Genomic DNA, 55,989 nt, shown 5'->3' with positions numbered 1-55,989 from the left:
CCAGAACGTGCTGGCGATCATGCCGACGGGCGGCGGGAAATCCCTGTGTTATCAATTGCCTGCACTGGCGCGCGAGGGCGTGACGGTGGTGATCTCGCCGCTGATCGCGCTGATGCGCGATCAGGTGCGCGCGTTGAAACAGGCCGGCGTCGAGGCGGGCGCGCTGACCTCGGGCAATACCGAGGAGGAGACCGAAGAGGTCTTCACCGCGATCGACGAGGGGCGGCTGAAGCTTCTCTACATGGCGCCCGAACGTCTGGCCTCGGGCGGGGCGCAGCATCTGCTGAAGCGCGCAGGCGTCAGCCTGATCGCGGTGGACGAGGCGCATTGCGTTAGCCAATGGGGCCATGATTTCCGGCCCGATTACCTGCGCATCGGCGAGTTGCGCCGCAGCCTCGGCGTGCCGCTCGCGGCCTTCACCGCGACCGCCGACGAGGAAACCCGGACCGAGATCGTCACGCGCCTGTTCGACGGGCAGCCCCCCGAGAGCTTCCTGCGTGGCTTCGACCGGCCGAATATTCATCTGGCGTTTTCGCCCAAGGATCAGCCACGCCAGCAGATTTTGCGCTTCGCCTCGGCGCGCAAAGGCCAGTCGGGCATCGTCTATTGCGGCACGAGGGCGAAGACCGAGGCTCTGGCCAAGGCGCTGAGCGAGGCCGGGCATCTGGCCTGTCACTATCACGGCGGGATGGAGGCCGATGACCGCCGCGCTGTGGAGACCCGTTTCCAGCAGGAAGACGGGCTGATCGTGGTCGCGACGGTGGCCTTCGGGATGGGCGTCGACAAGCCCGATATCCGCTGGGTCGCCCATGCCGATCTGCCCAAAAGCATCGAGGCTTACTATCAGGAGATCGGCCGCGCCGGTCGCGATGGCGCTGCCGCCGAGACGCTAACGCTTTACGGGCCCGACGACATCAAGCTGCGGCGGTCCCAGATCGACGAGGGGCTCGCCCCGCCCGAGCGCAAGGAGGCCGATCACGGACGTCTGAACGCGCTGCTGGGGCTCGCCGAGGCGACCGAATGCCGCCGGGTGAAACTGCTGCGCTATTTCGGCGAAGAGGCCGCGCCCTGCGGGCATTGCGACCTGTGCGATACGCCGCCCGAGGTCTTCGACGGGACAGAGGCCGTGCGCAAGGCGCTGTCGGCTGCGCTGCGCTCGGAAGAGCGGTTCGGCGCGGGGCATCTGATCGAGATTCTGCTGGGCTCGCAGACCGACAAGATCAAGCAATGGGGCCATGACAAGCTGCCGACCTACGGGGTCGGGCGCGATCTGAGCCGCCCGCAATGGCAGGCGGTGTTCCGGCAGATGATGGGGCATGACCTGATCCGCCCCGACGCGGCGCGGCACGGCGCGCTGGTGATGACCCAGACCGCCCATCCGATCCTGCGCGGCGAGCAGTCGATCACCCTGCGCCGCGATCTGGTGGCGAAGGCGAAGACCAAGCATGTCGTGCGGACGCTGGTGAGCGACGACGACGCGCCGCTTCTCTCGGCGCTGAAGGCGAAGCGGCGCGCGCTGGCCGAGGCGCAGGGCGTGCCCGCCTATGTCGTTTTCACCGACCGCACCCTGATCGAGATGGCCGAGAAACGTCCCGGAACGCTCGACGAGATGGCCGGGATCAGCGGTGTCGGTGCGAAGAAACTGGAAAGCTATGGCACGGAGTTTCTGGAGGTGATCGCCGGCGCGGTGGAAGAGATGCACCCGCTGCGCCGCAAGCTGGCAGGCTCGACCGAGGGGGAGATTTACGACCGTCTGGCCGACGCGCAGCGAAATCTCGAACGCGGCGCGGACGGCTATGATCGCCCGCTCTCCTGTTCGGCCTCGACGATCCGCAAGATCGCCGAGACGAAGCCGCGCTCGCGCGATGACCTCGCCCGGATTTCGAACCTGCCCGAGGCGAAGCTCGACCGCTTTGCCGAGGCGTTTCTGGCGGTGCTGGCCGACTACCGCTAAACAAGTTGGTCGATCGCGGGGGGGCGCGCCTCTGCGGGGCAGTCCGACAGGATGCGTTCGGTAATCTCACGCTTTTTCAGAGGCTTGGTCAGGTAGTGGTCGATCCCGGCGGCGAGGATGCCCTCGCTGTCGCCCTCCATCGCATGGGCGGTCAGCGCGCAGATCGGCACATGCGCGGAGCCTTCCGCGGCCCGGATTTTGCGCGCCGCCTCGCGCCCGTCCATGCCGGGCATCGAGATGTCCATGAAGATCAGATCGGGCTGGAAGCTGCGCCACAGCGCGACGGCTTCGTGCCCGTTATTGGCGAAGCGCAGATCGATATCGAGATCCTTCACCATCTTGGAAAAGACCAACTGGTTGGTGCGGTTATCCTCGGCGGCGAGCACGCGCATCGCGCGTCGCTCGGTCGGGGCTGGCGGCGGGTTGGGGGGCGGTAGCTTGGGCGCAGGCTCCGCCCGTTGCGACAGGTCCTGCAATGCCCGGAACAGTTCTGAGCGCAGCACCGGTTTTTGCAGGCAGCCGGTGATACTCTCGCCCATCGCGGCCTTTGCGGCCTCGGGGTCGGAACTGAGCAGCAGGATCGGCACGTCGCCCCCATCCGCCCGCAGCCTCTGCGCCAGTGCGACCCCGTCGAGCGCGGGCATTTGGTGATCGGTCAGGATCACGTCGAAGGCGCTGCCATCCTCGATCACCTGCAACGCCTCTTCGCCCGAGCGGCAAAGCGTCACCTCCAGCCCGTAGGTCTGCAATTGCCGTTCCAGAATGACGCGATTGACCAGAAGATCGTCGACCACCAGCGCCGCGCGCAGCGTGATCGGCGGGGAGGGGGCGTCGATCGGCTCGACCGGTTCGGCGCGGGGCAGCACCAGTTTGAGGCCGAAACACGAGCCTTCGCCAAGCGCGCTGTCCACCCAGACCTCGCCGCCCATCAGCTCCACCAGTTGGCGGGTGATCGCGAGGCCAAGCCCGGTGCCTTCGAATTTGCGATTGGTCTCGGCCTCGACCTGATTGAACTCGCCGAAGACGTGATCGAGCAGCTCGGGCGCGATGCCGATGCCGGTGTCTTCGACGGTGATGTGCAGCTCGTAGTGACCGGCCTCGCGTTCGACCCCCACGACGCGGGCGAGGACGTGACCGGCATCGGTGAATTTCACCGCATTGCCCAGAAGGTTGGTCAGGATCTGCCGCATTCGGCCGGGATCGGCCTCGAAGCGGGTGGGCAGGAACAGGTCGTAATCCACCAGCAGCTTCACCTCGCGGTCCTTGGCGGAGGGCTGCAACAGCACCATGACCTCGTGCAGGCAGCGTTCGAGATCGAAGGGTTCGGGGTAAAGCCGCATCCGCTCCGCCTCGATCTTCGAGTAATCCAGCACGTCGTTGATGATAGTCAGAAGCGCCTCGCCCGACGACCGGATGGTCTCGGCAAACAGGCGCTGTTCCTCGGTCAGATCGGTCTCGGCCAGCAGGTCTGCCATGCCCACGACCCCGTTCATCGGGGTGCGGATCTCGTGGCTCATATTGGCGAGGAAGGCGGATTTCGCGCGGTTCGCCGCCTCCGCCCGGTCGCGGGCTTCGCGCAGTTCGACCTCGCGCGCGACGGCGCCGGTGATGTCCTGCGCGAAGGTGACCAGATCGCCCTGCGCGCCCCACGTGTCGTTGAGCCGGAACCAGCGGCCATCCTGCGTGCGCAGCTCCATCGGAGGGATGTCGGTGCGGCGGATGCGTTCGCACATCTCGAAATGCCAATCGAGCGGGTCGCGCCCCTGCAGGTCGAAGAAGCCGCTTTCTGCCGCGATGCGCGTCACCTCGTCATAGGAGACGCCGGGACCGATCGCGATTTCCCCTTCGAAGAAGGCCAGAAACAGTTCGTTGGCGGCGACGAGGCGCAGGTCGCTGTCGAAGACCGCGAAGCCGTCCGAGATCGAATTGACCGCATGCCAGAGCCGCGCCTGCGCGATCTGGGCGAGCGAATTGGCCCGCTCGAGATCGTTGCGCACGCGGCTGTTCTCGCCCAGCAGGGTTTCGCGTTCGCTGAGCGCACGGGCGAGGCCCTCGCGCTGCTCCACCACCTGATCAGAGAGCATTCGCGCGTGCTGAGCGAGCTTCTGGTTGGCGGCGAACAGCTCCTGGCGCTTCTGCTCCAACAGCTTTTCCGCCGCGAGCCGTCCGCGGCGTTCCTGTGCCAGTTTCTCTGCGATCGCCTTGTGCATGGACGCGGCAATGCCCCCCGTATGGTCCGGGAGGCAGAGTTGCAGTGCTGCGTGAAAGGCGGGTTAACCGCGATGATGGGCGGGCGGGAAAATCCTTAAATTGCTATGGATTGCCCGCCCGCTCGACCCTCAAAGATCGGGTCTCAGAGACGCTCGATCGACAGCGCGATGCCTTGGCCGCCGCCGATGCACATGGTGACGAGGCCGTGCTTGCCGCCGGTGCGCTCCAGCGCGTGCAGGGCCTTCACGATCAGGATCGCGCCGGTGGCGCCGACCGGGTGGCCGAGCGCGATCGCGCCGCCATCGGGGTTCACCTTCGACGCATCCAGACCCAGCTCGCGCGAGACGGCCAGCGCCTGCGAGGCGAAGGCTTCGTTGCTCTCGATCCAGTCGAAATCGGAGGCCTGCATGCCGGTCTTTTCCAGCAGCGCGCGCACGGCGGGGATCGGGCCGAGGCCCATCACCTCGGGGCGCACGCCCGCGATGGCGTAGCCGGTGATCTTGGCGCGCGGGGTCAGGCCCGCCTCTTTCGCGGCCTCTTCGCGGGCCAGAACCAGTGCCGCCGCACCGTCATTGATGCCCGAGGCGTTGCCCGCGGTGACCGAGCCGTCCTTCTGGAAAACCGGCTTGAGCGAGCCGAGCTTTTCGAGGCTCGTCTGCTTCGGGTGCTCGTCGGTGTCGAAGACGGTCGTGCCCTTGCGCGTGGTGATCTCGACGGGGGCGATCTCTTCCTTGAAGTGACCCTCGGAGATCGCTTTCGCCGCGCGCTCCTGGCTTTCCATCGCGAAGGCGTCCTGCTCTTCGCGCGAAATCGAACACTCGGCGGCCACGTTCTCGGCGGTCACGCCCATATGGCCAGTGCCGAAGGGGCACGACAGCGCGCCGGTCATCATGTCGAGCATCTTCGCGTCGCCCATCTTCTGACCGAAGCGGGCAGCGGGCAGGATATAGGGCGATTTGCTCATCACCTCGGCGCCGCCTGCCAGCGCGAAATCGGCATCGCCCATCATCAGCATCTGCGCCGCCGAGATGACCGCCTGCACGCCGGAGCCGCAAAGGCGGTTCACGTTCATCGCGGGCGTGCCGACCGGGACGCCTGCATTCACCGCCGCCACGCGGCTGAGATACATGTCGCGCGGTTCGGTGTTGATGATATGGCCGAAGACCACCTGACCGATCTTGTCCGCCGACACGCCCGCCCGCGAGATCGCCTCTTTCGAGACATGGGTGGCGAGGTCGATCGGCGCGAAGCCGGACAGGGTGCCGCCGAACGTGCCGATAGGCGTGCGGGTGCCGGAGAGAATGACGATACCGGTCATGGGTAGCCTCCAATGTTTGGGTCGGCGCGAGGGTAGCGAATGGGCTGAACCCGCGCCAGCAGGGCCAAGCGGTTATGACGAGACGTCATTTGGCCGGGCGGTGGGTTGAAACTCTCGGTCAAGGGGACACATTCTAGAAAGCGAATATGACTAGGAGGCCGACATGACTGCCAACCCGATCGTCAAAGGGTTCTGGGATAAACCCACCGGAAGCTGGCAATACGTCTTTCACGACCCCGATACGATGAAGGGGGCCGTGGTCGATCCGGTCTGGGATTACGACCATCAGGCGGGCGCCACGACGCTGGGCAACGCCGAGAAGATCCTAGATTACGTGAAGGCCGAGGGGATCGATGTGGAGTGGGTGCTCGATACGCATCCCCATGCCGACCACTTTTCCTCCGCCGTCTGGCTGGCCGAGAAACTGGGCGCGAAGCGCGGCATCGGCGAGCGCGTGCGCAAGGTGCAAAGCCTCTGGGCCGAGATCTACAACACGCCCGAGCTGCCGCAGGACGGGCGGCAATGGGATCACCTGTTCGCCGAGGGCGAGACGTTCAGGATCGGCAATCTCGATGTGAAGGTGATGTTGTCGACCGGGCATACGCTGGCCTCGATCACCTATGTCGTGGGCGATGCGGCCTTCGTGCATGATACGCTGATGCAGCCCGAAAGCGGCACGAGCCGGGCGGATTTCCCGGGCGGCTCTGCGGCCGAGCTGTGGGATTCGATCCGGGCGATCCTCGATCTGCCCGCCGAGACGCGGCTGTTCATCGGGCACGACTATCCCGGCGAGGGCAAGGAGCCGCAGACCGGCGCGACCGTGGCTGATCACCGCAAGCGCAACAAGCACGTCAAGGACGGCATCACCCGCGAGGAGTACATCAAGACGCGTGAAGAGCGTGATGCGACCCTGCCGCTGCCGAAACTGATGCTGGCTGCGTTGCAGGTGAATATCCGCGGCGGGCGCAAGCCCGAGGCCGAGGGGGACGGGCGGTCTTACCTGAAAATCCCGCTCGACTATTTCGAGCCGCGGTAACGCTCAGCCGCGCGGCAGTTCGGCCCGGCCCTCGGGCGTGAGTAACCACGCGTCGCGGCCTTCGATGACTGCTGTCGAGAGCGGGTGGCCATAGCCCGCGCCGGAATCGAGATTGAGGCGGTTACCGTAATGGGTGGCCGCCTTGATGTTTGTATGGCCGTGCACGATCAGCGCCCCGTGGTCGCGGCTGTCGGTCAGGAAGGGTTTGCGGATCCACAGAAGGTCATCCTCCACCTGATCCTCCATCGCCACGCCGGGGCGAATGCCCGCATGAACGAAGATCGCCTCGCCGCGAGGGAAATAGGCGGGCTGTCCCGCGAGCCAGTCGCGATGGGCCTGCGGGATGGCGGATAGCTCCTTTGCGACCTCGTCGAGGGGGCGGGTGAACGCGTCGGAGATGCCGTAGCTTTCCAGCGTCGCCTCGCCGCCGACGCGCGGATTGAGATAGGAGACCTCCGCGCTCAGGATCGGATCTTCGGTATAGGGATCGTCGAGGAAACCGAGGAACATCCGGTCGTGATTGCCGCGCAGCACGATCCAGTTCTCGCCGTTTTGCTGACCTTTCATCAGGTAGTCGATCACCCCGGCAGAATCCGGCCCGCGATCGACCAGATCGCCGACATGCACGATCGGGGCCTCTGTCTCGCCGCATGCCGCGCGATCCGCCGCGATCAGCTCATGCGCGCGCTTGAGCTTGTCGAGATGTCCGTGAATGTCGCCGATCGCATAGGTGCGCATGCCTGTCCCTTCCAATGAAAAGGCCCCCCGCGCGCGGCGGAGGGCCCGGATTCAACCGTTCAGCTAAGTCAGCCGAGGACGAATTCCAGTGGTTTGACCTGCTTGAAGCCGCCCGAGGTTTTCAGCGCGTCGACCACGTCCTGGCCGACCGCCTCGTCGACATAGGCGATCGCGATCGCCTCGCCGCCCTGCTTCGAACGACCCAGGGTGAAGTTCGCGAGGTTCACGCCCTTCTCGCCGAGGATCGTGCCGAGTTTACCGATGATGCCGGGCACGTCGTCATTGGTGGTGTAGAGCATGTGCTCGCCCACTTCGGCGTCGATATTGATGCCCTTGATCTGGATGAAGCGCGGCTTGCCATCCGAGAACACGGTGCCCGCGATCGAGCGTTCCTTGCTTTCCGAGACGACGGTGACCTTGATGTAGCCCTCGAAGATACCGGTCTGGTCCTGCGAGGTGGTCGAGATCTGGATGCCGCGCTCTTTCGCGATGACCGGCGCGGAGACCATGTTCACGTCCGGCTGGCTGGCTTTCAGGATGCCCGAAACCACGGCGGCGTCGAGCGCCTTGAGGTTCATCTCGGACGCCACACCGTCGAAGGTGATGTTGATCGCCTTGATCGCATCCTCGGTCATCTGACCGATGAAGCCGCCGAGATGCTGCGCGAGTTTCACCCACGGGCCCATGACTTTCGCCTCTTCGGCGGTCATCGAGGGCATGTTGAGCGCGTTCTCGACGGCACCGTCCAGCAGGTAGTTCGACATCTGCTCTGCGACTTGCAGGGCCACGTTTTCCTGCGCCTCGGTGGTCGAGGCGCCGAGGTGCGGCGTGCAGACCACGTTCGGCAGGCCGAACAGGACGTTGTCGGTGGCCGGTTCCTCGGCGAACACGTCGAAGGCCGCGCCCGCCACATGGCCGGACTTGATGAGATCGGCCAGCGCCTGCTCGTCGACCAGACCGCCACGCGCACAGTTGATGATGCGCACACCGGGCTTGGTTTTCTGCAGGTTCTCTTTCGAGAGGATGTTGCGGGTCGAATCCGTCAGCGGCACGTGCAGCGTGATGAAATCGGCGCGGCGCAGCAGCTCGTCCAGCTCGACCTTCTCGACGCCCATGTTGGCCGCCTTCTCTTCGCTCAGGAAGGGGTCATAGGCCACGACCTTCATCTTCAGGCCGCGCGCACGGTCGCAGACGATGCCGCCGATATTGCCCGCACCGATCACGCCGAGGGTCTTGGCGGTCAGCTCGACCCCCATGAATTTCGACTTCTCCCATTTGCCAGCCTGCGTCGAGGCATCGGCTTCGGGGATCTGGCGCGCGACCGCGAACATCATCGCGATGGCGTGCTCGGCGGTGGTGATCATGTTGCCGAAGGGCGTGTTCATCACGATCACGCCTTTCTTGCTCGAGGCTTCCTTGTCGACATTGTCGGTGCCGATACCGGCGCGGCCGACGACTTTCAGGTTGGTCGCGTTTTCGAGCAGTTTCGCCGTGACCTTGGTGGCCGAGCGGATGGCGAGACCGTCATACTTGCCGATCACTTCGGCGAGCTTTTCCTTGTCCTTGCCGAGCGAGGGTTCGAAATCGACCTCGATGCCACGGTCGCGGAAGATCTGGACGGCGGTTTCCGAGAGCTTGTCGGAGACGAGAACCTTGGGGGCCATTTTCTGGGCTCCTTGAATTTTCAGAATATCGGGAAAGGACGGGCCCGGAGGCCCGCCAATCTGTCACGGATCACGCTTGCGCGGCGATCTCGGCCTCGAAGGCGTATTCGACCCAAGGCATCAGCGCTTCGACATCCGCCGTCTCGACGGTCGAGCCGCACCAGATGCGCAGACCGGCCGGGGCGTCGCGATAGGCGCCGAGATCGAGGCCCACGCCTTCGGCTTCGAGCCGCTTCGCGACGGCTTTGGCGAAGGCCGCGCCGTCCTTGATGCGATCGTCAGTGAACTTCACGCAAACGGAGGTGGTCGACGCGGTCGCCGGATCATTGGCGAGGTTCGCGATCCACGGTTTTTCAGCGCAGAAATCCCAGACGACTTTCGCGTTGGCATCGGCGCGGTCGATGAGGCCTTTCAGCCCGCCCACCGATTTCGCCCAATTCAGCGACACGAGGTAATCTTCGACGCAGAGCATCGAGGGGGTGTTAATCGTCTCGCCCTTGAAGATGCCTTCGTTCAGCTTGCCGCCCTTGGTCATGCGGAAGATTTTCGGCAGCGGCCAGGCGGGGGAGTAGTTCTCCAGACGCTCGACAGCGCGGGGCGACAGGATCAGCACGCCGTGACCGCCTTCGCCGCCCAGCACTTTCTGCCAGGAGAAGGTGGTGACATCGAGCTTGTCCCACGGCAGGTCCATCGCGAAAGCGGCCGAGGTGGCGTCGCAGATGGTCAAGCCTTCACGGTCCGCCGGGATCACATCGCCATTGGGGACGCGGACGCCCGAGGTGGTGCCGTTCCACGTGAAAACGACGTCGGTGTTGAAGTCGATGGTGGAGAAATCGACGATGTCGCCATAGTCGGCGGTCTTCGTCTCGGCCTCGATCTTGAGCTGCTTGACCACGTCGGTCACCCAGCCCGCGCCGAAGCTTTCCCAAGCGACCATCGTCGCCTTGCGCTCGCCCAACAGCGACCACATCGCCATTTCGACGGCGCCGGTGTCGGAGGCGGGCACGATCCCGATGCGGTAATCGGCGGGCACGCCCAGAATTTCGCGGGTGGTGTCGATCGCCTCTTTCAGCTTCGCCTTGCCGATAGCGGCACGGTGCGAACGGCCCAGCGGCGCGTCATTGAGCATGTCGAGGGAGAAACCGGGAATCTTCGTGCAGGGGCCCGAAGAAAAACGCGGGTTTGCCGGCCGCGTAGCCGGAGCTTGAATAGCCATTGCTGGTATCCTTCCAGATATATGCCCTTCGTTGGGGAAGGGTGTCCCGCCGCCGCAGATACGCTCGCGCCCGCTCTGGTGCAAGGAGAATTTTTGGTCTAATGCGCCGCATCAGGTCACGGATACGACATTTGAACCGACATTCCCCAAGGAGCGCGCATGTTTACCGCCACGCTGATCGCTGACCCGAAAGAGGCCAATCTGGATCAAGGCACGCTGGATGCGCTTTGCGGTGCATGGGGTGGTGGCGCGGCGCGTTGGCTCAACCCGAATGTCGCGGCGGAGTTCATGGTGGACCGCGTGCCGTCGAATCGTTGGGAGGCCTGGGAGGGGCTGCAGGGGCTGGGCGTCGATCTGGTCGTGCAGCCCACGGAGGGGCGGCGCAAGCAGATGCTGCTGGCCGATATGGACTCGACGATGATCCAGCAGGAATGCATCGACGAGCTGGCCGATGTCGCGGGTGTGGGCGAGCGGGTGAAAGAGATCACCGCGCGGGCGATGAATGGCGAGCTGGACTTCGAAGGCGCACTGACCGAGCGGGTGGGCCTGCTGAAAGGTCTGCCCGAGAGCGTGATTTCCGAGGTGATCGAGAAGCGCATCAGCTTCATGCCGGGCGGGCACGATCTGGTCGCGACGATGAAGGCTAACGGCGCCTATTGCGCGCTGGTCTCGGGCGGATTTACGGCGTTCACCGGCTATGTCGCAAAGACGCTTGGGTTCGATGAGAACCGCGCGAACCTGCTGCTGGTCGAGGACGGCAAACTGACGGGCGTGCCCTCGCAGCCGATCCTCGGGCGCGAGGCCAAGGTTCAGGCTTTGCTGGAAATTTCGGAAAAGCTGAAACTAGATCACGCGCAGGTTATGGCGGTGGGCGACGGCGCGAATGATCTGGGGATGCTGAAGCTCGCCGGTGCGGGCGTCGCGCTGCATGCCAAGCCCTCGGTCGCCGCGGAATGCGACATCCGGATCAACTTCGGCGATCTGAGCGCGCTGCTCTACATTCAGGGCTATGCGGTGGAGGATTTCGCCTGACCACCCTGCCAGACTTCGGTCAGGCGCCAGTCGTCATCGAAATGCACCAGATCCCCGGCGAAGCCCGGCGCGATCCGGCCCACCGGCGCGCCGATCGCCTCGGCCGGGATACGGGTTGCCATCGCAAGCGCCTGTTCCGGTGATGCGCCAACTGTCTCGATCATGAAGCGCACGGCCTGCGGCAGCGACAGATCGGCCCCGGCAAGCGTGCCATCCTCCAGCCGCAGCGCCCCGTCGCGCCGCAGGATTCGGCGACCGGCGAGATCGAACTCCATCAGATCGGAGCCTGCGCAGGCCATCGCGTCGGAGACGAGGAAGACCTCGCCCTGCCGTTTCGCCGCCAGCGCCAGCCGGATCGTCTCGGGATGCACATGGATGCCGTCTGCGATCAGTCCCGCGGAGACTGGCTGCGACAGCGCCGCCCCGACGAGGCCGGGTTCGCGACTGCCCAGCTGGCTCATCGCGTTGAAAAGATGCGTGACCATCCGCGCGCCCGCCGCGATGGCCTCCTGAGCCTCCGCAAAGCTGCACTCGGAATGGCCGAGGCTGACGACGATCCCGGCCTCGGACAGCCGCGCGATCTGCTCGGGCGTCGCATTGGCGGGCGAGAGCGTCACGATCAGCGCAGGCAGCCCGGTCTTCGCCTCTAGCAGCGTCTCGATGTCTTCCTCGTCCAGCGGGCGGATGCAGACGGGCGGATGGCAGCCGGGGCGTTTGGGGTCGAGATGTGGGCCTTCCAGATGCAGCCCGCCGAATCCCGGAACGCGCGTCACGGCGGCGATGCCTGCGGCGAGCACCGTCTGAGTCGTGGCGCGCGTGTCGGTGATCAGCGTCGGCAGGATCGTGGTCGCGCCGAGATGGGCATGCGCGGCACAGATGGTGGAGATCGTCTCGAGCGTCGCGTGCCCGTCGAGCATCACGCCGCCCCCGCCATTCACCTGCAGATCGACGAGACCGGGCGCGAGCGTGCCGCCCGGAAACTCGACAATCTCGCCCTCGGGCATCTCCGCGATCGGACACAGCGCCGAAATTTGACCCTGTTCCAGCACAATCGCATGGTTTTCATGGAAGGCGGTGCCGTCGAAAACGCGCGCGCCCGTCAGGATCAGCTTGTCCAAAACGCATCCTCCATCGCCAAGGCCAAGGCGCCGTCGAGCGCGTTTCCTTTCGCGGCCCGCTGCGGCCAGTCACTCAGCGCAAGACCTTGCCCAAGCCCGCCGAGCCACGTCACCGGAAGCGGCTCCTCGGGTTGCAGCAGCGCAATCGCCGCGCGGATCTCGGCCTGCGCCGCATCGCGCACGGCCACGGCGGCGGGGTCGGTCGATTGCAGGATACGCGGCGCAAACCGCGCCCAATCGGCGGGGGTCGCGTCGAGGCTGAAAGCGATCAGCCCGTTGCGCCCATCCATCTCTTCGAGCAGCTCGCGCAGGAGCGGCGTCACCGGGCAGAACCCGTCGAGCGCACGTCCGGCCCGCATCCCGAGCGCCCGGCCGATCCACGCGCCCGAGCCTTCATCGCCCAGCCGCAAGCCCCAACCGCCGATCGCGTGCTGCTGCCCGTCCAGCTGCCGCGCGAAAAACGAGCCCGTGCCGATGGCCGCGACGATCCCATCCTCGGGCCCCAGAGCACCCCGCACCGAGGTCGTCACGTCCTGCACAACGCGGGCCGGAAAGGGCAGGTCGGCGGCCAAGGCCTCGGCAGCGGGCGCATGGTTCGCCCCCGCCAGCCCGAGCACCGCGCGAATCTCGCGCGCGTCGATGGTGCCCATCGCGGTTTCGATGGCGGTGAAGATGTGATGGCGCGCCTCGTCATAGTCCGACGCGATATTCGCAGGGCCTGACTCGCCACGCCCGATGACACGGCCGGAACCGTCGGCGAACACCGCCCGGCACCCGCTGCCTCCGCCATCGACTGCAATGAAATGCATCCCCGCCTCCGTTTTGTGCGTAACAGTGCCAAATAGCGGCCCCGAGAGAAAGCGCGTAACGAAATCGGCGCGCGAAACGACTTGGGGAAAGATCGCATCGCCTCTATCACTGGGGCGTGACCCACGGGAGGACCATGCGCAAACCTCTGATATTCCTTGGCCTGATCGCTTTGGCGGTGATCGCGGCCTTTCTGGTGGCCGATCCCGACCCCGAGCGGCTGCGCGCGCTGCGCGACAGCCTCGCCGCGTGGCGCGAGGCGCATCCGCTGGCGCTGCCCATCGGGTTCTTCGTCACTTACGTCGTGGTGACGGCGCTGTCGCTGCCCTTCGCGGTCTGGTTGACGCTGCTGGGTGCGGCGCTTTTGGGGTTCTGGCAGGGGTTGGTGCTGATCTCTTTCGCGTCTTCGATCGGGGCGCTGCTGGCCTTTCTGGTCGCGCGCTATCTGATGCGCGACTGGGTGCGCGGACGGCTTGGCCCGAGGTTGGCGAAGATCGAGAAGGGTGCGGCGCGCGACGGGGAATTCTACCTGTTCTCGCTGCGCCTGATCCCGGTCGTGCCGTTCTTCGTCATTAACCTCGCCTTCGGGCTGACCCGGATGAAGGGGTGGAAATTCTATGCGGTGTCGCAGCTCGGCATGCTGCCCGGCACCGCGGTATATGTCGCGGCGGGCGCGCAACTGGGTGACCTGAACAGCCTGTCGGGGATCGTCTCGCCGGGGCTGCTAGGCGCTTTCGCGGCGCTGGCGGTGTTTCCGTGGGTTGCGCGCGCGGCGCTGCGGTTATGGGCACGCAAGCGGGCCTATCGCGGCTATGAGCGCCCGGCGAAGTTTGACCGCAACCTGATCGTCATCGGCGCCGGGGCGGCGGGGCTGGTGGCATCCTATGTAGCAGCGCAGGCGAAGGCGAAGGTGACGCTGGTGCAGGAAGGCCCGATGGGCGGCGATTGCCTGAATTTCGGCTGCGTGCCGTCGAAGGCGTTGATTGCCTCGGCTCGGGCTGCGGGCGTGGCGCGCGGCTCCGAGGCGCTGGGCGTGCGCGCGGATGTCTCGGTCGATTGGCCGGTGGTCACGCGGCGGATTTCCGAGGTGATCGCGCAGATCGAGCCGAATGATTCCGTGGAGCGCTATGAGGGCTTGGGCGTCGAGGTGATCGAAGGTCATGCGCGACTGGAAGACCCGTGGACCGTGCGTGTGGGCGATGAGCGCCTGACCGCGCGCGGGGTGGTGCTCGCGACCGGCGCGGCGCCCGTGATCCCGCCGATCGAGGGGATCGGATCGGTCGAGCCGCTGACCTCGGACACGCTGTGGGAGACGCTTGCGGCGATGCCCGCACCGCCCGAGAAGATGGTGATCCTCGGCGGTGGCCCGATTGGCTGCGAGATTGCGCAGGCGCTGGCCCGGCTGGGCGCGGGCGTCACCGTGGTCGAGGCGGCGGAGCGGCTGTTGATCCGTGAGGATGTCGAAGCCTCGGACGCCATCGCGGCAGCCTTGCGCGCCGATGGGGTCGACCTGAAGCTGGGCGCGAAGGCGATCCGTTTCGGGCACGATGACAGCAAATGGCTGGAGCTGGAGGACGGCTCGAAGATCGCGTTCGACACGCTGCTGGTCGCGGTCGGGCGCAAGGCGCGGCTCGAAGGCTTCGGGCTGGAGGAGCTGGGCATTCCGGCGAACAAGGTGATCGAGACGAACGACTACCTCGAAACCCTCATGCCCAATATCTACGCCGCGGGCGATGCGGCGGGGCCATTGCAGCTGACCAATGCCGCAGGTCATCAGGGCTGGATCGCGGCGGCCAATGCGCTGGCCTCCCCCTTCTGGCGCTTCAAGGCCCATGCCGCGCCGATCCCGCATGCGGTCTTCACCTCGCCCGAACTGGCACGGGTGGGAATGACGGCGGCGGAAGCCGAGGCCGAGGCCGTGCATCACGAGGTCACGACCTATCCGCTGGGCGATCTGGACCGGGCGCTCGCCGAAGGGGCGGGGCAGGGCTTCGTGCGGATCGTCACCGCGGAGGGCTCCGACAAGATCCTCGGCGCGACAGTTTGCGGGGCGCACGCGGCCGAGGTGCTGGCGGAATTCGCGCTGGCGATGCGGCACGGGCTGGGCTTGGGCAAGATCCTTTCGACGCCGCATATCTATCCCAGCTGGTCCGAGGCCGCGAAGAACGCCGCCGGGCGCTGGCGGCAGGCTCATGTGAACCCGCGCACGCTGCGGATCGCCGAGCGTTTCATGTCCTGGAGGCGCGGATGATCGACGCAGCTCTCCTGCCGCTGCAACGTGCCATGATGCAGCCCCCCGCCGAGGCGCTGGCCGCGCGCGGTATCCGTGCCGATCAGGTGACGGTGGCGGGCTTCGCGCTGGGCCTGCTGGCGATCCCGGCGCTGGCATTCCATGCCTATTGGCTGGCGCTGGCGCTGATCCTGATCAACCGGATCGCGGACGGGCTCGACGGGGCCATCGCGCGGATCAAGGGGCCGACCGATCGCGGGGCGTTCCTCGATATTGCGCTCGATTTTCTGTTCTACGCGCTGATCCCGGTGGGCTTCGCGCTGGCCGATCCTGCGCGCAACGCACTGGCCGCGACTATCCTGATCGCGGCCTTCGTCGGCACCGGATCGAGCTTCCTCGCCTTCGCCTCCATCGCCGCCAAGCGCGGGATGAGCACCGATGCCTATCCGACCAAAGGCATCTACTACCTCGGCGGGCTGACCGAAGGGGCCGAGACGATCCTATTTTTCGCGGCGATTTGCCTGTTTCCGCAGGCCTTCCCGATACTCGCGGGCCTCTTCGCCGTCGCCTGTTTCGTGACCACTGTGACCCGCTGGCTGATGGGCTGGCGGGCGTTTTCCTGAACGGAGAGAGTATGAGAAACCTTCTTGCCGCCCCGGTTCTTGCCGCGAGTCTCGCGCTGCCGCTTGCCGCGCCCGCTTTCGCCGATTGGGCGCAAACGGAAGCCGAGGCGAAGGGCCAGACGGTCTATTTCAACGCTTGGGGCGGCGATCCGCGCACCAATGCTTTCATCGACTGGGTGTCCGACCAGATGCAGGAGAAATACGGCGTCACGGTCGAGCAGGTGAAGCTGTCCGACACCGCCGAGGCGGTCTCGCGCGTGCAGGCCGAGAAGGCGGCAGGCAAGGATGACGGCGGCGCGGTGGACCTTATCTGGATCAACGGGCCGAACTTCCTCGCGATGAAAGAGGCGGGGTTGCTGCATGGGCCGTTCGTTTCCGATCTGCCCAATGCGAAATATCTCGACCTGTCCGAAGGCTCGGCGGCGACGACCGATTTCACCGTCCCGACAGAAGGGTACGAGAGCCCGTGGCGGCTTGCGAAATTCGCCTTCGCCTATGATGCGGAGCGGGTGAGCGATCCGCCGAAGGACATGGCGGGGCTTCTGGACTGGGCCAAGGCGCATCCGGGCCGCTTCACCCACCCCAACCCGTCGAATTTCATGGGGGCGAGCTTCCTCAAGCAGGCACTGGTCGAACTGGCCCCCGACCCGGCGGCGCTGTCGCAGCCCGTGACGGACGAGGCCTATGCCAAGGAAACCGCGCCGCTCTGGGCGTGGTATGATGCGCTGCGCCCGCTGATGTGGCGTGAAGGCAAATCCTTCCCCGAGAATGAGAGCGCGCAGGCGCAACTGCTGGCCGATGGCGAGGTCGATTTCGCGATGTTCTTCGATCCCGCCGCGCCGGCTGCGATGATCGAGCAGGGCGTTCTGCCGCCTTCGGTCCGCGTCTGGGTGCCTGAAGGCGGCACGATCGGGAATATCTCCTACGTCGCGATTCCCTATAATGCCGCGCATCAGGCGGGGGCGGAACTGGTCGCGAATTTCCTGCTCGATCCGGCCACGCAGGCGCATATGCAGGATATCCGCGTGCTGGGCAGTTTTTCGGTGCTCGATCCGGCAAAGCTGGATGCCGATGCGAAACAGGCCTTCGCCGATCTGCCCACCGCGCCCGCGCTGCCGACGCTGGAGGAGTTGGGCCCGACGCTCCCCGAGCCGCATCCGAGCTGGATGACCAAGCTCACCGAGGACTGGGCGCAGCGCTACACGAAGTGAGGTTCCGATGCGGCTCGCCGGGGCGATCCTGACGCTGGTGATCGGCGCGCCGGTATTGCTCGGCGCGGCGCTGACGCTGGCGACCGGTTTCGGCTGGCAACCGGGGCTGGGGCGCGTCGCGCTGGGCTGGGAGGGCTTCACCGAGGCCCTGGCCGCGCCCGGAATCTTCACCTCGCTGCGGCTGACATTGGTGACCGGCCTGGGGGCTGCGCTGCTGTCGCTCGCGGCCTCGATCCCGCTGGCGCGCTGGCTGGTGACGCGGCAATCGGCGTCGCGCTGGCTGACGCCGCTGCTGGCGGTGCCTCATGCGGCGCTGGCGATCGGGCTGGCCTTTCTGATCGCGCCCTCGGGCTGGGCGGCGCGGCTGATTTCGCCCTGGGCGACCGGTTGGGATCTGCCGCCGCAGATCGTGACGCTGGGCGATCCGTGGGGGCTGTCGCTGATCCTCGGGCTGATGCTGAAAGAGGTGCCGTTCCTGACGCTGATGACGCTGGTGGCCGCCGCGCAGCGCCCGGTGGCGGCGCAGATGGCCGCAGGGCGCGCGCTTGGCTATGCGCCGGGCCGCGTTTGGGCGCGGATCGTCTGGCCGCAGCTTTACCCGGCGCTCCGGCTGCCGGTGCTGATCGTGCTGGCCTTTTCGCTGTCGGTCGTGGACATGGCGCTGATCCTCGGGCCGTCGAACCCGCCGACGCTGGCGGTGCTCATTCTGCGGCTCTACGGCGCGCCGGATCCCGCGCAGGCGGTGCCCGCCTCGGCGCTGGCGGTGATCTTGCTGGCCGTGATGGGGGCGAGTGCGGCGCTGTGGATTGGGGGCGAGCGCGCGCTGGCACGGCTGGGCAAGGCGCTGATCCGCAATGGGCATCGCGGCAAGTCGCGGCGGAACTGGAGTGGTGCTGGCCTGATCGGGGCGGGAGGGCTGCTGGCGCTTGGATCGCTTGGCGCGTTGATCCTGTGGAGCCTCGCGAGCTTCTGGCGTTTTCCCGATGCGCTGCCCGCCGATCTGACCCTCAAACGCTGGGCCAGCGCCGACTGGGCGGGGCCCGCGCTGACCAGCCTGACGCTTGCGCTCATCTCGACCGCGCTGGCGCTGATCCTCGCGATGCTCTGGCTGGAAAGCGAGGATCGCTCCGGCAAGCGCCTGCCGCTGGGCGCGCTGATTGTCCTGCCGCTCTTGCTGCCGCAGATCGGGTTTCTGCAGGGTCTGACCACCGGGTTTCTCTGGCTTGGCCTGCTGCCGGGGCCGGTCGCGGTGACTTGGGCCGAGCTGCTCTTCGTTTTTCCCTATGTGATGATCGCGCTGGCCGGGCCGTGGCGCGCGCTCGACCCGGCGCATCTCGCCAGTGCGGCGAGCCTCGGGGCCGGACCGACGCGGCGCCTGCTGCGGATCAAGCTGCCGATGCTGCTGGGTCCGATCTGTGCGGCGGCGGCGATCGGGCTCGCGGTGTCGGTCGCGCAATATCTCGCCGTTCTGCTGCCCGGCGCGGGGCGCGTGCAAGCGCTGGCCACGGAGGCCGTGGCACTGGCGTCCGGGGCGGATCGACGGCTGGCCGCGATCCTTGCGCTGATGCAGGCGGCGCTGCCATGGGTGGGTTTCGCGCTGGCGCTCGCGGTCCCGGCATGGTGGCATCGCAACCGGCGCGGCTTGCGCGGAGGAGTGGCATGAGCCTTGAGTTGATCGATCTGAGCCTGACCGCGCCCGGCGCCTCCACCCCGCTCTTCGCGCCGCTGTCGCTGGTCGTGGCGCCCGGAGAGACCGTCTGCCTGATGGGGCCCTCCGGGATCGGTAAGTCGAGCCTCCTCGCTCATATCGGGGGCCATCTGCCGCGGGGCTTCACGGCTTCGGGCGATGTCCGGCTCGATGGGGAAAGCGTTACGCATCTGCCCGCCGAAAAGCGCGGCATCGGGATGCTGTTCCAGCAGGCGCAGCTTTTCCCGCACCTCTCGGTGGGCGACAATCTGGCCTTCGGGCTGTCGGTGCAGGTGAAGGGCAAGGCGGCCCGGCGCGCGGCGGTGGAGGCCGCGCTGGAACAGGCCGGGCTTGCAGGCATGGCGGATCGCGATCCGGCGACGCTGTCGGGCGGGCAGCGCACCCGCGCCGCGCTGATGCGTACGCTGCTGGCGCGGCCCCGTGCGGTTCTGATCGACGAACCCTTCGCTGCGCTGGATGCGGAATTGCGGGCCGAGATCCGCAGCTTCACGCTGCAGCATCTCGCGGCCGAGCGTATCCCCTGCCTCATGGTCAGCCACGATCCGGAAGATGGAGCGGCTGCGGCACGCCGGATCGCGTTGGGCTGAACCCCGCGCAGTCAATTTGCTTCGAGGCCTGTCAGGCTTGCGCGATGAAGGCCCTGAGGCTATCTCCAAACCCATGATTTTTGCTGTCGGACACCGCTCGTCTCGTCTTTTGAAGCCCCTCGCCCTCGCGCTGGGGATGACCGGTTTGCTGACCGCCTGCCAGCCGACCGCCTTCGGCACGGCGCAGGTCGCGAAGGCCCGCACGACGCTCGCCAATGGCGCGTTGACGGTGGCGGCGCCGAAAGGCTGGTGCGTCGATCCGAAAAGCCTGCGCAATTCCGGCGCGGGGGGCTTTGCGCTCTTTGGCAATTGCGCGGCGATCTCCGGCAATGCCGAGGACGCCCATGCGCCCGAACCCGCGCTGCTGAGCGTTACGGTCGGGCCGCCCGCCTTGGAGGATGGCTCCGGCAAGCTGTCGCAGGACCGGCTCAAGAAGATCGGCGATTTCTTCCATTCCGAAATCGGGCGCGCGGCGCTGTCGCGCTCCGGCGAAGCCGCTGACGTCACGATCAAGGGCACCGATATCTCGAATGGTACGTTGCTGTTGCGGGTCGAAGATCGCTCCGGCACGGGCGGGCCGCCGATTGCGAAGACCTATCTGCGGGGCGTCACGGCCCTTGGCGGGCGGATCACGGCGCTGTCGGTGATGCCACTGAAGGAAGGCGAAATGAGCTATGCCCAGCAGCGCCGCTTGCTGGAGACATTCATCGCCGCGATCCGCGCCGCGAATTGACCGCCCAAGCCGACGCGCGGTTACCTTCCCAGTCGAAACCCCGGAACTCGATGAGTTCGTGCGGAAATTCCCCCTTTCTCGCAACCCGATGATAAGGAATAACTGCTGTGATGCCGCAAGTGGCACCGGCAGGCGGGAAAGAAGGGCAGCACATGGCAGGACGGAACGGCGGATCGCTGTTGCAACGGATTGCCGAGCGACGCAGCTTGCGGCGCTGGCGCGATGCGGCGTCCAAGGTCCCTGCATTGGATCCGGAGGGGCTTCGCGGTCTGCGCGCGCGGGCTCGGGCTCTGCGCAACGAAGTCGACACGGTGTTGCGCGCGACAGAACAGCGGCTGACGGCCTTTCCCGGCGATACCTCTGTGCGCAAACCGTCGGGCAGCGATTGGGCGTGGCGACCGCCGCTCTGGCGCGTGAAGGCGCATCCGCATGGCATCGCGGGGGCGCAAAGCCGCGACAAGCTCGGCGATGACCTCACCCTGTTTCACGACTGCCCCCGGTCCGAGATCACGCTGCGCCAGATCCGCAATACGAAGGGCGAAACGCTCGCGCCGTTCGGGCTGCGGCTCGATGTGCTGCGGTTCGAAGGGTCGTTCCTGTCGCTGGTGCTCGATCTGCCCGACGCAGCGCTTGGCGGGCTGCAACTCAACCATCTCATCCGTCTGGAAATGCAGCTGGACTGCGAGCGGGAGCTGGAAGTGTTCTGCCGCCTCAACATCAAGCACGGCCCCAATTCGGAGCAGCTGGTGCGCGAACTGCCCCATGGCGAGGGCGCGCGCTCTGTCGAATTCGATCTGGCTTATACGCGGATGAACGAACGGCGGCTGGAGAAGGCGTGGGTCGATCTGATTTTTGAAAACCCACGGATGAACGAGGTGGTGATCCGCGATCTCACCTTCGCGCGCTACCCGCGCGCCGAACTGTGACGGAGGCGAGGATGCTGGACAGCACGCGGATCAAGGCAGGGCGCTGGGAAGCGGTGAGCCATGAGAAAGAGGCGCCCGATCTGGAAGTGCGCCATCAGGGCGAGGTGCTGGAAGGTATGTCGGTCAGCGGCGCGCCCGGCGACTGGCGCATCGCGCAGCCGATCCCGGCGGAGTTGCTGAGCGAGGGGGTGCTGACCTTCCTCGTCTGCCGCAAATCGGATGGCGAGGTGATCGACCGCTTCTCGCTGGTCGCGGGCGCGCCGCTGGCGGGCGATCTGCGCGCTGAGATCGACCTGCTGCGCGCCGAGCTGGACATGCTCTCGCGCGCCTTCCGCCAGCATTGCGCCGAGAGCGAAAGCTGAGCATTTCGCGCGCGCCCCTCGCGCGCGGGCGCGCGCACGCGTAGAAAGAAGGCCTACGCGTCGAGCAGTTTGGCGACCGCTCGCAGCTCGAATTTCTGGATCTTTCCGGTCGAGGTTTTCGGCAGTTCCGAGAAGATCACGCGCTTGGGCGTCTTGAAGCCCGCAAGCCGCGCGCGGCAGAACTTGATCAGTTCTTCTTCGGTCGCCTCCTTGCCCTCCTTCAGCTCGACAAAGGCGCAGGGCACCTCGCCCCAGGTCTCGTCGGGCTTGGCCACGACCGAGGCGAGCGACACCGCCGGATGGGCGCAGATCACGCCCTCCACCTCGACCGAGGAGACGTTCTCGCCGCCCGAGATGATGATGTCCTTCGCGCGGTCGGTGATCTTGATGTAGCCGTCGGGATGCATGAAGGCGATGTCGCCCGAATGGAACACGCCGCCCTCGAAGGCCTCGCGCGTGGCCTGCGGGTTCTTGAAATAGCCCTTCATCACCATGTTGCCGCGGAAGACGATTTCGCCCAGGTGCTGGGCGTCGCGCGCGACCTCGCGGCCCTGATCGTAGACGGTGACTTTCTCGAGCATCGGCATCGAGACCCCGGTGCGCGCCTTCAGATCGGCGCGGGCCTCGCCCTCGGTTCCCTCCCAGGAGGGCTTCCATGTGCATTCCACCGCCGGGCCGTAGGTTTCGGTCAGCCCGTAGACCTGCGTGACGTTGAAGCCCAGCGGCTCGATCGCGGCCAGCGTCGAGGCGGGCGGGGGCGCACCGGCGGTGAAGACCTCCACCACATGATCGAAGGCGCGGCGATGTTCGTCCTTGGCGTTGATGATCGTGTTCAGCACGATCGGCGCGCCGCCGAAATGCGTCACGCCATGATCCGCGATCGCGTCGTAGATCGCCTTCGCAGTCACGTCGCGGCAGCCGACGACCGTGCCGCCCATCATCGGCACCATCCAGCTATGGGTCCACGAGTTGCAATGGAACAGCGGCACGATGGTCAGCAGAACCGGATAGAGCTGCATCCGCCACGAGATCGCATTGGCCTGAGTCGAAAGATAGGCGCCCCGGTGGTGATACACGACGCCCTTAGGCCGCCCCGTCGTGCCGGAGGTGTAGTTGAGCGCGATGCTCTCCCATTCGTCCTCGGGCATGATCCAGTCGAACATCGGATCGCCCTCGGCCACGAGCGCCTCATATTCGAGGTAATGCCCGGTCGGCTCGAAGCCGTGCTCGGGGTCGGCGACCTCGATGATCTGCGGCGCGGGGCCTTTCATCTTCTTCACGGCCTCTTCGGCCACCGGCAGGAAGGCCACGTCGCAAAGCACGATTTTCGCACCGCCATGTTCGAAGATATAGGCGACGGTATCGACATCGAGCCGCGTATTGATCGCGTTGAGCACCGCGCCACAGGCGGGCACGCCGAAATGCGCCTCGATCTGGGGCAGGGTGTTGGGCAGGATCGTCGCCACCACGTCGCCGGGTTTCACGCCGCGCGCCTTGAGGGCGGAGGCCACCTGACTCACGCGCGCGTGGTAATCAACGTAACTATAAGAGCGGCTGCCGTAGATCACCGCCGGTCGCTCGGGGAAGACCTCCAGCGCGCGATTGAGATGCGACAAAGGTGTAAGCGGTGCGTAATTCGCCGCGCATTTCTCCAGACCCGTCTCGTCGGCAAGCCAGCCCATGAAATCCTCCACGTAAATTGTCCGGGCATCTTCAGGCGGCATCGCGCGAAAGGAAAGAGGGTTTGCGTCATCTTTCGTCACAGCTAGTGTCGCGCGCATGATCGTTTCGCATGGCCGCCGCTACATCTTCGTTCATATCCCGAAGACGGGTGGCACGGCGCTGACGCTCGCGCTGGAGAACCGCGCGATGGCGGATGACCTGCTGATCGGCGATACGCCCAAGGCGCGGCGGCGCAAACGCAGGCTGGAGGGGCGCGAGACCCGGGGGCGGCTTTGGAAGCATTCCACGCTGAGCGACGGGCTGGGGCTCTATAGCGAAGATGAGGCGCGCGCCTATTTCACCTTCACACTGGTGCGGAACCCGTGGGACCGGGTGGTCAGCTACTACCATTGGTTGCGCGAGCAGCGGATGGCGCATCCCGCCGTGGCGTTAGCAAAGTCGCTCAGCTTTTCGGACTTCCTTAACCATCCGCACACGCAGGCCTCGCTCGCGGCGGCCCCCTATGGCAGCTACATGCGGTTGCCGGACGGGGAGGAGATTTGCGACCTTTATATTCGCCTCGAAGATGTAGAGGTCGATGCCGCCCCCCTCGCGTCACATCTCGGGTTTTCCGTGACTCCCCTCGCGAGATGCAACATCTCCGAGCGGAAGCGCAACTGGCGCGGGTATTTTTCAGATTTCGATGCTGAAGTGGTTTCGAAACTCTGTGCCGAGGACATCGCGCGGTTCGGTTACCGATTCTAAATTTTCGCGCAATTGCAATTTGCGACGCAATTTGGGCGATTCTCACGGGTCTGTGAGCGCACCCCTATCCAAAAAGATAGGTCAAACGCGCGAACCCCTATCCAAAAAGATAGGTCAATCACGGGTCCGTGAGCAACTTACTGTCCGAAAGTATAGGTTTGCCACATTTCGGTCACCTTTCGGCCCCGGAAACTCCCCAGGAATCAATTGATCTAGGTAGGACGAAGAAATGGCCTCGCCGACTTTCAGAAGGAAGACCGACATGACCCGCAGTGCAACGACGACTTGGAACGACGATTGCGCCTTTGATTCCGCTCTGGCGGGCGCAACCTCCGGGCGAGTGCTCGATAACGGGGCTGCTTCGGGGATCGTTGCCGGAACGCGAATCGCGACCGCTATGGGCTGGCGCCCGGTGGAAGCAATTGCGGTTGGCGACATGGTCATGACCTTCGACAGTGGCCTGCGTCCCGTCGTGGACGTCAAGCGAACTCAACTCTGGCTCGGTCACGGGCGTTGCCCGGACCATCGCAAGCCGCTCGCCGTGCCGGTCGGCGCGTTGGGCAACAAAACCCCGATGCTGCTTTTGCCTGAACAGAACATGATGGTGGAAAGCGACATGGCTGAGGCAATTTACGGTGACCCCTTCGCCGTAATCCCTGCCTCTGCTCTTGAAGGCTATCGTGGGATCGATCGGATTACACCCCACCGTCCGATCGACGTGATCGTGCTGGAGTTTGAGGAGGAGGAGATCGTCTACGCAAATGGTTCTGGCATGGTCCATTGCGGTTCGGTCAACAGCCACCGGCTTGAAGCACTCTTCGACGATGATGCAGGCCCGAACTACGAGACGCTGTCGCTTGAAATGGCACGCTCGATTGTTGCAGGGCTCATTGACGAAGATCTGACCGCGCACGCTTACGCGGCAGAGTGATAGCCCGGCCTGATTCCCTCCTGATCAACTGACAGGCCGAACGCCGCACCCATGACCAGGGTGCGGCGTTTTCCTTTGTTCTGGAGGAAGCTGAGCGTCTCGGACGTTGGAGCGCGTCCGGGGCATAGAAAAACGCCGGGGCCTTTAGGTCCCGGCGTTCTGGTTTCTCTGGCGCTGTCGGATCAGGCGGCTTTCGCGGCCTGACCGTCGCCGTAGCGACCGTAGAAGGTCTCGCCCTTGGCCGCGATGTCGCGCAGCAGTGCCGGGGCCTCGAAGCGCGGGCCGTATTGCGCGGTGAGCGCCTCGCAGATCGTGACGGCCTTGCCGGCGCCGAGAATGTCGAGCCAGCTGAACGGACCACCCGACCACGGGGCGAAGCCCCAGCCGAGGATCGCGCCCACGTCACCCTCACGGATGTCTTCCAGCACGCCCTGCTCGAAGGCACGGACCGCTTCCAGCACCTGCGCCATCAGCAGGCGATGCTGGACGTGATGCACGTCGGGCTGCTCGTCGGCGCGCGGGAACTTGGCGTCGAGGCCTTCCCAGAGGCCCTGACGTTTGCCCTTCTCGTCATAGTCGTAGAAGCCCGCGTTGGACTTGCGGCCCATCCGGCCCTCGTCGGCCATCCAGAACAGCACGTCATCGACCGCCTCATCGGGATAGGCATCGCCCATCGCCGCCTTGGTGGCCTTGGCGATCTTCACGCCGAGGTCGATCGAGGTTTCGTCCACCAGCTGCAGTGGGCCAAGCGGCATACCGACCATCGTGGCCGCATGTTCGACCAGCGTCGGGTTCACCCCCTCTGCCACCATGCGAATCCCCTCGTTGATGTAAGGAATGATGCAGCGGTTGGCGTAGAAGAAGCGCGCGTCGTTGACCACGATCGGGGTCTTGCGGATCTGGCGCACGAAATCGAGCGCTTTCGCCACGGCCACCGGGCCGGTCCCGGCACCCTTGATGATTTCCACCAGCATCATCTTGTCGACGGGCGAGAAGAAGTGGATGCCGATGAACTGCTCGGGGCGCGCGCTGGCCTTGGCCAGTTCGGTGATCGGCAGGGTCGAGGTGTTGGTGGCGAAGATCGCGTCCTGCGGGATGACGGCTTCGGCCTTCTTGGTGACCTCGGCTTTGACGCCCGGATCTTCGAACACGGCTTCCACGATCAGGTCGCAACCCTCAAGGGCGGCGTAATCCGTGGTCGCGTTGATCAGGCCGAGCGTCTTGGCCTTACCTTCCTCGGTGACCTTCTTGCGCGAGATACCCTTGTCGAGGATGCCCTCGGAATAGGATTTCCCGCGATCGGCGGCCTCCTGGCTGTTATCGATCAGCACGACCTCGATACCGGCCTTGGCCGAGACATAGGCAATACCTGCGCCCATCATGCCCGCGCCGAGGATGCCGACCTTCTTCACCTTCTGGTCCGGCACGTCGGGACGGTTCGCGCCTTTCTCCAGCGCGCCCTTGTTGATGAAGAGCGAGCGGATCATCGAGGTCGACGACGGGTTCAGCAGCACGTTGGTGAACCAGCGCGCCTCGATCTTGATCGCCTGATCGAAGGGCACGAGCGCGCCTTCATAGACTGCCGACAAGAGCGCCTTGGCCGCCGGATAGACGCCTGCGGTCTTGCCATGCACCATCGCGGAGGCCCCCACGAAGGTCATGAAGCCCGCCGGGTGATAGGGTGCGCCGCCGGGCATCTTGAAGCCCTTCGCGTCCCACGGTTTGACCAGATCGGCGTCTTTGGCGTTCAGCACCCATTCCTTCGCGGCGGCCAGCGGATCCTCGACGACCTCGTCGATCAGGCCAGCGGCTTTCGCCTTCTTCGGATCCGAGAGCTTGCCTTCCAGCAGGAAGGGCGCCGCCGCCATCGCGCCGAGCTTGCGCGAGACACGGGTGGTGCCGCCGCCGCCGGGGAAGATGCCGACCATGATCTCGGGCAGGCCGATCTTCGCCTTCGGATTGTCCGCGACGAAGGTGCGGTGCGTCGACAGCGGCAGTTCCAGACCGATGCCGAGCGCGGTGCCGGGGATCGCGGTTGCGATCGGCTTGCCGCCCTTGTTGGTCTTCGGGTCCATGCCGGCACGCTCGATCTTGCGCAGGACGTGGTGCATCTGCATCACGCCGTCGAAGATCGCCTGAGCGCCGCCTTCGCGCATCTGCGCGATGACGTTGAGGTCCATGCCGCCCGCGAAATCGGGCTTGCCGGAGGTGATGACGACACCTTTGCATTTGTCATCCGCCAGCGCCTTGTCGATGAAACTGTCGAGGAGCGCGAAGCCCTCCATGCTCATCACGTTCATCGACTTCTCGGGCACGTCCCAAGTGATGACGGCAACGCCGTCGCTGCCAAGTTCGTATTTGAAATCAGCCATTTGTTCCTCCCTCACACGCGCTCGATGATGGTCGCGGCGCCCATGCCGGACGCGACGCAAAGCGTGGCCAGACCGGTGTTCAGGTCGCGGCGTTCCAGCTCGTCCAGCAGCGTGCCGATGATGATCGCGCCGGTGGCGCCGAGCGGGTGGCCAAGCGCGATCGCGCCGCCATTGACGTTGACCTTGTCGGCATCGACCTGGAAGGCCTGCATGAAGCGCAGCACGACCGCGGCAAAGGCCTCGTTCACTTCGAACAGGTCGATGTCGGAGATCGACATGCCCGAATCCGCGAGGATCTTCTCGGTCACCGGAACCGGGCCGGTCAGCATGATCGTCGGATCGGTGCCGATCTTCGCGGTGGCACGGATGCGCGCGCGGGGCTTGAGGCCATGCGCCTCACCGAACTCCTTGTTGCCGATCAGCACGGCGGCGGCACCGTCCACGATACCCGAGGAGTTGCCCGCGTGGTGGACGTGGTTGATGTGATCGAGATGCGGGTATTTCAGCATCGCGACCTTGTCGAAGCCCGGCATCACTTCGCCCATCTCCTTGAAGGAGGGCTTGAGGCCGCCGAGGCTTTCCATCGTGGTGCCCGCCCGCGGGAATTCGTCGTGGTCGAGGATGGTCAGACCGTTCTGGTCCTTCACCGGCACGATCGATTTCGCGAACCGGTTGTCCTTGATCGCCTCGGCCGCACGGCGCTGCGATTCCACGCCGAGCGCGTCGACGTCTTCGCGGCTAAAGCCGTATTCGGTCGCGATGATATCGGCCGAGATGCCTTGCGGGACGAAATAGGTCTTCATCGCGAGCGACGGGTCCACGGCGATGGCTGCGCCGTCCGAGCCCATCGCGACGCGGCCCATCATTTCGACGCCGCCTGCGATGTAGCCCATGCCAGCGCCGCCGCGCACTTGGTTGGCGGCGAGGTTTACCGCTTCCATGCCGGATGCGCAGAAGCGGTTGATCGACAGGCCGGGGATGCGCTCGTCGAGATCCGACAGAAGCACCGCCGAGCGCGCAAGGCAGCCGCCCTGCTCCATCACCTGAGTCGCGTTGCCCCAGATCACGTCCTCGACCGCGTGACCTTCGAGGTTGTTACGCTCCGCCACCGCGTTCAGCAGCCGCGCCGACAGCGCGACCGAGCTGACCTCGTGCAACGAGCCGTCCTTGCGGCCCTTGCCCCGCGGGGTGCGGGCTGCGTCATAGATATAGGCTTCCGTCATGGTTCCTCCTCACGCCCGGTCGGAAGGATTGCCGGGCATCAAATCATAGGGGTGTTTCCAACCGGGCAGGGCAGCGATGCCATCCAGCCAACGGTCGATATTGGGGAATTCCTTGCGGTCGAACCCGAAGGGCTCGGGGTAGTAGAGGTAGCCGCAGCAGGCGAAATCGGCCAAGCTGGGCTGGTCGCCGACGACCCAGTCGCGGCCGTCCATATGCCGCTCGAGCGTCTTGATCGCGGTCAGCACGCGGCCCTTGAGCCAGCCGATCGCCTCTTGCGGACGCTTCTCTTCGGGCAGGAAGTTCATCAGGAAACGCAGGCCGCCTTGCTGGCCCGAGCCCTTTTGCGCGTCCCAGAACATCCAGCGCAGCATCTCGTTGCGATCCTCGGCGAGGAATTTGCCGGTCTGCTCCGCGATGTGAAGCTGGATGACGCAGGATTGCGACAGCGTCAGGTCGCCCTCTTTGAAGACGGGTGCTTCGGCCATTTCGTTCAGCGACTGATACTCGGCGCTGCGCGCCTCGCCGTTGAAGAAATCGACATAGACAGGCTCCCAGTCGTAGCCCGCCAGTTCCATCGTCAGCGCCGCCTTGTAGGCGTTGCCAGACTCACCAAAGCAATAAAGTTGTGCCGCCATTCGCTGCGGTCCTCCCTGATCACGGGGCCAATCTGACCCCTAAGTGACGCGAACGTAAGCCCCTCATGAGCATTTCGCCGCAACGTCATTCCAGCACGACGTCGCGTCCAACGCGAGGGAGAGGACGGCGTTCCGTCGCGAGAGGTGAACGGACGTGAACGGAAAGCGCGGAAAAAGCGATGGAAGCGGTGCGGTTAGCGCACCGCTTCCATCGTGCCTTTGGGGAACTCGATGCCTTCGAAATCGGGATAGACCTTGCGCAGAACCGCGATCTGCGCCGGGCTGTCGATCCGCACGAGATACCATTCCTCGCCGTCTTGCAGCGCCAGCGTGGTGTTGGTCGAGCGCACCTTGCCCATATCGGGCACCTCCATCACCGTCGAGGTCGGGATCTGCGCATAGGCCCGACCCGAAGACGTCTCTCCGGTCTTCATCGCGGCGATGTTCATCTCGAAATCGTCGATCGTCACCGAGGCCATTGCGTCGTTGATCTGCTTGCGCATGATGTCTTCGAGCTGCTCTTTCGGCACGCCCGTCTGATCCGCAATTGCCTGCATCATCTTCGGCGGCACCGTGTCGAAGAAGACCGAGTAATCCTTCGCATCCACTGCCTTGGTGAAACCCGCGACTTCCTGCGTGACCGCGTTGCGGTCGGCGGCATCGAACGCGAGCGCAGGCAGGGCCGAGAGGGCAAGGGACGCGACAGCGAAAGCGAGAGACAGGCGGGTCATTGATGTCCTTTCGAAATCAGGCTTTGCGCTCGCCAAGCTCGGCCTTGAACAGCCGCAGGCGGTGGTTGAGATTTTCCTCGTGGGTGACGGAGTTGAAATGCTCGAACAGGAAGGTCAGCGCCTCGTCGGGCGTGATCTCCGCCTCCTGCGCGAAGCGATTGAGTCTGCGATAGGCGTCGTTGGTCATGGCGACGGGAAAGCGACGGGTCAGGCGCAGGCGTTTGGGCATTCAGGCTCCGGGGCAATGTAGCGCGGAAAGGCGCGTCAGGTTGCGCGCAGCTTAGGAAGAAACCTGCGCGCTGGCCAGACCGCCGGTGCCTTGGGGTCGTGCATGGGAATCGCCCCTAGAGGTCGTCCCAATCGCTCAGCCCGAGCTTGTTCTTGCGGTGGATCTGCCACAGCGCCATCAGCGCGCCAAACGCGAGTGCCGAGATCACCAGCGTCACCAGATGCGGCGCGAAGGACATGCCCTCGGTCGCGCTCAGCAGGTGGTCCACCAGAAGCTGCGCGACCGCGAAGCCGGCTGCGAAGATCAGCAGGTTCTGCTTCCAGTCGAGATAGGGAATCGGACGCGGCTCGAAGCCCAGCCAATGCAGCACCCGCGCACCCATTGGCGGCCGGGTCGAGCGGAACACGCCCCGCGCACGCAGCTCTGCGAGAGCGGCGTCGTAACGGCGGTTGGTTTCTGCATTGTCGAGATACATGGCGGCGGGACTCGGTGGGAATCGTCTCTGGTTGGAGATTCCGAGGGTAGACCCGCACGGCCGCAAAACAATCGTCCGGCGCTACACTTCGCCTGACATGGCGGTGATTGAAAATTGAAACGGCGGGCCGAGGCCCGCCGTTCATTTTTTCGTTGGATCCGGTCGCCTTAGAACTGGTCGTCGGCGAGCGCCATGACCGGGTCCGCGCCGGTCTCGATCCGTGCGAGGTGCATCGCGCAGGCCGGAAGCTGACGCGCCATGTAGTAGCGACCCGTCGCGATCTTGCCTTCGTAGAACGCGGTGTCCGAGGCGCCGTTGTCGAGCGCGGTGAAGGCGGCTTTCGCCATCCGCGTCCACATCAGGCCGAGGCAGACATGTCCCATCAGATGCATGAAGTCATAGCTGCCCGAGAGCGCCGCGTTCGGGTTCTTCATGCCGTTTTGCATGAAGAACATGCCCGCCGTCTGAAGCTGCTTGGAGGCATTTTTCAGCGCGTCGGTGAAGGGCTTCATCCGCTCGTCATCGTCATGCGATTTGCACTCGGCTTTGACCATCTCGAAGAAGGCCATGACGTGCTTGCCGCCGTCCTGAGCGAGCTTGCGGCCCACCAGGTCGAGCGCCTGAATGCCGTTCGCGCCTTCGTAGATCATCGCGATGCGCGCGTCGCGCACATGCTGCGACATCGGCCAGTCCTCGGTATAGCCGTGGCCACCGAAGACCTGCTGCGCGGAGACGGCGGTCTCGAAGCCCTTGTCGGTCAGGAAGCCCTTGATGACCGGGGTCATCAGCGAGATCAGACCTTCGGCCTCGGCGTCGTTGAGCGCATGGGAGCGGTCGATCAGATGCGCGCCCCAGAAGGTGAAGGCGCGCGCGCCCTCGACGAAGCTCTTCTGATCCATCAGCATCCGGCGCACGTCCGGGTGCACGATGATCGGATCGGCGGCTTTCTCGGGCGCTTTCACGCCGGTCACGTCGCGACCCTGCGTGCGGTCCTTGGCGTAAGCCACGGCTTCCTGATAGGCGGCTTCGGCCACGGCATAGCCTTGCAGGCCCACGCCGAGACGCGCTTCGTTCATCATCGTGAACATCGCGCGCATCCCCTTGTGGAGATCGCCCAGCAGCCAGCCCTTCGCGCCGTCATAGTTCATGACGCAGGTCGCGTTGCCGTGGATGCCCATCTTCTCTTCGAGCTTGCCGACCGAGAGCGAGTTGCGCTCGCCCAGCGAGCCGTCCTCGTTGACGAGGAATTTCGGCACGATGAAGAGCGACACGCCCTTGGTGCCTTCGCCACCGCCCGGCGCTTTCGCCAGCACGAGGTGAATCACGTTATCCGACAGGTCGTGATCGCCCGCCGAGATGAAGATCTTCGTGCCGGTGATCGCGTAGGAGCCATCGTCCTGCGGCTCGGCCTTGGTGCGCATGAGACCCAGATCGGTGCCGCAATGGGGCTCCGTCAGGTTCATCGTGCCGGTCCAGTCGCAGGTGACCATCTTCGGCAGATAGGTCTGCTTCTGCTCGTCCGTGCCGTGCGTGTGGATCGCCGAATAGGCGCCGTGGGTCAGGCCCTGATACATGTTGAAGGCCATGTTGGCCGAGACGAACATCTCGCCCACCGCGCAGTTGAGCAGGTAGGGCATGCCCTGACCGCCGAACTCGGGATCGCAATCGAGCGCGGTCCAGCCGCCCTCTTTCATCGCCTCGAACGCCTTGTCGAACCCTTTCGGCGTGCGGACCACGCCGTTTTCGAGCACGCAGCCTTCCTTGTCGCCCACCTCGTTCAGCGGGGCCAGCACCTCGGACGAGACCTTCCCGGCCGCATCCAGAACGGCCTCGGTGAAGTCGCGGTCCATTTCCTCGTAACCCGGCACATCCGAATTCGAGACTTTGAGCAGCTCATGCAGCACAAACTGCATGTCCTTGGTGTTGGCGATAAAGCTCGACATGGTTCGCTCCCTTTAGTCGTCTTCGCGGATCAGGCCGCGTCGTCGTGGCGCGCCTTCTCCAGTTCCTTCTCCGCCCACTCGATCTGACCGGCCAGTTCGTCGATCGCCTGACCCAGTTCCTCGCGTTGGCGCGTCATTTCCTCCAGACGTTGCTGTGCGAGCTTGATCGTCTCGTTCAGCTGCGTCTTCTGCTTGTCGCCCATCTCGTAGAGGTCCAGCAGCTGGCGGATATCCTCCAGCGAAAACCCGAAACGTTTGCCGCGCAGGATCAGTTTCAGCCGGGCGCGATCGCGTCGCGTAAACAGCCGCTTCTGTCCCTCGCGAATGGGAAACAGCAACTCCTTGCTTTCGTAGAACCGCAGGGTGCGCGGGGTCACCTCGAAGGCGTCGCACATCTCGCGGATCGTCATTACTGTGTCGGTCATACTCTCTGCCTCGCGTTTCCTTTGCGTAATGCGACGCGGCAAATCGTCTGCCTGCGGCCACATTACAAGACTTCTTTACGTTCGCGTCACCGTAACGTGGCGTCACGAATCCAATGACGTAATGTCAGGGAATTTTTACCGTACGGTAAAGCAAGTTTCTTTCCTCGAAACTCGCCATAATCGTCAAGCTCACAAGGCGCTCTCACGACCTCGCTGACGTTAAGGAATGCATTTCAGGGTCAAGAATCAAGTGTGTCCCGAACCTGATCACGCAATTGTCGGAGGTCGTCGATAGCCGCGTCCAATTCTTCACGCTGCTGCGTCAATACGTCAAGCTGCCGATCGGCAAGTTCGACCCAGACGCGGTTCTGCTCTTCCGTGCCTTGCTGATCGTAGATCATCAGCCACTGGCGCAGTTCCTCGAGCGAGAAGCCAAATCGGCGACCGCGCAGGATCAACGTCATCCGCGCGACCTCGCGCGGACCGTAATAGCGCGAACGCCCTTCCTTCTGGGGATTGAGAAGCTCGATATACTCGTAATAGCGCAGCGTGCGCGGGGTCACGTCGAACCGCTCGCACATCTCCTTGAAGGACAATAAGTCTGACATCTATTCGGCCTCCCGATCCGGGCGAGAAGCTAGCGCGCCGGGCTGCAAGCTGCAAGCAATGCCGCCCGCGACCCGGCGCGCTTCAGCTTAGAGCTCGATCGCTTTGAGTATCTCGGGTTCGATGACATCCACCCCCGGCAAGCCGTCGATGAGCGGCTGGGCCGATTGCTCCAGCGCATCGAAGGTCTTGTAGTGGCAGGGGATGACGGTCTTGAAGTTGAAATACTTCTTCGACGCCCAGGCCGCGCGCTTCATGTCCATCGTGAAATGGCCGCCCGCTGCGAGGATGCCGATATCGGGATTATGCAGCTCGCCCATCCAATCCATGTCGGCCATGATATCGGTGTCGCCGCTGACATAGACCGTGTGGCCTTCGACCGCGATCATGAAGCCCGCGGGCTGGCCTGCATAGACCGGGTCGCCGCCCTTGTAGTCGATCGAGGCCGAATGGGTCGCGTTGACCATCGTAACCTTCGCGCCGCCCAAATCGACCGTGCCGCCTTTGCCGAAGCCGACGGTTTCGACCCCCTCGGCGCCAAGGATGATCGACAATTCGTGAATGCAGTAGATCGGAATGCCCAGTTCCTTCGCGATCGGCACCGCATCGGAGGCGTGATCGCCATGGCCATGGGTCAGCAGAAGATGCGTCGCGCCTTCGATCGCTTCGCTGCGCTTATCGTCCGGAAAGACCGGCGAGCCGGTCAGGAACGGGTCGAGCAGGATCACCGCATCGCCGGTTTCGATGCGGAAGCCGGAATGGCCGAGCCAAATGACTTTCATATGGGTTTCCTCCGTTAGGCACTTCGATTGTGACAGGGTGACGTATCAGCACTGTGCAGGTTCCAAGATTAGCGCGCAAATTCGCGTGTGACAGGGCAGGGGCCCGCTGATGCGGGGCGCGGCGCTTGAAAGCCCCAGTGGCTCGGGCTAAACCGCCTTCCAAGACAAGCGGAGAAGCACATGTCCATTGATATCGACACCGCCCGCAAAGTGGCGCATCTGGCCCGGATCCGGGTGCCCGAAGACCATCTGCCCGAGCTCGCGCAGGAGCTTTCCAGCATCCTGACCTTCATGGAGCAGCTCAACGAGGTCGACGTCGAGGGCGTCGAGCCGATGACCTCAGTGACGCCGATGCGCCTCAAGCGCCGCGTCGACGAGGTGACCGATGGCGGTTATCCCGAGAAAATCCTCAAGAACGCCCCCGATGCCCGTGAGGGCTTCTTTGCCGTGCCGAAGGTGGTCGAATGAGCCTGAACAAACTGACGATTGCCGACGCGCGCGACGCGTTGAAAAAGGGCGATGTGACCGCGGTCGAACTGACCGAGTCCTGCCTGAACGAGATCGAGGGCGCAGGCGCGCTGAATGCTTACGTGCACAAGACCCCCGAGATCGCGCGGGAGCAGGCCAAGGCCGCCGATGCCCGCATCAAGTCGGGCGACGCGCCCGCGATGTGCGGTATCCCGCTGGGCATCAAGGATCTTTTCGCGACCAAGGGCGTAGCGACGCAGGCCGCGTCGAACATCCTCGACGGGTTCAAGCCGGAATACGAATCCACCGTCACGCAGAACCTGTGGGATGCGGGCGCGGTGATGCTCGGCAAGCTGTCGATGGATGAATTCGCGATGGGCTCGTCGAACGAGACCGCTTGCTACGGTCCCGCCGTGAACCCGTGGAAGATCGACGACCGGCAACTGACCCCGGGCGGCTCCTCGGGCGGATCCGCTGCCGCCGTGGCTGCCGATCTGTGCCTTGCCGCGACCGGCACCGATACCGGCGGCTCGATCCGCCAGCCCGCCGCCTTCACCGGCATCGTCGGCATCAAGCCGACCTATGGCCGGGTCTCGCGCTGGGGTGTGGTGGCCTTTGCCTCCTCGCTCGATCAGGCGGGCCCGATGACCAAATCGGTGCGCGACGCGGCGATCATGCTGGGCACGATGTGCTCGCACGATCCGAAGGATTCGACCTCCGCCGATATTCCGGTCCCGGATTTCGAGGCGGCGCTGACCGGCGACATTCGCGGCAAGAAAATCGGTATCCCGAAGGAATACCGCATCGAAGGCATGCCCGCCGAGATCCAGAAGCTCTGGGATGACGGCATCGCGATGATGAAAGATGCGGGAGCCGAGATCGTCGATATCTCGCTGCCGCATACGAAATACGCACTGCCCGCTTATTACGTCGTGGCCCCGGCGGAAGCCTCGTCGAACCTCGCGCGCTATGATGGCGTGCGCTACGGCCACCGCGCCAAGCTCGCGGCGGGCGAGGGCATCGTCGACATGTACGAGAAGACCCGCGCCGAAGGCTTCGGCCCCGAGGTCCAGCGTCGCGTGATGATCGGCACCTATGTGCTGTCGGCAGGCTTCTACGACGCCTATTACAACCGCGCCCGCAAGGTCCGCGCGTTGATCAAGCGCGACTTCGAAGAAGTTTTCGCGCAGGGCATCGACTCGATCCTGACGCCCGCCACCCCGTCGGCCGCTTTCGGTCTGGGCGAGATGGACGGCGCCGATCCGGTCGAGATGTATATGCAGGATGTGTTCACCGTGACGGTGAACCTTGCGGGTCTTCCCGGCGTTTCGGTGCCGTGCGGACTGGACAGCAAAGGGCTTCCGCTGGGGCTGCAACTCATCGGGCGGCCCTGGGAAGAGGGCGATCTGCTGAATCACGCCCATGTCCTCGAACAGGCCGCAGGCTTCTCGGCCAAACCGGAGAAATGGTGGTAACATGAAACAGGCACTCGCGATCCTCGGCGGCGTTCTGGCCCTCTCGGGCTGTATCTCTTCGATTCCCGACAGTGGCCCCGAAGCCCGTCGCGAGGCCGAACTGCGCGGCCAGCCCATCGTGCCGCCTTCGGCGCAGAGCGTCCTGCCGACCGACAACGGCACGACGAATCCCGACGCGCCCGGCGCGCCGCTGAATGCGACCGGCACGGCGACGCCCGGCACGACCAATGCGCTCTCCGCACCGACCATCGACGCGGGCGGCACCATCGGCAACGACCCGTCGACCTCGGCCTCCAGCTCGAATGGCGGCGACAATAGCGGCGCTGCGATCGGGGCCGATGCGATGGCAGCACTGCAGCAGACCGACGCGTCGAACAGCACCGCCGGGTCAAGCACCACGGCCAGCTCGCCGGGTTTCGACACCACCGCGTCGAGCAGCCTCGCCACCGCGCCCGTCGCGCAGAACACGATCAGCAATCAGGACAGCTCGGGGCCGAACCTCGCCGCCTATGCGCTCTCCGTATCGAACCGGCCGGGTGATTCCGTCTACAAGCGGTCGGGCATCAAGTTGACCTCCGCGAGCAAGGCTTGCGCAAAATACACGTCCGCCGATCAGGCGCAGCGCGCCTTCCTCTCGGCAGGCGGCCCGCAGAAAGACCGGCTGAACCTCGATCCCGATGGCGACGGTTTCGCCTGCGGTTGGGATCCGACGCCGTTCCAGCAAGCGCGTCAGTGAGCGCCGACTGGCCCTCGCCCAATTACGGCCCGCGCCGCGATGGGGCGGTGCCGGAACTTATCGTCATCCACTACACCGCGATGTGGTCCTGCGAGGCCGCGCGCACGCGCCTGTGCCTGCCCGAGGCGGAGGTCTCCGCGCATTGGCTGATCGGTCGCGATGGCTCGGTCGAGCAGCTCGTGCCTGAGGAGATGCGCGCCTGGCACGCGGGCTTGGGAAGCTGGCAGGGGCTGGGCGATGTGAATTCGCGCTCCATCGGGATCGAGTTGGACAATGAAGGCGATCGCCCGTTCCCAGAGCCGCTGATGGCGTCGCTCGAGGCGCTTCTGCCGCAGATCATGCGCCGCTGGGCAATCGCGCCGGAAAACGTCATCGGCCACTCGGATTTCGCGCCCGAGCGCAAGATCGATCCCGGGCCGCGTTTCGATTGGCAGCGCCTCGCGCGGCAGGGCCTGGCGATCTGGCCTGAACGCGGCACTGCTGCGCCTGCGGTCGATCCCGAGAGTTTCCTCGCGCTGGCCTCCAGCCTCGGCTACCCGGAAGCGCCGCTCGCGACGATCCTGCCCGCTTTCCGCCTGCGCTTCCGTCCGCGCCATGAGGGGCCGCTGGATACGGTCGATATGGCACTGGTCGCCGATCTGGCGATGCGCTTCGGCGCAGATGGCGGGGCGTGGCGATCCAGCTGAGGAAGATGAGGGGGCGCTGCCCCCGCTCGCGATGCGAGCCCCCCGGGATATTTCTTCCAAGCCGAAGAGGTGATCAGAGCGCTGCGGCGAGCCGGGTGCCCTGATCGATGGCGCGTTTCGCGTCGAGTTCCGCTGCCACATCCGCGCCGCCGATCACATGCGGGGTGCGGCCCGCCGCGATCAGCGCATCGGCCAGCGAGCGGTCCGAGAGTTGGCCCGCGCAGAGCACGACCGTATCGGCCTCGATCAGCGTCGGGTTCTCGCGCGCCTCTCCGAACGTGACATGCAGCCCCTCGGCAGTGATCTTCTCGTAATTCACGCCGCCGATCATTTTCACGTCCTTCATATGCAGCGCCGCGCGGTGAACCCAGCCCGTGGTCTTGCCGAGGCGGCGGCCGAGTTTTTCCTTCTTGCGCTGCAACAGCGTCACTTCGCGGGCAGGGGCTTCGGGCTCGGGCTTGGTCAACCCGCCCGGCGTCTGCGCCGGATCGCCGACGCCCCATTCGCGCTTCCAGTCTTCCAGATCCAGCGTCGGGCTTTCGGTCACCGTCAGGAATTCGGCCACATCGAAACCGATGCCGCCCGCGCCGATCACCGCGACACGTTTGCCGGCGGTGACGCGGCCCTTCAGGATGTCGATGTAACTCACGACCTGCCCGCCCTCGGTCGGGATTTCCGGGTCGCGCGGCTGCACGCCGGTCGCGATGATGATCTCGTCGAAGGGGGCGAGCAATTCGGGCGTGGCGTCGGTTTCCAGCTTCACCGTCACGCCGGTCTTTTCGACCATGGTCTTGAACCAGTCGGTGAGCCCGTGGAATTCCTCTTTGCCGGGGATCGCGCGTGCCATGGTCAGCTGCCCGCCGAGTTCCGAGGCTCGATCGAACAGGGTCACCGCGTGGCCGCGCTCGGCCGCGGTGATCGCGGCAGACAGGCCCGCCGGGCCCGCGCCGACGACGGCGATGGATTTCGGCGCGTCGGTCTTGGTGATGACGATCTCGGTCTCATGGGCGGCGCGCGGATTCACGAGACAGCTCGAGACCTTGCCTTGGAAGGTATGATCCAGACAGGCCTGGTTGCAGGCGATGCAGGGCGCGATCTCGGCGGCGCGGCCCTCTTTCGCCTTCACCACGAAATCCGCATCGGCGAGGAAGGGACGCGCCATCGAAACCATGTCGGCGCAGCCTTCGCCCAGCACCTCTTCGGCGACTTCAGGCGCGTTGATCCGATTGGACGTGATGACCGGGATCGAGACCTCGGGCTTGAGCCGTCCGGTGAGCCAAGTGAAGGCCGCGCGCGGCACCGACGTCACGATGGTCGGCACCCGCGCCTCGTGCCAGCCGATGCCGGTGTTGAGCATCGTGGCGCCCGCCGCCTCGACGGCCTTGGCGAGCGTGACGACCTCGTCCCAGGTCGAGCCGTCGGGGATCAGGTCGATCAGCGAGATGCGGAAAATCACGATGAAATCGGGGCCGACCGCTTCGCGCACGCGCTTGACCACTTCGACGGGCAGGCGCATCCGGTTCTCGAACGAGCCGCCCCAGGCGTCTTCGCGCTTGTTGGTGTGGCGCACGAGGAACTGGTTGAGGAAATAGCCCTCGGAGCCCATCACCTCGACGCCGTCATACCCCGCCTCGCGGGCGCGCGCGGCGGCGGTGGCAATGTCGGCGATCTGCTTCTCGATCCCGGCTTCGTCGAGCTCTTTCGGCAGGAAGGGGGAGATCGGGGATTTGATGGCCGAGGGGGCCACGCAATCGGGGCCATAGGCGTAGCGCCCGGCGTGCAGGATTTGCATCGCGATCCGACCGCCCGCTTCGTGGACGCGGTCGGTGATGATCTTGTGATGCGCGATGTCCTCGGGGGTGAACAGGCCCGCCGCGCCGGGGAACACGCCGCCTTCATTATTGGGGGCCATGCCGCCGGTCACCATCAGCGCGACACCGCCGCGCGCGCGCTCGGCATAGAACTCGGCCACCGCATTCCAGTCGCCGCGCTCTTCGAGATTGGTGTGCATCGAGCCCATCAGCACGCGGTTCGGCAGCGTCACATGGCCCAGATCGAGCGGCGTGAAGATATGCGGATATTGGCTCATGTAACCCTCCCTGATTTGGCCCGCACTCTGCGGCGCGAGGCCAAGCTTGTCACGTCAAACGCGGCGTCAGAGCGAAAGCGCCACCGTTTCGCAGGGATCACCAACCTGCGGGATTCTCTCCGATTGTTACCCTCGTATTGTCGCCGCGAAGTCTAAATTGCGCCCGATTTCGTGCCGATAAGCGGGAAATAAGAAACAGAAATTACAAGCCGAAGGGTGTTTGGGATGGATCGCCTGACTGAAATGGAAGCCTTTGCCACCGTTGTGGACCAAGGGGGCTTCACCGATGCGGCCAAGAAGATGGGCATCTCCAAATCGGCTGTGTCGAAACACGTCTCGGCGTTGGAGGCGCGCCTCGGCGCACGTCTTCTGAATCGCACCACCCGTCGCGTTTCGCCGACGGAAATCGGGCTGGCCTATTACGATCGCGCGCGTCGTGTTCTCAATGATGCGGGCGAGGCCGATGCGCTGGTCACGTCGATGCAGACGGCGCCCTCGGGGCTGCTGCGCATCTCGGTCGCCACCGATTTCGGTGTGAATCTTCTCTCGCCCGTTCTGGGCGAATTCCTGCAGGAATTTCCCGAAATCACCGTGAATATGGTGCTGAACAACCGCTACGTCGAACTCATCTCCGAAGGGTTCGACATGGCGATCCGCGTCGGCGAGCTGGAGGATTCGAGCCTGCGCGCGCGCAAGCTGACCGAGACTTCGCGCCGGATGATTGCCTCGCCGGATTACTTCAAGAAATTCGGCCGCCCCGAGCGGATCGACGATCTCAACGACCACAAGCTGCTGCATTACTCCAACCAGTCGGCGGGCAATGTCTGGAAGCTGACCGCGCCTTCGGGCGAGCGGCGTCAGGTTCGCTCGGCGGGCTGGCTGACGGTCAATGACGGCCAGTCGCTGCTGCATGCTGCGACGGCCGGTCTGGGGATCGCGTATCTGCCCTCGTTCCTTTACGCCGATGCGATGCGCGAAGGACTGGTGGAAGAGGCGATGCCCGATCTGCCGATGGAGACGCTGGGCATCTACGCGATCTATCCGCCGGGCCGTTTCACTCAGCCGAAAGTGCGCGCCTTCATAGATTTCCTCGCCAAGACCTTCGCCGAGAAGGGCCCCGACAACTGGTGAGAGCGAACTCCCTCCCGCGCCGGGCCATTCCGCCAGCTGGCGCTAACTCCGGGTCGAGGTGAGAACCGCTTCGACCCGTCTGTTTTTCTCGCGTCCCTCTTTGGTCAGGTTGCTTGCGCGCGGGGCGAGGAAACCCGCCCCCTCGGCGCTGACTTGCGACGCCGCCACCCCGTAATCGCCGATCAGCTTCTGCCGTGCCGATTGCGCGCGTTTCTTCGACAGCGCGATATTGGCCGCAAGCGAGCCCACCGCATCGGTATGGCCCACCAGCATCACCTGAAAATCGGGATTGGCCTTGAGAAACTCGGCCAGTGCCTGCAGCGAGGCGAAATCGCCCGAGCCAAGCGCAGAGGCGCCGGAGGGGAAGTCGAGATCGTCGAGCGCGACCGAGCCCTGCGCCTCAAGCGTTTGCGCAAGCGCGGAGGGGGCGACGGCGGGCGCATCGGCGCGCGGCAGAATCGGCGCGGTTTGCGGCGGGGCGAGCGGATCGTCGGGCTGAGCAGGCGTGACGTCCTGCACCCGCATCTCAGTTACCTGAATGAAGCCCGACTCGGACGAGCGCGACACGGTAATTCCGAAGTAATCCGACCCATTGCGCGCCGCGATATAGCGGAAGTCGCCCAGATCGACATGCATCGCGGGCTCTGACAGCAGGTCGAGCGCGTAGCGGAAATCGAACCCGCCGCAGGCCTGCGTGTCGCATTCATAGAGGATGTCGTAGCCCGCCTGTTCGAGCTGATCGCGCAGCGGGGCGAGGATTTGCAGTGTCGTGTTCTGATTGGCGCGCAGCTGATAGGCGGTGTCGGAGCGCGCGCCTTCCAAATCGCGCGTCTCGAGCTGACCATCCTGCCACGGCCCGACTGCCAACTGGTAGCTGGTGGCGGGGCTCGTTTCCTGCGCCGATTGCGTGGCGCCTGCGGGCAGTGTCAGATCCGACGCCGCCTGTGCCGCGTGGGACAGGGTAGCGGCGAGAAGACCTGCCAACAGGAGGGACGCCCGGCCGGTCATGCGGCCTCCGGCGCGCGGCGATAGTGATACTGCGCGCGCACTTCCATGCCGAAGCTCTTGGCAAGCCCGTTCGAGGCATCGTTTTCAAATGTCGTGATCATCTCGAACCGCTCGGCCCCGGCCTCGGCGGCCCAGCGTGCGCCCTCATGGATCATCTCGCGCGCGAGGTTCATCCGGCGATATTGCGGCGCGACCGCGAGCGCATGGAGCATCGCAGCCCCTTCATAGACAGCGATATAGGCAACGCCTGCAGCCCGGTCGTCCTTGCGGCCCAGCACGCAGGTTTTCGGCACTTCGGCGCGATCCATGATCGCCTGACGCTCGGGGCCGACATCGAGCTCGGTCCACAGGTCGCGGGCGATCTGCAGCGGCGGCCAATGGGCGAAAGCGGTCACGGGCGGCACCTCGCCCTGTATCGCGGCGATCGGAGCCGACCAGATCCGCACCGGGTCATAGGATTCGTAGCCGCGCGCCTCCAGGACCGCGTCCAAGGCCTCGTCGCCCGCGCGGATCATGAAGCGCGGGCGCTGACCCAAGGCGCGATGCGCGGCTTCGGCGGCCGGAATGTCGGCCTGTTCGAGCGGCACTTCCAGCGTCGCGCAGCTGACGCGCGATCCGCCGCCTTGCCCGTCGCGGATCAGAAATCCGCCCGCGCGGCGATATTCGGCTGCGGGCCAAGTCGCGTCGATGATCGCATAGGCGTCGATCATGTGCCCTCCGGGAAGGCGGTCTTCAGCTCGGCGAAGCCCGCCTCGACCTGAACGGGATCGGTGCCGCGCAGCACGAGATTGGTGCCGTAGCGGCCCTCCTGCACGAAGGGGTAGGAGCCGATCGAGAGGTCGGGATAGCGACCCGCCAGCGCGCGCAGATCGTCGGCCACCGAGGATTCCGCGCGCAGGACCTGCAGGCTGCGCGAGAGCATCGGCGCGCCGCCGGTGAGTTTCGGCAGCAGCCCCTCGACCATCGCCTGAAAGATGTTCGGCACGCCAGCCATCACATGGACATTGCCCAGCGAGAAGCCCGGCGCGGCAGAGACCGGGTTCTCGATCAGCTCCGCGCCGTCGGGGATCCGCGCCATGCGCAGCCGCGCGGAGGTGAATTCCGTATCCCGGGCTGCGTAATGCGCGGCGAGGATCGCCTTGGCATCCTCGCGCACGTCGAGCTTGGCGCCCATCGCCTCGGCCACCGCATCGGCGGTGATGTCGTCATGGGTCGGGCCGATTCCGCCGCTCGTAAAAAGGTGATCATGGGCTGCCGAGAGCTCTCGCACCGCGGCCACGATCACTTCGTTATCGTCCGGCACCACGCGGATTTCGCGGCAGGTGATTCCGCGCTCGACCAGCTGTCCGGCCAGATAATGCGCGTTTCCCTCGCGGGTGCGCCCCGAGAGGATTTCATCGCCGATGATCAGGATCGCTGCGGTGGGATTTGGCATCTGTGAGGCTCCTTTCGACTTGGTATAGGGCGCGGAACGGGGCGCGAAAAGCCCGGGCACTGGCCAAGCCCCGCTTTTGTGACTATCTAAAGGCCGAAACCCTTAAGGAGCAGACCGTTGGACGATACTCAGGGCCGCACCACGAAGGACGGAATCCGGATCTACGATCAGAGCGATTTTGCGGGAATGCGCGCCTCCTCGCAGGTGACGGCGCAAATTCTCGACGAGGTCGCCGATCTGGTGGAGCCGGGGGTCACGACCGCAGCACTCGACGCCTTCATCGAACGCCGCGTGGGCGAGCTGGGCGCCACCTCGGCGACCATCGGGTATCGCGGCTATCAGCACGCGAGCTGCATCTCGGTGAACCATGTCGTCTGCCACGGCATCCCGGGCGACAAGAAGCTGAAGGACGGCGATATCATCAATATCGACGTGACCGTGATCCTCGACGGCTGGTTCGGAGACAGCTCGCGGATGTATGTCGCGGGCAATCTGAGCCGCAAGGCCGAGCGCCTGATCCAGGTCACCCATGACTCGCTCATGGTCGGCATCGAGCAGGTGAAGCCCGGCAACACCTTTGGCGATATCGGCCACGCGATCCAGAAATTCGTCGAGAGCAACCGCATGTCGGTCGTGCGCGATTTCTGCGGCCACGGCGTGGGCAAGGTGTTCCACGCGCCGCCGAACGTGCTGCATTACGGGCGCGCAGGATCCGGCGCGATGCTGGAAGAGGGCATGATCTTCACGATCGAGCCGATGGTGAATCTGGGCCGCCCCGAGACCAAGGTTCTGGCCGACGATTGGACCGCCGTGACGCGGGACAAGTCGTTGTCGGCGCAGTTCGAGCATTCGGTGGGCGTGACCGCCGATGGTTGCGAGATCTTCACCACCTCGCCGGCGGGACGCTTCCACCCGACCTGGCGCTAAGATTCAGTCGTTAGTGGGGCTCCGCCCCCGCTGGCTGCGCCAGCCCTGCGCTTGCGCTTCGGGCGTTCGCCGGGGCGTCCTTCCACTGGAAGGCCGCTGGCCCCGGCTCACCCCGGGATATTTCCGCCAAGCCGAAGTTCAGGGATCGAGGCCGATGAGTCGCGGCACTTGGGCCATGTCGGTGAACAGTTCCGCCCCTTCCGCCGCGAGCCGCGGGTTATCGCCTTTCGGCGAATAGCCGAGGCAGCGCATGCCAGCGTTTTTCGCCGCGCGCGCGCCTGTGGCGCTATCTTCGATCACCACGCAAGCCTTCGGGTCAGCGCCCAGATGGCGCGCGGCATGGATGTAGAGATCGGGCTTCGGCTTGGGCAGTCCCATGTCCTGCCCCGAGAACAGAAGTCCTTCGAGCCGCGTGCGGATATCCGGGTGCTGCCCGAGCGTCGCCTCCATCTTCGCCTGCCGTCCGTTCGAGCCGACCGCAAAGGGAATTCCCTCCGCATCGAGCCGGGCGAGAAGGCGCGGGATGCCGGGCATCAACTCGGTCCCCTCGCGCAGCCGGGCGTAGAGCCCTTCGTAATAGCTGTCGACCCAGCCCTCGGGCAGATCGGCCCCGTGCGCGCGGCCCCATTGATAGACATTCTCGATGGTGGAGCCGATGAAGGCCTCTTCCAGTTCGGAGATCGTCTTATGCACGCCGTAGCGGGCGAATTCTTCCTGAATCAGGTCGAAGGTCGCGGGCTCGCTGTCGACGAGCACGCCGTCGCAATCGAACAGGACGGCATGGGGGATCCTCGGGTGGTTTGTCATTCAGGCATCCGGGCAAGGGTTACGAGCGTGTCGCCATAGCGGCGTTGGTCGAGCTGTTCGAGGGCGGCGGGCAGGATCGGCGGGGTGTTCTCTTCCCAAACGATCATCGCGCCCGGAGCGATCCATCCATTCTCGAGACAGGAGGCGAGGGCGCGTTCGCCCAGCCCCATCCCGTAGGGCGGGTCGAGGAAGATCAGGTCGTAGCCGGGGCCGCGATTCGGGCCCATATTGGTCGCATCGCGCCGCCAGACATCTGTAACGCCCATCGCGCGCATCGCCTCGATATTGCGGCGCAGAAGCGCGCGGGCGGCCGTGCCGTCATCGACGAAAGCCACGCGGGCCGCGCCGCGCGACAGAGCTTCCAGCCCGAGCGCGCCGGTGCCTGCGAAGAGATCGAGCACCCGCGCCTCGGGCACCGGATTGCCATGCCCGCCATTCATCAACAGGTTGAAGATCGACTCGCGCACGCGGTCGGTCGTGGGGCGCAGATGCGCGTCCATGTCGCCCGCACCCACATCCGCCAGTTTCAGCCCGCGTTTCGCGCCTCCGATAATTCTCATTTCATCAGGGCTTTCAGCTCTGCCGTGGTCTCGACAGCTTCGGGCGTCACGGGTTTGCCCGCTTCGATCAGGCGTTTGCCGACCATATAGGCGCGCGCATCGTTGATCGCGTCCACCGCGATCAGGCGGCCTGCGCGGAAATACCAGAAGCTGCTGCCGTCATCGCGGCGGCTGACGACCTGATCGTAGCCCGCATTGAGCCCGGCGATCTGCAGCTTCGCGTCGAACTGATCGGACCAGAACCACGGTTTTGGGGCATAGGCGCGGCCTGCTCCCAGCATGTTCTCGGCGACCAGCTCGCCCATGTCGATTGCGTTGCCGACGGATTCGAGGCGGATACGTTCAGCGGCCCCGGGGAAGGAGGCGCAATCGCCCGCCGCCCAGATATGGGGCGCGGAGGTGCGGCCCTGCGCGTCGGCGGCGATGCCGTTTTCGCAATGGATACCGGCTTCGCGGGCGACCTCTTCGTCGGGGGTGATGCCGATGCCGACGATCACGAAATCGGCGGGCAATTCGCGCCCGTCCTCGAGGATCGCGCCGATGACGGCCTCCTCGCCGGTCAATCGCGTCAGGCCGACCCCTTCGAGGATTTCGACGCCGCGCCCGCGATGCAGCGCGCGGATCGCGTCTGCAGTTTCTTCGCAGGCGACGCGGCCGAGGATGCGCGGGGCGGCCTCGACCAGCGTGACCTCGAGGCCGAGCTTGCGGGCGACTGCCGCTGCTTCCAGCCCGATATAGCCGCCGCCGACCACCACGAGCCGTTTGCCAGGGGTGAAATGGGGCCGCATCCGGTCGACATCCGCGAGGTTTCGCACGGTGAAGACATTGCCGAGATCGCCGCCGATCGCAGCGGGTAGACGGCGCGGCGTGGCCCCGGTGCACAGCGCCAGTTCGGCATAGTCCAGCGTCTCGCCATCCGACAGGGTGACCGTCTGCGCCTCGGTATCGATCGCGGTGACGGAGGTGCCGAGCCGCAGCGTGATGTCGTTCTCCTGCCACCAGTCCGGGGCGCGCAGCGTCAGGCGCTCCAGCTCCATTTCGCCCAGCAGATAGGCTTTCGACAGGGGTGGGCGCTGGTAGGGTTGAATGGGCTCCGCGCCGATCACGGTGATCGCACCGTCATATTTCAGCGCCCGCAGTTTCGCGGCCATCGAGGCTGCGGCCTGTCCCGCGCCGACGATCACTATTCCACCCATGACTTTCTCCACTGGCCCGGCTCGCGCTTGACCCTATATCGACGGGCGGAACAAGTGCAACGCGAACAAATCGGAGCTTTCTATGACCTTAACGACCGGCGACGTTCTTCCTGGCGCGACTTTCCTCGCGATGGGCGACGAGGGGCCGCAACCCGTGAGCCTTGGCGACAAGATGAAGGGCCGCAAGATCGTGATCTTCGCCGTGCCGGGCGCTTTTACCGGCGTCTGCACCACCGCCCATGTGCCCAGCTTCATCCGCACCAAGGACCAATTCGCCGAGAAGGGCGTGGACGAGATAGTCTGCATCTCCGTCAATGACCCCTTCGTGATGAAATCCTGGGGCGAAGAGACCGGCGCGACCGAGGCGGGGCTGACCATGCTGGCCGACCCGGAAGCCGCTTTCACGCAGGCGATCGAGATGGACTTCACCGCGCCGCCCGCGGGTCTCATCAACCGTTCGAAGCGCTACGCGATGCTGGTCGAGGATGGCGTGGTCAAGCTGCTGCATGTCGAGGATAGCCCCGGCACCTGCGAAGCCTCGGCGGGCGAGGGGCTTCTCGCGGCAATCTGACGCGCGCCCTTTCCGGAACATGAAAACGCCCGGCCAAGGAGCCGGGCGTTTTTCGTTTAGTCTTCGTCTTTTTCGACCGGTTCGGTCAGACGCATCACCGGGCGTCCGATATCGCGGTCGACCTCGGCCACGCCCTCGGCCAGCGAATCCAGCGCACCGGCCAGTTCGATATCGAGGACGCTGATGCCGCCGCAATCGTGGGTCGTCAGCGTGATTTCGAGCTTGTTGTAGACATTGCGCCAGTCGGGATGGTGATCCATCTTCTCGGCGCAGAGCGCGGCTTGGCTCATGAAGCCCCACGCGGCGGAGAAATCCTTGAACAGAAGCCGCTTGATCAGGGCATCCTGCCCATCGGCCGCGCGCCATCCGGTATCTTCAAGCGCATTGAGCAGCGCCTTGCGTTCCTCGGGTTCGAGCTTCGATGTCATCGCTTACTCCCTGATGCGTTAAGCTGGCCCGCAGCCTTGCAGCCCCGGGCCGCCAGTTCAAGCGGCACCGCTTTCGCGGGTCACGCTGCGGGTCTCGATTTTCGGCACCTGCACCACTTCGAGCGTGCGCGTGGGGAAGGGGATGCCGATATCGTTCGCGTCGAACTCCACCTTGATCTTGCGGGTATATTCCGCCTGCAGGCCCCAGAAATCTTCCGTCTTGGCCCAGACGCGGAAGGTGAAATCGACCGAGCTGTCGCCCAGTTGCTTCACCCGGATCACGGGCGCGGGCTCCGGCAGGGCGCGCGGATCGGAGAGCGAGATATTCTCCAGCACTTCCTGCGTTTTCTGCAGGTCCGCGTCATAGGCGACGCCGATGGTCAGATCCATCATCCGCGTCGGGTTGGCGGAGAAATTGGTGATCGCGCTCGACCAGATATCGCTGTTGGGCACGATGATCTGGATGCCGTCATAGGTCGTCAGAACCGTGTAGAAGAGCTGGATTTCGGTCACCGTGCCGCTTTCCGAGCCCGCCGCGATGAAATCGCCTTGGCGGAACGGGCGGAACAGGATGATCATCACGCCCGCCGCGAGGTTCGACAGCGTGCCTTGCAGCGCGAGACCGATAGCCAGACCGGCGGCACCGACAAGGGCGGCCAGCGAGGTCGTCTGAATGCCGAAGCGGTTGAGGATGAAGATCACCCCGATCGCGAGGATCAGGTATTTCACCATATTGCCGAGGAAGCCGAAGAGCGTGTCGTCCAGCCGTTTGTAGCGCTGCGACAGCGCCACGATGCGCCGTTTGGCCCAGGCCGAGATCGCCATCGCGACCAGCAGGATCACCAGCGCAGCCACCACATTCACCGCAACCATGATGGCCGCATCGATCCGATCCTGCGTCAGCCACGCGCTGACATCGGTCAGGTCATTGAAATTCATTCATCGCTCCCGTCATACGTCCTTTAACACTGCTACTTATCACGCCTGCTCATCGCTGCCACCCGAGGGGCTCCGGAACGGGCCCATTTCGGTAAGTATCTCGATATCTTCGTCCACGGCGGCGCGTTCGGCCTCCAGATACTCCGCGACCGCGCCGCACAGACCTTCATGGCCGATCCAATGCGCGGAATGGGTGGCCACGGGCAGGTAGCCGCGCGCCAGCTTGTGTTCGCCCTGCGCCCCGGCCTCGACCCGGCTCAGCTTGTGCGCGATCGCGTAATCGACCGCCTGATGGTAGCAAAGCTCGAAATGCAGGAAGGGGTGATCCTCGATGCAGCCCCAGTAGCGCCCGAACAGCGCATCGCGCCCGATCAGGTTCAGCGCGCCCGCGATCGGGCGGTCTCCGTTCATCGCCAGCACCAGAAGCACGTCCTCGCGCATCTCGTGCAGCAGGTCGAAGAAGGCGCGGCTCAGGTAGGGGCGGCCCCATTTTCGCGCGCCGGTGTCCTGATAGAACTGCCAGAACGCATCCCAGTGCTCGGGCCGGATGTCGTCGCCAGTCAGCTGCACGATCTCGCCGCCGAAGGCCTGTGCCCGCTGGCGTTCCTTGCGCAGCGTCTTGCGCTTGCGCGAGCTGAGTTCGCCAAGGAACTGGTCGAAGCTTTCGTAATCGTCGTTGAACCAGTGGAATTGCTGCCCGAGCCGCGGCAGCCAGCCCGCCTCGGCGGCAAGCGCCGCCTCGTCCTCGGTGCAGAATGTCATATGGACCGAGGACACCCCGGCCCCTTCGGCGATCTGCGCCATCCCGGCCAGCAGCGCGCGGCCCCCGGCCTCTTCCAGCCCCGGCAGAACCAGCAGGCGCCGCCCGGCCACGGGGGTGAAGGGCACCGCGCATTGCAGCTTGGGGTAATAGCGCCCGCCCGCGCGCTCGAACGCATCGGCCCAGCCGTGATCGAAGACATATTCGCCCTGGCTGTGCGATTTCACGTAAAGGGGGGCTACCCCGATGATCCGGTCGCCCATCCGCGCCACCAGATGTCGCGCATCCCATCCCGTCCCCGGACCGACCGAACCGGAGGCCTCGAGGGCGGCAAGAAACCGATGCGTGGTGAACGGGTCGAACGCCCGCTGCCCATCCCCGATTTCGGGGCAGGCGCAGGCGTTCCAGTCTTCTTCACTTATTTCGGAAATATCCGAATAAAGCGTGATTTCAACGCTTTGATCCATTTTATCCCGGGTGGTTAGGCCATCCTTTGCCTGAATCTGTGCCCTGAGCGCGCGGCGTCAAGCCGGAAGCGCCGATAGGTAGCCTTCGAAGGTCACGTTATCGGCCACCCGACGCGCCAGCGCCTCCTCGTCGACCGAGCGGATCGTCCAGCACAGAACCGGCACGCCGAGCGATTTCAGCTCGGTCACTCGCAGCGCGTTCAGGTCCTTCGCCTCATGCGAGATGAAGGCCGCGCCGACACGCTCGAAATCGGGAATATGGCGCAGCTCGTCGCCGCGCGCTGCGGGCAGCAGCGCCCAGTCATTGGGCTGATAGGCCGAGGTCGTCAGCCCGACCGGAACGCCCGGGGCCAATTCGCCGAATGCCGCCACCGCATGCGGATTGAAGGACATCACCGCAACCGGGCCTTCGTAATCGCGCAGCAACAGCGCTGTCGCCTCTTCCAGCGGACCGATCTGCTGGCCGAGCGCGCCGTCCTGATCCTTGATCTCAACCAGAAGCGGGACCTGCCCGTCGACAATCTTGAGCACCTCGGCGAGGGTCGGAATGCCCTCCTGCGTCCCGCTCAGATGGATCGCGGCAAGCTCTGCCGACGTGCGCTGGCGCACCGGGCCGCGCTCTGCGGTCAGCCGGTCCAGCGCGTAGTCGTGAAACACCATCGGCACGCCATCGGCCGAGAGTTGCACGTCGATCTCGATCCCGTAGCCCGCCGCGATAGCCGCGCGGATTGCGCCACGGCTGTTTTCGGGACGGCCGAGCGTGTAGTCGTGCAGCGCCCGATGCGCGATCGGAAGCCGGAGAAAATCAGGATGCAATGCCATCACGCGACCTCGAAAATCGCCTCGATTTCGACCGCGACGCCCATCGGCAGCGAGGCCGCCGAGACCGCCGAACGCGCGTGACGCCCCGCATCGCCGAAGACCTCGACCATCAGGTCCGAACAGCCGTTCACGACTTTCGGCTGATCGGTGAAGTCAGGCGTCGAATTCACGAACCCCACCAGCTTCACCACGCGGAGCTTGTCGAGATCACCAATGGCCGCTTTCGCCTGCGCGATCAGCGCCAGCCCGCAGAACCGCGCCGCCATCGCGCCCTCTTCGACATCCATCCCGTCGCCGAGCTTGCCGCGGATCAGCCCCTCGGGCCCGTTCGAGATCTGTCCCGAGACGAACAGTTGATTGCCGGTGCGCACGAAGGGCACGTAGTTTGCCGCCGGGGCCGGGGCATCGGGAAGGTGAATTCCCAGCTCTTCGAGACGTGCTTCGATCTTGGCCATTGCGCCCTCCATGAGAATTTCGCGGCGAGGCTAGGCGCGCGCCTTTTCTCCCGCAAGCGGAATCGCTTCTCTTCTTCTTGATCGAAATATCCCGGGGGCGCGATAGCGCTGGGCGGAGCCCCTCACCGTTACGCCACCAGCGCCTCGGCCTTCTTCAGGTCGACCGAAACGAGCTGGCTCACGCCCTGCTCCTGCATCGTCACCCCGAACAGCCGGTCCATCCGCGCCATCGTCACCGCGTGGTGGGTGATGATCAGGAAGCGCGTATCGGTGCGCCGCGTCATCTCGTCGAGCAGGTCGCAGAAGCGCGTCACGTTCGCATCATCGAGCGGCGCATCGACCTCGTCGAGCACGCAGATCGGGGCGGGGTTGGCCATGAAGACCGCGAAGATCAGCGCCATCGCGGTCAGCGTCTGCTCGCCCCCCGACAGCAGCGACAGCGTGGACAGCTTCTTGCCCGGCGGCTGGCACATGATCTCGAGACCGGCCTCCAGCGGGTCGTCGCTTTCGACCAGTTGCAGGTTCGCCGAGCCGCCACCGAAGAGGTGGGTGAACAGCGTGCGGAAGTTCTCGTTCACCTGCTCGAACGCGGTCAGAAGACGCTCGCGCCCTTCGCGGTTCAGGCCCGAAATCCCGGCGCGCAGTTTGCGGATCGCCTCTTCGAGATCGGATTTCTCTTGCACCAGCGCGTCATGCTCTTCCTGCACCTCGCGGGCGTCTTCCTCGGCGCGCAGGTTCACCGCACCAAGGCTCTCGCGCAGCCGCTTGAGCCGGTTCACTTCCGCGTCGAGCTTCTCCGCGTCGGGCATCTTCTCGGGATCGGCGTCGAGGCTCTCCAGCAGATCCTGCGGCGACTTCTCGGTCTCCTCCAGAATACGTTCGGCGGCATAAGCGACCGTCTCGCGGGCCGCATCGACGCGGGCTTCGGCACGGGCGCGGGCTTCGCGCGCCTCGCCAGCCAGACGTTCGGATTCGCGCTCGGCCAGCTGCGCCTCGCGCAGGGCGCTTTCCGCACCCGACAGCTTGTCCGACGCCTCGGCCTGACGCGCTTCGGCGGTGGCGATGGCCTCCGACAGCTCGGCGCGTTTCGCGGCCAGTTCCTCGGGCGCGGCGGAGGCGTCCTTCAGCTCTGCCTCGCTCTCGATCTTGCGGGTTTCCAGCTCGGCCGAGCGTTTCTCAGCGGTCTCCAAGCGGTGCCGCCAGCCCGAGATTTCCTTGGTGATCTCCTGCCGACGCTTCAGCCGCGCTTCGCCTTCCCGACGGATTTCGTCATGGGCGGAGCGCTTGGTCATCATCGTCATCCGCGCCGCTTCGACGGTCATCTTCACCGCCTCGACGTCGCCGCGCGCGGCGTCCAGATCGGGCAGGGAGGATTGCGCATTCTCCGCCTCGCGCAGCGCCATCCGCGCGCTGCCAGCCTCTTCCTCGTGGCGGGCGACTGCGAGCTGGGCGCTTTCCAGCTTGGAACTGGCGATGGAACGATCGGCCTCGGCCCGGCTGAGCGCGCGGCCCGCTTCGGCCAGACGGCGATCGGCATCGCGGCGCGCCTCGCGGGCGGCGGCATCGGCGCGGGTGGCCTCGGCCAGCGCGGCGGTCAGCGCCTCATGGGCGGATTTCGCGCCCGAAGCGCGCGCCTCGGCCTCTTCCAGATCGCGCTTCAACTCCACCAGACGGTTGAGCTGTTGCAAGCGCAATGCGGCGGCGGTCGGCGCATCCTCGGCGCCGGCGCGATAGCCGTCCCAGCGCCACAGGTCGCCCTCGGTCGAGACGAGCCGCTGGCCGGGGGCCAGTTGATCCTGCAGCCGCACGCCCTCGTCGTAATCCTCAACCAGACCGATCTGCGAAATCCGGCGGACCAGCACATCGGGCACATCGACATGAGCCGAGAGCGGCTCGACACCGACGGGCAGGGGCTGCGGCGCGGGATAGTCGGGCAGCGCTTGCCAGCCGGTCGCGTCATCCTCGCCGACTTCCGGCGCTCGCAGGTCATCGGCGAGCGCGGCACCGAGCGCCGCCTCGTAGCCGCGATCCACCCGGACGCGGTCGAGAATCTGCTGACCGTTGGAGGCTTCGCGCTCGACGAGACGGGCCAGCGCCGACACCTCGGCCCGCAACGCCCCCGCTTCGCCTTCGGCTTCCGAGCGTGCCGCCCGGGCCGCGCTTTCGCGGCCCTGCGCCTCGGCCCGCGCGTCATCGGCCTGACCAAGCGCTTCCTCGGCGGCTTCGGCGGCGGCCTGCGCCTGTGTCTGTGCGCCTTCGGCCGCCTCGAATTCGGTGTTCGCCTTCGCAAGCGCGGCGGCAGCGGCCTCGGCGGCTTGCTTAGCCTGCGCCGCGGCGGCTTCGGATTTCTCCGCCGTCGCGCGGTTGTCGGTCACGAGGCGCTGCGACGACTGGTGGCGGGCGGCGAGCCGCGCGACATCCTCGGTCAGTTCCGAAAGTTGCGCCTCGCGTTCCTGCAAAATCTGCGCGGCCTCATGGGCGGCATCGACTGCGGCCGCCAGTTTGTCTTCATGCCCTTCGGAGGCTTTCGCGATCTGCGACTGCTCCCATTCGAGCCGCCCGATCGTCTCGCCCGCATCGCGGTTGAGCCCCGCTTCGCGCTCCATGTCGCGCACGAGCTGTTCGATCCGCGCCTTCAGTGTCTCGATCCGCGCAATCGCCTGATCTTCCTGATCCGAGAGCGCGTCGCGCTGCACGGTGAGCCGTTGCAGGATCGCGCCCGCGATGGCCTCTTCCTCGCGCAGCGGCGGTAGCGCGTCTTCCTTGCCCTGCCGGGCCTTGGCGGATTCGCGGGAGGCCTTCTCGGCCTGCGCGGCCCCTGCGACCTTCTCGCGATGCGCCTCTTCGGCGGTCGTGCGGGCCAGATCGGCTTCGCGCCAGCGGCGATACAGCAGCATTCCCTCGGCGCGGCGCAATTCCTCGCCGATGGTGCGGTAGCGCGCGGCCTGGCGCGCCTGCCGGGCCAAGGTGGCCAGCTGCGAGGCGAGCTGCTCGATCACGTCATCGACGCGGGTCAGGTTCTGTTCGGCGCCGTTCAGCTTCAACTCCGCCTCGTGGCGGCGCTGATAGAGGCCCGAGATCCCGGCCGCTTCCTCGAGGATGCGGCGGCGGTTCTTCGGCTTGGCGTTGATAAGCTCGGAAATCTGACCCTGCCGCACGAGCGCGGGCGAATGTGCACCGGTCGAGGCGTCGGCGAACAGCATCTGCACGTCGCGGGCGCGCACGTCCTTGGAGTTCACCTTATAGGCCGAGCCCGCGTCGCGGGTGATCCGGCGCACGATCTCCAGCCCGTCGCTGTCGTTGAACCCCGAGGGCGCGAGCCGCTCGGTATTGTCGATCTGCAGCGCGACTTCCGCGAAGTTGCGCGCCCCGCGCGACGAGGCGCCCGCGAAGATCACGTCTTCCATACCGCCGCCGCGCATCGCCGAGGGGCGGTTCTCGCCCATCACCCAGCGCAGCGCTTCCAGGAGGTTCGACTTGCCGCAGCCATTGGGCCCGACGACGCCGGTCAGCCCGTCATGGATCACGAGATCCGTGGGGTCCACGAAGCTCTTGAAACCGTTGAGACGAAGCCGAGAGAAGCGCAATTGCCGAACTTTCCGAATCTGACCGAGTTCTGAGAAGTGTCCGTAGAGCAGGCCTGCGAGTCAATGGGAAGACACCGCATCTGGAGATGATGGGGCTGTTATCCACAATATATTGGCGCATTCTTGCGCAGGTATCGGGGGTGCGAGATGCCCGCCGACGCAGTCGGGTATGCACCTCCGCTGTCTTTTCCTTTTGATCGCGGAGGCTTAGCATCAGGTGCGTCCCAAGGAGCCGACCGATGATCCCAGCCCTGTCCCTGATCCTCGCCTGCCAACTCGCTGGCGAGATCCTGTCCCGTGCTTTGCAACTGCCGCTTCCCGGCCCGGTTCTGGGGATGATCTTCCTGCTTTTGCTCATGAGCGTCTCGGGCAAGGTGCAGCAGATCGTGCGCCCCACGGCCCAATTCGTGTTGCAGCACCTGTCGCTTCTCTTCGTGCCGGCGGGCGTGGGGATCGTCGCGCATCTGGGCGCGTTGCGCGAGCATGGGCTGGGGCTGGCGGTGGCGCTGGTGATCTCGACGATGTTGGCGATCGTGGTCGGGGCGGCGGCCTTCGTCGCGGTGGCGAAGCTGACCCGGAGCAACGTCGATGACTGATCCGTTCAAGCTCTGGTCCTACCTGTCCTCCGAACCGCTGCTGTGGCTGTGGGCGACGCTGATCGCCTATTGGATCGGGGATACGATCTTCAAAAGCGTGAACCGCAGCCCTTTCGCCAATCCGGTGATGATCGCGGTGGTGATCCTCGGCGCGGTACTCCTGATGACGGATACGCCCTATCAGCGCTATTTCGACGGGGCGCAATTCGTCCACTTCATGCTGGGCCCGGCGACGGTCTGTCTGGCGGTGCCGCTGCATGCGAACCTGCCGAAAGTGAAACGCGCGCTTCTGCCGATCGCGGCGGGGCTGATCGCGGGGTCGGTTACGGCCATCGTCTCGGTTCTGGCGATTGCGAAGGCGATGGGTGCGGGGCCGGAACTGCTCGCCTCGCTCGCGCCGAAATCGGTGACGGCCCCGGTGGCTATCGGGATTTCGCAATCGCTTGGTGGGGAGCCCTCGCTGACGGCGGCGCTGGTGATCCTGACCGGGATGATCGGGGCGATCACGGTGACGCCGATGCTCAACCTGCTGGGTTTTCGCGACTGGCGGGCGCGGGGCTTCGCGGTGGGTGTGGCCGCCCACGGGATCGGA

53 protein-coding genes (2 of these 53 only partly in view) are annotated in these 55,989 nt (G+C 65.3%); 22 read left to right on the top strand and 31 right to left on the bottom strand.

Annotated features, from left to right (window positions below):
- On the top strand, nt 1–1,954 hold the 3' portion of the coding sequence (gene recQ / locus BMI88_RS17680; protein ID WP_078550879.1) for a DNA helicase RecQ. 110 nt of this gene lie to the left of the window's left edge; the window shows 1,954 of its 2,064 coding nt (coding positions 111–2,064); the start codon falls outside the window, past its left edge; its stop codon occupies nt 1,952–1,954.
- Here recQ and BMI88_RS17675 read toward each other — a convergent pair.
- Entirely contained in the window at nt 1,951–4,164 is a 2,214-nt protein-coding gene (locus tag BMI88_RS17675; RefSeq protein WP_078550878.1) for a response regulator, read from the bottom strand. The genes recQ and BMI88_RS17675 overlap by 4 nt on opposite strands.
- A gap of 143 nt (nt 4,165–4,307) precedes the next feature.
- Entirely contained in the window at nt 4,308–5,483 is a 1,176-nt protein-coding gene (locus tag BMI88_RS17670) for an acetyl-CoA C-acyltransferase family protein (RefSeq protein ID WP_078550877.1), read from the bottom strand.
- A 163-nt stretch (nt 5,484–5,646) separates the two neighbouring features.
- Between BMI88_RS17670 and BMI88_RS17665 the strand changes: the two genes are divergently transcribed.
- Entirely contained in the window at nt 5,647–6,519 is an 873-nt protein-coding gene (locus BMI88_RS17665; protein WP_078550876.1) for an MBL fold metallo-hydrolase, read from the top strand.
- 3 nt (nt 6,520–6,522) lie between these two features.
- Here the strand turns inward: BMI88_RS17665 and BMI88_RS17660 are convergent, their stop codons facing one another.
- The 3 genes from BMI88_RS17660 to BMI88_RS17650 form a co-directional block, all read right to left on the bottom strand.
- Nucleotides 6,523–7,257, bottom strand: a complete 735-nt coding sequence (locus BMI88_RS17660) for a metallophosphoesterase family protein (RefSeq protein WP_078550875.1) — start codon at nt 7,255–7,257, stop codon at nt 6,523–6,525.
- Between the two features lie 68 nt (nt 7,258–7,325).
- Complete coding sequence (gene serA, locus BMI88_RS17655; protein ID WP_078550874.1) at nt 7,326–8,921, bottom strand: phosphoglycerate dehydrogenase; 1,596 nt, start codon at nt 8,919–8,921, stop codon at nt 7,326–7,328.
- A gap of 70 nt (nt 8,922–8,991) precedes the next feature.
- The gene (locus BMI88_RS17650; protein WP_078550873.1) at nt 8,992–10,137 is read right to left on the bottom strand and encodes a phosphoserine transaminase; all 1,146 of its coding nucleotides are present in this window, start codon (nt 10,135–10,137) and stop codon (nt 8,992–8,994) included.
- A 159-nt stretch (nt 10,138–10,296) separates the two neighbouring features.
- Here BMI88_RS17650 and serB point away from each other — a divergent pair, with 159 nt between their 5' ends.
- Nucleotides 10,297–11,169 carry a phosphoserine phosphatase SerB gene (gene serB / locus BMI88_RS17645; protein WP_078550872.1) on the top strand — a complete coding sequence of 291 codons (873 nt, stop codon included), beginning with the start codon at nt 10,297–10,299 and terminating at the stop codon, nt 11,167–11,169.
- Here the strand turns inward: serB and nagA are convergent.
- Both nagA and BMI88_RS17635 read right to left on the bottom strand, forming a co-directional pair.
- The gene (nagA, locus tag BMI88_RS17640; RefSeq protein WP_078550871.1) at nt 11,145–12,287 is read right to left on the bottom strand and encodes an N-acetylglucosamine-6-phosphate deacetylase; all 1,143 of its coding nucleotides are present in this window, start codon (nt 12,285–12,287) and stop codon (nt 11,145–11,147) included. The genes serB and nagA overlap by 25 nt on opposite strands.
- The gene (locus BMI88_RS17635) at nt 12,275–13,096 is read right to left on the bottom strand and encodes a BadF/BadG/BcrA/BcrD ATPase family protein (RefSeq protein WP_078550870.1); all 822 of its coding nucleotides are present in this window, start codon (nt 13,094–13,096) and stop codon (nt 12,275–12,277) included. The genes nagA and BMI88_RS17635 overlap by 13 nt, the downstream gene beginning before the upstream one ends.
- Before the next feature lie 134 nt (nt 13,097–13,230).
- Between BMI88_RS17635 and BMI88_RS17630 the strand changes: the two genes are divergently transcribed.
- The 8 genes from BMI88_RS17630 to BMI88_RS17595 all read left to right on the top strand — a co-directional run bounded on the left by BMI88_RS17630 (nt 13,231) and on the right by BMI88_RS17595 (nt 21,474).
- Nucleotides 13,231–15,345: a bifunctional TVP38/TMEM64 family protein/FAD-dependent oxidoreductase gene (locus tag BMI88_RS17630; protein ID WP_078550869.1), complete on the top strand. Its 2,115-nt coding sequence runs from the start codon at nt 13,231–13,233 to the stop codon at nt 15,343–15,345.
- Nucleotides 15,342–15,947, top strand: coding sequence for a CDP-alcohol phosphatidyltransferase family protein (locus tag BMI88_RS17625; protein ID WP_078550868.1), 606 nt, complete (start codon nt 15,342–15,344; stop codon nt 15,945–15,947). The genes BMI88_RS17630 and BMI88_RS17625 overlap by 4 nt, the downstream gene beginning before the upstream one ends.
- Nucleotides 15,948–15,958: 11 nt before the next feature.
- Nucleotides 15,959–17,158, top strand: coding sequence for an ABC transporter substrate-binding protein (locus BMI88_RS17620; RefSeq protein ID WP_078550867.1), 1,200 nt, complete (start codon nt 15,959–15,961; stop codon nt 17,156–17,158).
- A gap of 7 nt (nt 17,159–17,165) precedes the next feature.
- Nucleotides 17,166–18,821 (top strand): hypothetical protein, encoded by a 1,656-nt coding sequence (locus BMI88_RS17615; RefSeq protein ID WP_078550866.1) that lies wholly within the window; start codon nt 17,166–17,168, stop codon nt 18,819–18,821.
- Nucleotides 18,818–19,453, top strand: a complete 636-nt coding sequence (locus BMI88_RS17610; protein ID WP_078550865.1) for an ATP-binding cassette domain-containing protein — start codon at nt 18,818–18,820, stop codon at nt 19,451–19,453. Before BMI88_RS17615 ends, BMI88_RS17610 begins: the two co-directional genes overlap by 4 nt.
- Nucleotides 19,454–19,589: 136 nt before the next feature.
- The gene (locus tag BMI88_RS17605) at nt 19,590–20,186 is read left to right on the top strand and encodes a hypothetical protein (protein ID WP_146673622.1); all 597 of its coding nucleotides are present in this window, start codon (nt 19,590–19,592) and stop codon (nt 20,184–20,186) included.
- Nucleotides 20,187–20,338: 152 nt separating this feature from the next.
- Nucleotides 20,339–21,112, top strand: coding sequence for a DUF6478 family protein (locus BMI88_RS17600; protein WP_078550863.1), 774 nt, complete (start codon nt 20,339–20,341; stop codon nt 21,110–21,112).
- 11 nt (nt 21,113–21,123) lie between these two features.
- Nucleotides 21,124–21,474: a hypothetical protein gene (locus tag BMI88_RS17595; RefSeq protein ID WP_078550862.1), complete on the top strand. Its 351-nt coding sequence runs from the start codon at nt 21,124–21,126 to the stop codon at nt 21,472–21,474.
- 53 nt (nt 21,475–21,527) lie between these two features.
- Here BMI88_RS17595 and BMI88_RS17590 read toward each other — a convergent pair whose 3' ends face one another.
- Nucleotides 21,528–23,156, bottom strand: coding sequence for an AMP-binding protein (locus tag BMI88_RS17590; RefSeq protein ID WP_078550861.1), 1,629 nt, complete (start codon nt 23,154–23,156; stop codon nt 21,528–21,530).
- Nucleotides 23,157–23,253: 97 nt separating this feature from the next.
- Here BMI88_RS17590 and BMI88_RS17585 point away from each other — a divergent pair, with 97 nt between their 5' ends.
- Both BMI88_RS17585 and BMI88_RS17580 read left to right on the top strand, forming a co-directional pair.
- Entirely contained in the window at nt 23,254–23,901 is a 648-nt protein-coding gene (locus BMI88_RS17585; protein ID WP_078550860.1) for a sulfotransferase family 2 domain-containing protein, read from the top strand.
- Between the two features lie 262 nt (nt 23,902–24,163).
- Nucleotides 24,164–24,832, top strand: coding sequence for a Hint domain-containing protein (locus tag BMI88_RS17580; RefSeq protein WP_158522193.1), 669 nt, complete (start codon nt 24,164–24,166; stop codon nt 24,830–24,832).
- A gap of 182 nt (nt 24,833–25,014) precedes the next feature.
- Here the strand turns inward: BMI88_RS17580 and BMI88_RS17575 are convergent, their stop codons facing one another.
- The 10 genes from BMI88_RS17575 to BMI88_RS17530 all read right to left on the bottom strand — a co-directional run bounded on the left by BMI88_RS17575 (nt 25,015) and on the right by BMI88_RS17530 (nt 34,254).
- Nucleotides 25,015–27,204 (bottom strand): 3-hydroxyacyl-CoA dehydrogenase NAD-binding domain-containing protein, encoded by a 2,190-nt coding sequence (locus BMI88_RS17575; protein WP_078550858.1) that lies wholly within the window; start codon nt 27,202–27,204, stop codon nt 25,015–25,017.
- 11 nt (nt 27,205–27,215) lie between these two features.
- Entirely contained in the window at nt 27,216–28,427 is a 1,212-nt protein-coding gene (locus BMI88_RS17570) for an acetyl-CoA C-acetyltransferase (RefSeq protein ID WP_078550857.1), read from the bottom strand.
- Nucleotides 28,428–28,436: 9 nt separating this feature from the next.
- The gene (locus BMI88_RS17565; RefSeq protein ID WP_078550856.1) at nt 28,437–29,063 is read right to left on the bottom strand and encodes a glutathione S-transferase family protein; all 627 of its coding nucleotides are present in this window, start codon (nt 29,061–29,063) and stop codon (nt 28,437–28,439) included.
- Nucleotides 29,064–29,257: 194 nt separating this feature from the next.
- The gene (locus tag BMI88_RS17560) at nt 29,258–29,794 is read right to left on the bottom strand and encodes a hypothetical protein (protein WP_078550855.1); all 537 of its coding nucleotides are present in this window, start codon (nt 29,792–29,794) and stop codon (nt 29,258–29,260) included.
- Nucleotides 29,795–29,810: 16 nt separating this feature from the next.
- A complete protein-coding gene (locus BMI88_RS17555) occupies nt 29,811–30,023 on the bottom strand; it encodes a hypothetical protein (RefSeq protein ID WP_078522325.1) in 213 nt (70 codons plus the stop codon).
- Between the two features lie 115 nt (nt 30,024–30,138).
- On the bottom strand, nt 30,139–30,498 hold the full coding sequence (locus BMI88_RS17550) for a DUF6404 family protein (RefSeq protein WP_078522326.1): 360 nt from the start codon (nt 30,496–30,498) through the stop codon (nt 30,139–30,141).
- Between the two features lie 167 nt (nt 30,499–30,665).
- Entirely contained in the window at nt 30,666–32,441 is a 1,776-nt protein-coding gene (locus BMI88_RS17545) for an acyl-CoA dehydrogenase C-terminal domain-containing protein (protein WP_078550854.1), read from the bottom strand.
- Nucleotides 32,442–32,470: 29 nt separating this feature from the next.
- Nucleotides 32,471–32,866: a MerR family DNA-binding transcriptional regulator gene (locus BMI88_RS17540; RefSeq protein WP_078522328.1), complete on the bottom strand. Its 396-nt coding sequence runs from the start codon at nt 32,864–32,866 to the stop codon at nt 32,471–32,473.
- A 239-nt stretch (nt 32,867–33,105) separates the two neighbouring features.
- Nucleotides 33,106–33,474, bottom strand: coding sequence for a MerR family DNA-binding transcriptional regulator (locus BMI88_RS17535; RefSeq protein ID WP_078522329.1), 369 nt, complete (start codon nt 33,472–33,474; stop codon nt 33,106–33,108).
- An 87-nt stretch (nt 33,475–33,561) separates the two neighbouring features.
- A complete protein-coding gene (locus BMI88_RS17530) occupies nt 33,562–34,254 on the bottom strand; it encodes a metal-dependent hydrolase (RefSeq protein ID WP_078550853.1) in 693 nt (230 codons plus the stop codon).
- 180 nt (nt 34,255–34,434) lie between these two features.
- Between BMI88_RS17530 and gatC the strand changes: the two genes are divergently transcribed.
- Genes gatC through BMI88_RS17510 form a run of 4 tightly spaced genes read left to right on the top strand, consistent with a single transcriptional unit; the run spans nt 34,435 to nt 37,619 of the window.
- A complete protein-coding gene (gene gatC / locus BMI88_RS17525; protein WP_075775378.1) occupies nt 34,435–34,722 on the top strand; it encodes an Asp-tRNA(Asn)/Glu-tRNA(Gln) amidotransferase subunit GatC in 288 nt (95 codons plus the stop codon).
- A complete protein-coding gene (gene gatA / locus BMI88_RS17520) occupies nt 34,719–36,197 on the top strand; it encodes an Asp-tRNA(Asn)/Glu-tRNA(Gln) amidotransferase subunit GatA (RefSeq protein WP_078550852.1) in 1,479 nt (492 codons plus the stop codon). The genes gatC and gatA overlap by 4 nt, the downstream gene beginning before the upstream one ends.
- 1 nt (nt 36,198) lies before the next feature.
- Nucleotides 36,199–36,933 carry a hypothetical protein gene (locus tag BMI88_RS17515; protein ID WP_078550851.1) on the top strand — a complete coding sequence of 245 codons (735 nt, stop codon included), beginning with the start codon at nt 36,199–36,201 and terminating at the stop codon, nt 36,931–36,933.
- Entirely contained in the window at nt 36,930–37,619 is a 690-nt protein-coding gene (locus BMI88_RS17510; RefSeq protein ID WP_246831923.1) for an N-acetylmuramoyl-L-alanine amidase, read from the top strand. The genes BMI88_RS17515 and BMI88_RS17510 overlap by 4 nt, the downstream gene beginning before the upstream one ends.
- Before the next feature lie 73 nt (nt 37,620–37,692).
- Here BMI88_RS17510 and BMI88_RS17505 read toward each other — a convergent pair whose 3' ends face one another.
- Nucleotides 37,693–39,708: an NADPH-dependent 2,4-dienoyl-CoA reductase gene (locus BMI88_RS17505; protein WP_078550849.1), complete on the bottom strand. Its 2,016-nt coding sequence runs from the start codon at nt 39,706–39,708 to the stop codon at nt 37,693–37,695.
- A gap of 225 nt (nt 39,709–39,933) precedes the next feature.
- Between BMI88_RS17505 and BMI88_RS17500 the strand changes: the two genes are divergently transcribed.
- The gene (locus tag BMI88_RS17500; protein WP_078550848.1) at nt 39,934–40,839 is read left to right on the top strand and encodes a LysR family transcriptional regulator; all 906 of its coding nucleotides are present in this window, start codon (nt 39,934–39,936) and stop codon (nt 40,837–40,839) included.
- 42 nt (nt 40,840–40,881) lie between these two features.
- Here BMI88_RS17500 and BMI88_RS17495 read toward each other — a convergent pair whose 3' ends face one another.
- From BMI88_RS17495 to BMI88_RS17485, 3 genes are read right to left on the bottom strand one after another with little or no spacing between them, the layout of a single operon-like run.
- Entirely contained in the window at nt 40,882–41,847 is a 966-nt protein-coding gene (locus tag BMI88_RS17495) for an OmpA family protein (protein WP_078550847.1), read from the bottom strand.
- On the bottom strand, nt 41,844–42,557 hold the full coding sequence (locus BMI88_RS17490) for a GNAT family N-acetyltransferase (protein WP_078550846.1): 714 nt from the start codon (nt 42,555–42,557) through the stop codon (nt 41,844–41,846). The genes BMI88_RS17495 and BMI88_RS17490 overlap by 4 nt, the downstream gene beginning before the upstream one ends.
- Entirely contained in the window at nt 42,554–43,282 is a 729-nt protein-coding gene (locus BMI88_RS17485; RefSeq protein ID WP_078550845.1) for a molybdopterin-binding protein, read from the bottom strand. The genes BMI88_RS17490 and BMI88_RS17485 overlap by 4 nt, the downstream gene beginning before the upstream one ends.
- Before the next feature lie 117 nt (nt 43,283–43,399).
- Here BMI88_RS17485 and map point away from each other — a divergent pair, with 117 nt between their 5' ends.
- A complete protein-coding gene (map, locus tag BMI88_RS17480; RefSeq protein WP_078550844.1) occupies nt 43,400–44,209 on the top strand; it encodes a type I methionyl aminopeptidase in 810 nt (269 codons plus the stop codon).
- A 138-nt stretch (nt 44,210–44,347) separates the two neighbouring features.
- On the opposite strand, the gene BMI88_RS17475 is transcribed toward map, so the two are convergent.
- From BMI88_RS17475 to BMI88_RS17465, 3 genes are read right to left on the bottom strand one after another with little or no spacing between them, the layout of a single operon-like run.
- On the bottom strand, nt 44,348–45,016 hold the full coding sequence (locus BMI88_RS17475; RefSeq protein ID WP_078550843.1) for an HAD family phosphatase: 669 nt from the start codon (nt 45,014–45,016) through the stop codon (nt 44,348–44,350).
- The gene (gene rsmD, locus BMI88_RS17470) at nt 45,013–45,576 is read right to left on the bottom strand and encodes a 16S rRNA (guanine(966)-N(2))-methyltransferase RsmD (protein WP_078550842.1); all 564 of its coding nucleotides are present in this window, start codon (nt 45,574–45,576) and stop codon (nt 45,013–45,015) included. Before rsmD ends, BMI88_RS17475 begins: the two co-directional genes overlap by 4 nt.
- Nucleotides 45,573–46,772, bottom strand: a complete 1,200-nt coding sequence (locus BMI88_RS17465) for an FAD-dependent oxidoreductase (protein WP_078550841.1) — start codon at nt 46,770–46,772, stop codon at nt 45,573–45,575. Before BMI88_RS17465 ends, rsmD begins: the two co-directional genes overlap by 4 nt.
- Before the next feature lie 82 nt (nt 46,773–46,854).
- Here BMI88_RS17465 and BMI88_RS17460 point away from each other — a divergent pair, with 82 nt between their 5' ends.
- Nucleotides 46,855–47,343, top strand: coding sequence for a peroxiredoxin (locus BMI88_RS17460; RefSeq protein WP_078550840.1), 489 nt, complete (start codon nt 46,855–46,857; stop codon nt 47,341–47,343).
- Between the two features lie 56 nt (nt 47,344–47,399).
- Here BMI88_RS17460 and BMI88_RS17455 read toward each other — a convergent pair whose 3' ends face one another.
- The 6 genes from BMI88_RS17455 to smc all read right to left on the bottom strand — a co-directional run bounded on the left by BMI88_RS17455 (nt 47,400) and on the right by smc (nt 54,801).
- Nucleotides 47,400–47,771, bottom strand: a complete 372-nt coding sequence (locus BMI88_RS17455) for a 4a-hydroxytetrahydrobiopterin dehydratase (protein WP_078541694.1) — start codon at nt 47,769–47,771, stop codon at nt 47,400–47,402.
- Between the two features lie 57 nt (nt 47,772–47,828).
- Nucleotides 47,829–48,710 carry a mechanosensitive ion channel domain-containing protein gene (locus BMI88_RS17450; protein WP_078550839.1) on the bottom strand — a complete coding sequence of 294 codons (882 nt, stop codon included), beginning with the start codon at nt 48,708–48,710 and terminating at the stop codon, nt 47,829–47,831.
- 39 nt (nt 48,711–48,749) lie between these two features.
- Complete coding sequence (locus BMI88_RS17445; protein WP_078550837.1) at nt 48,750–49,937, bottom strand: GNAT family N-acetyltransferase; 1,188 nt, start codon at nt 49,935–49,937, stop codon at nt 48,750–48,752.
- Between the two features lie 57 nt (nt 49,938–49,994).
- Complete coding sequence (locus BMI88_RS17440) at nt 49,995–50,762, bottom strand: glycerophosphodiester phosphodiesterase family protein (protein ID WP_078550835.1); 768 nt, start codon at nt 50,760–50,762, stop codon at nt 49,995–49,997.
- Entirely contained in the window at nt 50,759–51,214 is a 456-nt protein-coding gene (locus tag BMI88_RS17435) for a RidA family protein (RefSeq protein ID WP_078551119.1), read from the bottom strand. Before BMI88_RS17435 ends, BMI88_RS17440 begins: the two co-directional genes overlap by 4 nt.
- A 128-nt stretch (nt 51,215–51,342) precedes the next feature.
- On the bottom strand, nt 51,343–54,801 hold the full coding sequence (gene smc / locus BMI88_RS17430; RefSeq protein ID WP_078550833.1) for a chromosome segregation protein SMC: 3,459 nt from the start codon (nt 54,799–54,801) through the stop codon (nt 51,343–51,345).
- 239 nt (nt 54,802–55,040) lie between these two features.
- On the opposite strand from smc, the gene BMI88_RS17425 reads away from it, so the two are divergent.
- Together BMI88_RS17425 and BMI88_RS17420 are read left to right on the top strand one after the other, a co-directional pair.
- Nucleotides 55,041–55,397 carry a CidA/LrgA family protein gene (locus BMI88_RS17425; RefSeq protein WP_078550831.1) on the top strand — a complete coding sequence of 119 codons (357 nt, stop codon included), beginning with the start codon at nt 55,041–55,043 and terminating at the stop codon, nt 55,395–55,397.
- Nucleotides 55,390–55,989 carry the 5' portion of an LrgB family protein gene (locus BMI88_RS17420; RefSeq protein ID WP_078550829.1) on the top strand. Its footprint extends 117 nt past the window's final position, so 600 of the gene's 717 nt are visible here — the first part of the coding sequence; its start codon is at nt 55,390–55,392; its stop codon lies off the right edge, out of view. The genes BMI88_RS17425 and BMI88_RS17420 overlap by 8 nt, the downstream gene beginning before the upstream one ends.

It is taken from the genome of Thioclava sp. F36-6 (genome assembly GCF_002020305.1).
GTDB classification, from domain to species: domain Bacteria; phylum Pseudomonadota; class Alphaproteobacteria; order Rhodobacterales; family Rhodobacteraceae; genus Thioclava; species Thioclava sediminum.
The sequence above is the reverse complement of the archived record's forward strand: the minus strand, read 5'-3'. Positions and strand labels throughout refer to the sequence as shown.

Bases quoted from the DNA above. Each gene is read 5' to 3' on its own strand.
- BMI88_RS17675 (WP_078550878.1), bottom strand. From the start codon at position 4,164: ATGCACAAGGCGATCGCAGAGAAACTGGCACAGGAACGCCGCGGACGG.
- BMI88_RS17670 (WP_078550877.1), bottom strand. From the start codon at position 5,483: ATGACCGGTATCGTCATTCTCTCCGGCACCCGCACGCCTATCGGCACG.
- BMI88_RS17665 (WP_078550876.1), top strand. From the start codon at position 5,647: ATGACTGCCAACCCGATCGTCAAAGGGTTCTGGGATAAACCCACCGGA.
- BMI88_RS17660 (WP_078550875.1), bottom strand. From the start codon at position 7,257: ATGCGCACCTATGCGATCGGCGACATTCACGGACATCTCGACAAGCTC.
- serA (WP_078550874.1), bottom strand. From the start codon at position 8,921: ATGGCCCCCAAGGTTCTCGTCTCCGACAAGCTCTCGGAAACCGCCGTC.
- BMI88_RS17650 (WP_078550873.1), bottom strand. From the start codon at position 10,137: ATGGCTATTCAAGCTCCGGCTACGCGGCCGGCAAACCCGCGTTTTTCT.
- serB (WP_078550872.1), top strand. From the start codon at position 10,297: ATGTTTACCGCCACGCTGATCGCTGACCCGAAAGAGGCCAATCTGGAT.
- BMI88_RS17635 (WP_078550870.1), bottom strand. From the start codon at position 13,096: ATGCATTTCATTGCAGTCGATGGCGGAGGCAGCGGGTGCCGGGCGGTG.
- BMI88_RS17630 (WP_078550869.1), top strand. From the start codon at position 13,231: ATGCGCAAACCTCTGATATTCCTTGGCCTGATCGCTTTGGCGGTGATC.
- BMI88_RS17625 (WP_078550868.1), top strand. From the start codon at position 15,342: ATGATCGACGCAGCTCTCCTGCCGCTGCAACGTGCCATGATGCAGCCC.
- BMI88_RS17620 (WP_078550867.1), top strand. From the start codon at position 15,959: ATGAGAAACCTTCTTGCCGCCCCGGTTCTTGCCGCGAGTCTCGCGCTG.
- BMI88_RS17615 (WP_078550866.1), top strand. From the start codon at position 17,166: ATGCGGCTCGCCGGGGCGATCCTGACGCTGGTGATCGGCGCGCCGGTA.
- BMI88_RS17610 (WP_078550865.1), top strand. From the start codon at position 18,818: ATGAGCCTTGAGTTGATCGATCTGAGCCTGACCGCGCCCGGCGCCTCC.
- BMI88_RS17605 (WP_146673622.1), top strand. From the start codon at position 19,590: ATGACCGGTTTGCTGACCGCCTGCCAGCCGACCGCCTTCGGCACGGCG.
- BMI88_RS17600 (WP_078550863.1), top strand. From the start codon at position 20,339: ATGGCAGGACGGAACGGCGGATCGCTGTTGCAACGGATTGCCGAGCGA.
- BMI88_RS17595 (WP_078550862.1), top strand. From the start codon at position 21,124: ATGCTGGACAGCACGCGGATCAAGGCAGGGCGCTGGGAAGCGGTGAGC.
- BMI88_RS17590 (WP_078550861.1), bottom strand. From the start codon at position 23,156: ATGGGCTGGCTTGCCGACGAGACGGGTCTGGAGAAATGCGCGGCGAAT.
- BMI88_RS17585 (WP_078550860.1), top strand. From the start codon at position 23,254: ATGATCGTTTCGCATGGCCGCCGCTACATCTTCGTTCATATCCCGAAG.
- BMI88_RS17580 (WP_158522193.1), top strand. From the start codon at position 24,164: ATGACCCGCAGTGCAACGACGACTTGGAACGACGATTGCGCCTTTGAT.
- BMI88_RS17575 (WP_078550858.1), bottom strand. From the start codon at position 27,204: ATGGCTGATTTCAAATACGAACTTGGCAGCGACGGCGTTGCCGTCATC.
- BMI88_RS17570 (WP_078550857.1), bottom strand. From the start codon at position 28,427: ATGACGGAAGCCTATATCTATGACGCAGCCCGCACCCCGCGGGGCAAG.
- BMI88_RS17565 (WP_078550856.1), bottom strand. From the start codon at position 29,063: ATGGCGGCACAACTTTATTGCTTTGGTGAGTCTGGCAACGCCTACAAG.
- BMI88_RS17560 (WP_078550855.1), bottom strand. From the start codon at position 29,794: ATGACCCGCCTGTCTCTCGCTTTCGCTGTCGCGTCCCTTGCCCTCTCG.
- BMI88_RS17555 (WP_078522325.1), bottom strand. From the start codon at position 30,023: ATGCCCAAACGCCTGCGCCTGACCCGTCGCTTTCCCGTCGCCATGACC.
- BMI88_RS17550 (WP_078522326.1), bottom strand. From the start codon at position 30,498: ATGTATCTCGACAATGCAGAAACCAACCGCCGTTACGACGCCGCTCTC.
- BMI88_RS17545 (WP_078550854.1), bottom strand. From the start codon at position 32,441: ATGTCGAGCTTTATCGCCAACACCAAGGACATGCAGTTTGTGCTGCAT.
- BMI88_RS17540 (WP_078522328.1), bottom strand. From the start codon at position 32,866: ATGACCGACACAGTAATGACGATCCGCGAGATGTGCGACGCCTTCGAG.
- BMI88_RS17535 (WP_078522329.1), bottom strand. From the start codon at position 33,474: ATGTCAGACTTATTGTCCTTCAAGGAGATGTGCGAGCGGTTCGACGTG.
- BMI88_RS17530 (WP_078550853.1), bottom strand. From the start codon at position 34,254: ATGAAAGTCATTTGGCTCGGCCATTCCGGCTTCCGCATCGAAACCGGC.
- gatC (WP_075775378.1), top strand. From the start codon at position 34,435: ATGTCCATTGATATCGACACCGCCCGCAAAGTGGCGCATCTGGCCCGG.
- gatA (WP_078550852.1), top strand. From the start codon at position 34,719: ATGAGCCTGAACAAACTGACGATTGCCGACGCGCGCGACGCGTTGAAA.
- BMI88_RS17515 (WP_078550851.1), top strand. From the start codon at position 36,199: ATGAAACAGGCACTCGCGATCCTCGGCGGCGTTCTGGCCCTCTCGGGC.
- BMI88_RS17505 (WP_078550849.1), bottom strand. From the start codon at position 39,708: ATGAGCCAATATCCGCATATCTTCACGCCGCTCGATCTGGGCCATGTG.
- BMI88_RS17500 (WP_078550848.1), top strand. From the start codon at position 39,934: ATGGATCGCCTGACTGAAATGGAAGCCTTTGCCACCGTTGTGGACCAA.
- BMI88_RS17495 (WP_078550847.1), bottom strand. From the start codon at position 41,847: ATGACCGGCCGGGCGTCCCTCCTGTTGGCAGGTCTTCTCGCCGCTACC.
- BMI88_RS17490 (WP_078550846.1), bottom strand. From the start codon at position 42,557: ATGATCGACGCCTATGCGATCATCGACGCGACTTGGCCCGCAGCCGAA.
- BMI88_RS17485 (WP_078550845.1), bottom strand. From the start codon at position 43,282: ATGCCAAATCCCACCGCAGCGATCCTGATCATCGGCGATGAAATCCTC.
- BMI88_RS17475 (WP_078550843.1), bottom strand. From the start codon at position 45,016: ATGACAAACCACCCGAGGATCCCCCATGCCGTCCTGTTCGATTGCGAC.
- rsmD (WP_078550842.1), bottom strand. From the start codon at position 45,576: ATGAGAATTATCGGAGGCGCGAAACGCGGGCTGAAACTGGCGGATGTG.
- BMI88_RS17465 (WP_078550841.1), bottom strand. From the start codon at position 46,772: ATGGGTGGAATAGTGATCGTCGGCGCGGGACAGGCCGCAGCCTCGATG.
- BMI88_RS17460 (WP_078550840.1), top strand. From the start codon at position 46,855: ATGACCTTAACGACCGGCGACGTTCTTCCTGGCGCGACTTTCCTCGCG.
- BMI88_RS17455 (WP_078541694.1), bottom strand. From the start codon at position 47,771: ATGACATCGAAGCTCGAACCCGAGGAACGCAAGGCGCTGCTCAATGCG.
- BMI88_RS17450 (WP_078550839.1), bottom strand. From the start codon at position 48,710: ATGAATTTCAATGACCTGACCGATGTCAGCGCGTGGCTGACGCAGGAT.
- BMI88_RS17445 (WP_078550837.1), bottom strand. From the start codon at position 49,937: ATGGATCAAAGCGTTGAAATCACGCTTTATTCGGATATTTCCGAAATA.
- BMI88_RS17435 (WP_078551119.1), bottom strand. From the start codon at position 51,214: ATGGCCAAGATCGAAGCACGTCTCGAAGAGCTGGGAATTCACCTTCCC.
- BMI88_RS17425 (WP_078550831.1), top strand. From the start codon at position 55,041: ATGATCCCAGCCCTGTCCCTGATCCTCGCCTGCCAACTCGCTGGCGAG.